The sequence below is a fragment of the Microbispora sp. ATCC PTA-5024 genome (assembly GCF_000511135.2).
GTDB lineage: Bacteria > Actinomycetota > Actinomycetes > Streptosporangiales > Streptosporangiaceae > Microbispora > Microbispora corallina.
Window position 1 is genome coordinate 339,361 of record NZ_KI866522.1, and the last position, 55,325, is coordinate 394,685.

The 55,325-nt window shown below is 72.7% G+C and carries 56 protein-coding genes and 1 pseudogene (1 of these 57 running past the window's edge); 28 read left to right on the plus strand and 29 right to left on the minus strand.

Features of this window, described 5'->3' with window-relative positions; genetic code table 11:
* Positions 1-56: 56 nt before the first annotated feature.
* From MPTA5024_RS01540 to MPTA5024_RS01560, 5 genes are all read left to right on the plus strand, one after another.
* A complete protein-coding gene (locus MPTA5024_RS01540) occupies positions 57-2,432 on the plus strand; it encodes an efflux RND transporter permease subunit (RefSeq protein WP_269750563.1) in 2,376 nt (791 codons plus the stop codon).
* A 96-nt stretch (positions 2,433-2,528) separates the two neighbouring features.
* A complete protein-coding gene (locus MPTA5024_RS01545) occupies positions 2,529-3,617 on the plus strand; it encodes an RNA polymerase subunit sigma-70 (protein WP_232326109.1) in 1,089 nt (362 codons plus the stop codon).
* A gap of 61 nt (positions 3,618-3,678) precedes the next feature.
* Entirely contained in the window at positions 3,679-4,248 is a 570-nt protein-coding gene (locus MPTA5024_RS01550; RefSeq protein ID WP_036318949.1) for a dihydrofolate reductase family protein, read from the plus strand.
* A gap of 11 nt (positions 4,249-4,259) precedes the next feature.
* The gene (purB, locus tag MPTA5024_RS01555; protein WP_036318951.1) at positions 4,260-5,687 is read left to right on the plus strand and encodes an adenylosuccinate lyase; all 1,428 of its coding nucleotides are present in this window, start codon (positions 4,260-4,262) and stop codon (positions 5,685-5,687) included.
* A complete protein-coding gene (locus MPTA5024_RS01560; RefSeq protein WP_036318952.1) occupies positions 5,687-6,421 on the plus strand; it encodes a GNAT family N-acetyltransferase in 735 nt (244 codons plus the stop codon). Before purB ends, MPTA5024_RS01560 begins: the two co-directional genes overlap by 1 nt.
* 103 nt (positions 6,422-6,524) lie before the next feature.
* Here MPTA5024_RS01560 and MPTA5024_RS01565 read toward each other — a convergent pair whose 3' ends face one another.
* The gene (locus MPTA5024_RS01565; RefSeq protein ID WP_063794654.1) at positions 6,525-7,271 is read right to left on the minus strand and encodes an HAD family hydrolase; all 747 of its coding nucleotides are present in this window, start codon (positions 7,269-7,271) and stop codon (positions 6,525-6,527) included.
* Positions 7,272-7,415: 144 nt separating this feature from the next.
* Between MPTA5024_RS01565 and MPTA5024_RS01570 the strand changes: the two genes are divergently transcribed.
* Entirely contained in the window at positions 7,416-7,856 is a 441-nt protein-coding gene (locus MPTA5024_RS01570) for an ArsR/SmtB family transcription factor (protein WP_036318954.1), read from the plus strand.
* Positions 7,853-8,323 (plus strand): SRPBCC family protein, encoded by a 471-nt coding sequence (locus tag MPTA5024_RS01575; protein ID WP_036318955.1) that lies wholly within the window; start codon positions 7,853-7,855, stop codon positions 8,321-8,323. Before MPTA5024_RS01570 ends, MPTA5024_RS01575 begins: the two co-directional genes overlap by 4 nt.
* 296 nt (positions 8,324-8,619) lie before the next feature.
* Here MPTA5024_RS01575 and MPTA5024_RS01580 read toward each other — a convergent pair whose 3' ends face one another.
* The 8 genes from MPTA5024_RS01580 to MPTA5024_RS01615 form a co-directional block, all read right to left on the minus strand.
* Entirely contained in the window at positions 8,620-9,378 is a 759-nt protein-coding gene (locus tag MPTA5024_RS01580; RefSeq protein WP_036318956.1) for a MerR family transcriptional regulator, read from the minus strand.
* Positions 9,379-9,584: 206 nt separating this feature from the next.
* Positions 9,585-10,697, minus strand: a complete 1,113-nt coding sequence (locus tag MPTA5024_RS01585) for a tyrosine-type recombinase/integrase (protein WP_051457990.1) — start codon at positions 10,695-10,697, stop codon at positions 9,585-9,587.
* A 320-nt stretch (positions 10,698-11,017) separates the two neighbouring features.
* Positions 11,018-11,455, minus strand: coding sequence for a ribosomal protein L7/L12 (locus MPTA5024_RS01590; protein WP_051457591.1), 438 nt, complete (start codon positions 11,453-11,455; stop codon positions 11,018-11,020).
* A gap of 657 nt (positions 11,456-12,112) precedes the next feature.
* Positions 12,113-14,203, minus strand: coding sequence for an alpha-glucuronidase (locus MPTA5024_RS01595; RefSeq protein ID WP_036318957.1), 2,091 nt, complete (start codon positions 14,201-14,203; stop codon positions 12,113-12,115).
* A complete protein-coding gene (locus tag MPTA5024_RS01600; RefSeq protein WP_036318959.1) occupies positions 14,200-14,910 on the minus strand; it encodes a hypothetical protein in 711 nt (236 codons plus the stop codon). The genes MPTA5024_RS01595 and MPTA5024_RS01600 overlap by 4 nt, the downstream gene beginning before the upstream one ends.
* Positions 14,911-15,066: 156 nt before the next feature.
* Positions 15,067-16,725: an ABC transporter substrate-binding protein gene (locus MPTA5024_RS01605; RefSeq protein WP_036318961.1), complete on the minus strand. Its 1,659-nt coding sequence runs from the start codon at positions 16,723-16,725 to the stop codon at positions 15,067-15,069.
* Positions 16,726-16,789: 64 nt separating this feature from the next.
* The gene (locus MPTA5024_RS01610) at positions 16,790-17,662 is read right to left on the minus strand and encodes a carbohydrate ABC transporter permease (RefSeq protein WP_036322775.1); all 873 of its coding nucleotides are present in this window, start codon (positions 17,660-17,662) and stop codon (positions 16,790-16,792) included.
* Positions 17,659-18,651 (minus strand): ABC transporter permease, encoded by a 993-nt coding sequence (locus tag MPTA5024_RS01615; RefSeq protein WP_036318963.1) that lies wholly within the window; start codon positions 18,649-18,651, stop codon positions 17,659-17,661. Before MPTA5024_RS01615 ends, MPTA5024_RS01610 begins: the two co-directional genes overlap by 4 nt.
* A 330-nt stretch (positions 18,652-18,981) precedes the next feature.
* On the opposite strand from MPTA5024_RS01615, the gene MPTA5024_RS01620 reads away from it, so the two are divergent.
* A complete protein-coding gene (locus MPTA5024_RS01620; RefSeq protein WP_036318965.1) occupies positions 18,982-20,007 on the plus strand; it encodes a LacI family DNA-binding transcriptional regulator in 1,026 nt (341 codons plus the stop codon).
* 106 nt (positions 20,008-20,113) lie between these two features.
* On the opposite strand, the pseudogene MPTA5024_RS44490 reads toward MPTA5024_RS01620, so the two are convergent.
* From MPTA5024_RS44490 to MPTA5024_RS01640, 4 genes and pseudogenes are all read right to left on the minus strand, one after another.
* Positions 20,114-20,472: pseudogene (locus MPTA5024_RS44490) on the minus strand (beta-galactosidase); the annotation flags it as partial.
* Positions 20,473-20,533: 61 nt separating this feature from the next.
* Positions 20,534-21,589 (minus strand): diacylglycerol/lipid kinase family protein, encoded by a 1,056-nt coding sequence (locus tag MPTA5024_RS01630; protein ID WP_232326117.1) that lies wholly within the window; start codon positions 21,587-21,589, stop codon positions 20,534-20,536.
* 188 nt (positions 21,590-21,777) lie between these two features.
* On the minus strand, positions 21,778-22,170 hold the full coding sequence (locus tag MPTA5024_RS01635; protein ID WP_036318969.1) for a DUF3224 domain-containing protein: 393 nt from the start codon (positions 22,168-22,170) through the stop codon (positions 21,778-21,780).
* A gap of 26 nt (positions 22,171-22,196) precedes the next feature.
* Positions 22,197-22,631, minus strand: coding sequence for a nuclear transport factor 2 family protein (locus MPTA5024_RS01640; protein ID WP_036318971.1), 435 nt, complete (start codon positions 22,629-22,631; stop codon positions 22,197-22,199).
* Between the two features lie 91 nt (positions 22,632-22,722).
* On the opposite strand from MPTA5024_RS01640, the gene MPTA5024_RS01645 reads away from it, so the two are divergent.
* Both MPTA5024_RS01645 and MPTA5024_RS01650 read left to right on the plus strand, forming a co-directional pair.
* The gene (locus MPTA5024_RS01645) at positions 22,723-23,292 is read left to right on the plus strand and encodes a TetR/AcrR family transcriptional regulator (protein ID WP_036318973.1); all 570 of its coding nucleotides are present in this window, start codon (positions 22,723-22,725) and stop codon (positions 23,290-23,292) included.
* A 150-nt stretch (positions 23,293-23,442) separates the two neighbouring features.
* Positions 23,443-24,228 (plus strand): ATP-binding protein, encoded by a 786-nt coding sequence (locus MPTA5024_RS01650; RefSeq protein WP_051457593.1) that lies wholly within the window; start codon positions 23,443-23,445, stop codon positions 24,226-24,228.
* Positions 24,229-24,264: 36 nt separating this feature from the next.
* Here the strand turns inward: MPTA5024_RS01650 and MPTA5024_RS01655 are convergent, their stop codons facing one another.
* On the minus strand, positions 24,265-24,714 hold the full coding sequence (locus tag MPTA5024_RS01655; protein ID WP_036318975.1) for a universal stress protein: 450 nt from the start codon (positions 24,712-24,714) through the stop codon (positions 24,265-24,267).
* A gap of 173 nt (positions 24,715-24,887) precedes the next feature.
* Between MPTA5024_RS01655 and MPTA5024_RS01660 the strand changes: the two genes are divergently transcribed.
* The 4 genes from MPTA5024_RS01660 (at position 24,888) to MPTA5024_RS01675 (ending at position 28,290) form a co-directional block, all read left to right on the plus strand.
* Positions 24,888-25,823, plus strand: a complete 936-nt coding sequence (locus MPTA5024_RS01660) for an ABC transporter ATP-binding protein (protein WP_232326119.1) — start codon at positions 24,888-24,890, stop codon at positions 25,821-25,823.
* A 1-nt stretch (position 25,824) separates the two neighbouring features.
* Complete coding sequence (locus MPTA5024_RS01665; protein WP_036318977.1) at positions 25,825-26,601, plus strand: ABC transporter permease; 777 nt, start codon at positions 25,825-25,827, stop codon at positions 26,599-26,601.
* A gap of 2 nt (positions 26,602-26,603) precedes the next feature.
* Positions 26,604-27,401: an ABC transporter permease gene (locus MPTA5024_RS01670; RefSeq protein WP_036322781.1), complete on the plus strand. Its 798-nt coding sequence runs from the start codon at positions 26,604-26,606 to the stop codon at positions 27,399-27,401.
* Between the two features lie 136 nt (positions 27,402-27,537).
* Positions 27,538-28,290 (plus strand): helix-turn-helix transcriptional regulator, encoded by a 753-nt coding sequence (locus tag MPTA5024_RS01675; RefSeq protein ID WP_036318979.1) that lies wholly within the window; start codon positions 27,538-27,540, stop codon positions 28,288-28,290.
* Positions 28,291-28,320: 30 nt separating this feature from the next.
* Here the strand turns inward: MPTA5024_RS01675 and MPTA5024_RS01680 are convergent, their stop codons facing one another.
* The 4 genes from MPTA5024_RS01680 to MPTA5024_RS01695 form a co-directional block, all read right to left on the minus strand.
* Positions 28,321-28,716: a VOC family protein gene (locus MPTA5024_RS01680; protein ID WP_036322783.1), complete on the minus strand. Its 396-nt coding sequence runs from the start codon at positions 28,714-28,716 to the stop codon at positions 28,321-28,323.
* 71 nt (positions 28,717-28,787) lie between these two features.
* Complete coding sequence (locus MPTA5024_RS01685) at positions 28,788-29,129, minus strand: DUF952 domain-containing protein (RefSeq protein ID WP_036318982.1); 342 nt, start codon at positions 29,127-29,129, stop codon at positions 28,788-28,790.
* Positions 29,126-29,938: a TetR/AcrR family transcriptional regulator gene (locus MPTA5024_RS01690; protein WP_051457594.1), complete on the minus strand. Its 813-nt coding sequence runs from the start codon at positions 29,936-29,938 to the stop codon at positions 29,126-29,128. Before MPTA5024_RS01690 ends, MPTA5024_RS01685 begins: the two co-directional genes overlap by 4 nt.
* Positions 29,939-30,059: 121 nt before the next feature.
* Complete coding sequence (locus MPTA5024_RS01695) at positions 30,060-30,383, minus strand: DMT family transporter (protein WP_036318984.1); 324 nt, start codon at positions 30,381-30,383, stop codon at positions 30,060-30,062.
* Positions 30,384-30,641: 258 nt separating this feature from the next.
* Between MPTA5024_RS01695 and MPTA5024_RS01700 the strand changes: the two genes are divergently transcribed.
* The 5 genes from MPTA5024_RS01700 (at position 30,642) to MPTA5024_RS01720 (ending at position 35,454) form a co-directional block, all read left to right on the plus strand.
* Complete coding sequence (locus MPTA5024_RS01700) at positions 30,642-30,851, plus strand: ferredoxin (protein WP_036318987.1); 210 nt, start codon at positions 30,642-30,644, stop codon at positions 30,849-30,851.
* Entirely contained in the window at positions 30,841-32,211 is a 1,371-nt protein-coding gene (locus tag MPTA5024_RS01705) for an NAD(P)/FAD-dependent oxidoreductase (RefSeq protein WP_036318989.1), read from the plus strand. Before MPTA5024_RS01700 ends, MPTA5024_RS01705 begins: the two co-directional genes overlap by 11 nt.
* 31 nt (positions 32,212-32,242) lie before the next feature.
* Positions 32,243-33,460 carry a cytochrome P450 gene (locus MPTA5024_RS01710; RefSeq protein ID WP_036318992.1) on the plus strand — a complete coding sequence of 406 codons (1,218 nt, stop codon included), beginning with the start codon at positions 32,243-32,245 and terminating at the stop codon, positions 33,458-33,460.
* A gap of 107 nt (positions 33,461-33,567) precedes the next feature.
* Positions 33,568-34,596, plus strand: coding sequence for a radical SAM protein (locus tag MPTA5024_RS01715; protein WP_063794603.1), 1,029 nt, complete (start codon positions 33,568-33,570; stop codon positions 34,594-34,596).
* Between the two features lie 105 nt (positions 34,597-34,701).
* Positions 34,702-35,454 (plus strand): phytanoyl-CoA dioxygenase family protein, encoded by a 753-nt coding sequence (locus tag MPTA5024_RS01720; protein WP_036318995.1) that lies wholly within the window; start codon positions 34,702-34,704, stop codon positions 35,452-35,454.
* A gap of 36 nt (positions 35,455-35,490) precedes the next feature.
* Here the strand turns inward: MPTA5024_RS01720 and MPTA5024_RS01725 are convergent, their stop codons facing one another.
* The 3 genes from MPTA5024_RS01725 to MPTA5024_RS01735 all read right to left on the minus strand — a co-directional run bounded on the left by MPTA5024_RS01725 (position 35,491) and on the right by MPTA5024_RS01735 (position 37,703).
* Positions 35,491-36,285 (minus strand): putative protein N(5)-glutamine methyltransferase, encoded by a 795-nt coding sequence (locus MPTA5024_RS01725; protein ID WP_036318997.1) that lies wholly within the window; start codon positions 36,283-36,285, stop codon positions 35,491-35,493.
* A 114-nt stretch (positions 36,286-36,399) separates the two neighbouring features.
* Positions 36,400-37,128 carry an ArsR/SmtB family transcription factor gene (locus tag MPTA5024_RS01730; RefSeq protein ID WP_051457595.1) on the minus strand — a complete coding sequence of 243 codons (729 nt, stop codon included), beginning with the start codon at positions 37,126-37,128 and terminating at the stop codon, positions 36,400-36,402.
* Between the two features lie 26 nt (positions 37,129-37,154).
* Positions 37,155-37,703 carry a TetR/AcrR family transcriptional regulator gene (locus MPTA5024_RS01735; protein WP_036319000.1) on the minus strand — a complete coding sequence of 183 codons (549 nt, stop codon included), beginning with the start codon at positions 37,701-37,703 and terminating at the stop codon, positions 37,155-37,157.
* A 68-nt stretch (positions 37,704-37,771) separates the two neighbouring features.
* On the opposite strand from MPTA5024_RS01735, the gene MPTA5024_RS01740 reads away from it, so the two are divergent.
* The 4 genes from MPTA5024_RS01740 (at position 37,772) to MPTA5024_RS01755 (ending at position 41,584) form a co-directional block, all read left to right on the plus strand.
* A complete protein-coding gene (locus MPTA5024_RS01740) occupies positions 37,772-38,740 on the plus strand; it encodes an ABC transporter ATP-binding protein (RefSeq protein ID WP_036319001.1) in 969 nt (322 codons plus the stop codon).
* Positions 38,730-39,479, plus strand: a complete 750-nt coding sequence (locus MPTA5024_RS01745) for an ABC transporter permease (RefSeq protein WP_036319002.1) — start codon at positions 38,730-38,732, stop codon at positions 39,477-39,479. The genes MPTA5024_RS01740 and MPTA5024_RS01745 overlap by 11 nt, the downstream gene beginning before the upstream one ends.
* An 81-nt stretch (positions 39,480-39,560) precedes the next feature.
* A complete protein-coding gene (locus tag MPTA5024_RS01750; RefSeq protein WP_063794604.1) occupies positions 39,561-40,322 on the plus strand; it encodes a maleylpyruvate isomerase family mycothiol-dependent enzyme in 762 nt (253 codons plus the stop codon).
* Positions 40,310-41,584 (plus strand): MFS transporter, encoded by a 1,275-nt coding sequence (locus tag MPTA5024_RS01755; protein ID WP_051457596.1) that lies wholly within the window; start codon positions 40,310-40,312, stop codon positions 41,582-41,584. Before MPTA5024_RS01750 ends, MPTA5024_RS01755 begins: the two co-directional genes overlap by 13 nt.
* A gap of 21 nt (positions 41,585-41,605) precedes the next feature.
* Here the strand turns inward: MPTA5024_RS01755 and MPTA5024_RS01760 are convergent, their stop codons facing one another.
* On the minus strand, positions 41,606-41,968 hold the full coding sequence (locus MPTA5024_RS01760; RefSeq protein WP_036319041.1) for a YciI family protein: 363 nt from the start codon (positions 41,966-41,968) through the stop codon (positions 41,606-41,608).
* 335 nt (positions 41,969-42,303) lie between these two features.
* Between MPTA5024_RS01760 and MPTA5024_RS01765 the strand changes: the two genes are divergently transcribed.
* Positions 42,304-42,906, plus strand: coding sequence for a TetR/AcrR family transcriptional regulator (locus tag MPTA5024_RS01765; RefSeq protein ID WP_036319043.1), 603 nt, complete (start codon positions 42,304-42,306; stop codon positions 42,904-42,906).
* 123 nt (positions 42,907-43,029) lie between these two features.
* On the opposite strand, the gene MPTA5024_RS01770 is transcribed toward MPTA5024_RS01765, so the two are convergent.
* The 3 genes from MPTA5024_RS01770 to MPTA5024_RS01780 all read right to left on the minus strand — a co-directional run bounded on the left by MPTA5024_RS01770 (position 43,030) and on the right by MPTA5024_RS01780 (position 45,820).
* A complete protein-coding gene (locus MPTA5024_RS01770) occupies positions 43,030-43,905 on the minus strand; it encodes an alpha/beta fold hydrolase (protein ID WP_036319044.1) in 876 nt (291 codons plus the stop codon).
* Entirely contained in the window at positions 43,902-44,336 is a 435-nt protein-coding gene (locus tag MPTA5024_RS01775; RefSeq protein ID WP_036319048.1) for a helix-turn-helix domain-containing protein, read from the minus strand. Before MPTA5024_RS01775 ends, MPTA5024_RS01770 begins: the two co-directional genes overlap by 4 nt.
* Positions 44,337-44,407: 71 nt before the next feature.
* Positions 44,408-45,820 carry a carboxylesterase/lipase family protein gene (locus tag MPTA5024_RS01780; RefSeq protein ID WP_051457597.1) on the minus strand — a complete coding sequence of 471 codons (1,413 nt, stop codon included), beginning with the start codon at positions 45,818-45,820 and terminating at the stop codon, positions 44,408-44,410.
* Between the two features lie 59 nt (positions 45,821-45,879).
* Between MPTA5024_RS01780 and MPTA5024_RS01785 the strand changes: the two genes are divergently transcribed.
* A complete protein-coding gene (locus tag MPTA5024_RS01785) occupies positions 45,880-46,059 on the plus strand; it encodes a hypothetical protein (RefSeq protein WP_036319050.1) in 180 nt (59 codons plus the stop codon).
* Positions 46,060-46,072: 13 nt separating this feature from the next.
* Here MPTA5024_RS01785 and MPTA5024_RS01790 read toward each other — a convergent pair whose 3' ends face one another.
* Positions 46,073-46,615, minus strand: coding sequence for a dihydrofolate reductase family protein (locus tag MPTA5024_RS01790; RefSeq protein ID WP_036319053.1), 543 nt, complete (start codon positions 46,613-46,615; stop codon positions 46,073-46,075).
* On the opposite strand from MPTA5024_RS01790, the gene MPTA5024_RS01795 reads away from it, so the two are divergent.
* Positions 46,596-46,787 carry an ABC-F family ATP-binding cassette domain-containing protein gene (locus tag MPTA5024_RS01795; RefSeq protein WP_036319057.1) on the plus strand — a complete coding sequence of 64 codons (192 nt, stop codon included), beginning with the start codon at positions 46,596-46,598 and terminating at the stop codon, positions 46,785-46,787. The genes MPTA5024_RS01790 and MPTA5024_RS01795 overlap by 20 nt on opposite strands.
* Positions 46,788-46,791: 4 nt before the next feature.
* Here MPTA5024_RS01795 and MPTA5024_RS01800 read toward each other — a convergent pair whose 3' ends face one another.
* From MPTA5024_RS01800 to MPTA5024_RS01810, 3 genes are all read right to left on the minus strand, one after another.
* Positions 46,792-47,994 (minus strand): L,D-transpeptidase, encoded by a 1,203-nt coding sequence (locus tag MPTA5024_RS01800; protein WP_232326126.1) that lies wholly within the window; start codon positions 47,992-47,994, stop codon positions 46,792-46,794.
* Between the two features lie 157 nt (positions 47,995-48,151).
* A complete protein-coding gene (locus tag MPTA5024_RS01805) occupies positions 48,152-48,955 on the minus strand; it encodes an isocitrate lyase/PEP mutase family protein (protein WP_036319063.1) in 804 nt (267 codons plus the stop codon).
* A 61-nt stretch (positions 48,956-49,016) separates the two neighbouring features.
* Positions 49,017-50,090 carry a cytochrome P450 gene (locus MPTA5024_RS01810; protein WP_232326127.1) on the minus strand — a complete coding sequence of 358 codons (1,074 nt, stop codon included), beginning with the start codon at positions 50,088-50,090 and terminating at the stop codon, positions 49,017-49,019.
* A gap of 501 nt (positions 50,091-50,591) precedes the next feature.
* On the opposite strand from MPTA5024_RS01810, the gene MPTA5024_RS01815 reads away from it, so the two are divergent.
* Both MPTA5024_RS01815 and MPTA5024_RS01820 read left to right on the plus strand, forming a co-directional pair.
* Complete coding sequence (locus MPTA5024_RS01815; RefSeq protein WP_036322800.1) at positions 50,592-51,863, plus strand: RNA polymerase sigma factor; 1,272 nt, start codon at positions 50,592-50,594, stop codon at positions 51,861-51,863.
* 309 nt (positions 51,864-52,172) lie between these two features.
* Positions 52,173-55,325: the 5' portion of a TIGR03767 family metallophosphoesterase gene (locus tag MPTA5024_RS01820; protein ID WP_051457599.1), read on the plus strand. Its footprint extends 72 nt past the window's final position; only the first 3,153 of its 3,225 coding nucleotides appear in the window; it begins with the start codon at positions 52,173-52,175; the stop codon falls past the right edge of the window.

Below are 55,325 nucleotides of genomic sequence, written 5' to 3' on the forward strand. Positions count from 1 at the left end.
GGGCCGCCGCGGCGCGGGGCGGTGCGGCTCCGCGGGCGCTGCCAGCGCCGAAGCCGGTGCGGCTGGGCGACGTGGCCGACATCGCGATCAAGGAGGCGCCGGCCACGTCGATCACGCGGACCAACGGCGACACCACGCTGGGCGTGGCAGTCAGCATGACGGCCGACGGCAACGCCGTGCAGATCTCCCATAATGTGAACGCGAAGCTGCCGGAGCTGACCCGTCAGCTCGGGGACGTGGCGCAGCTGACCGTGGTGTTCGACCAGGCGCCGTACGTCGAGCGGTCGATCGAGGACCTGACGACCGAGGGCCTGCTGGGCCTGGCGTTCGCGGTCCTGGTGATCCTGGTGTTCCTGCTGTCGGTGCGGTCGACGCTGGTGACGGCCGTGTCGATCCCGGTGTCGGTGGTCGTCGCGCTGATCGCGCTGTGGCTCGGCGACTACTCGCTGAACCTGCTGACGCTGGGCGCGCTGACCATCGCGGTGGGCCGGGTGGTGGACGACTCGATCGTGGTGCTGGAGAACATCAAACGCCATCTCGGGTACGGCGAGGAGAAACGGCGGGCGATCCTCACCGCGGTCCGGGAGGTGTCGGGCGCGGTGACGGCCTCGACGCTGACGACGGTGGCGGTGTTCCTGCCGATCGCGTTCGTGGGCGGCCTGGTGGGCCAGCTGTTCGGCCCGTTCTCGATCACGGTGACGGTGGCGCTGCTGGCGTCGCTGTTCGTCGCGCTGACCGTCATCCCGGTCCTGGCGTACTGGTTCCTGAAGACGCCGGACCTGACGCCGCAGGAGGCGGAGGCCGTCCGGGAGGAGGCCGAGCGCAGGGAGCTGCGCAGCCCGTTGCAGCGGGCGTACCTGCCGGTGCTGCGGTTCGCGACGCGGCGGCGGTTCGTCACGCTGCTGATCGGGCTCGTGGTGTTCGTCGGCACGATGGGGCTGGCGCCGCGGCTGAAGACGAACTTCCTCGACAACTCGGGCAACAACACCACGCAGATCAGCGAGCGGATGCCGGCCGGGACCGACCTGGCGACGACCGACGCGGCGGCCAAGCAGATCGAGACGGTGCTGCGGTCGACGTCCGGGGTGAAGTCGTACCAGGTGACGGTCGGCGGCGGGAACCGGCTGTTCGGCGGGCTCGGCGGCGGCTCGGACCGGGCGTCGTACTCCATCACGCTGGACGACGGCGTGGACACCGCGGCGGTGGAGGAGGGCCTGCGCACCCGCCTGAAGACGCTGCGGAACATCGGGGACGTGACGGTCGGCGCCCAGGGCGGCGGCGGGTTCAACTCCGACCAGGTGCAGGTCATCCTCCAGGGGCCGGACACGACCACGCTGAAGACGGCGGCGTCGAGCGTGCGCGACGCGATGGCGGAGGTCTCCGGGCTGCGCGACGTGTCGTCCAACCTGGAGGACAGCGCGCCGCGGGTCGAGGTCCACGTCAACCGGGAGAAGGCGGCTGCCAAGGGCCTGACGGAGGCGGCGGTCGGGCAGGCGGTCGCGCAGGCGTTCCGCGGCGCCACGATCGGCTCGCTCGACGTGGACGGCCGCTCCAGCGACGTCGTGCTGCGGCAGGGGGAGGCCCCGGCCGACCTGACCGCGATCCGGAAGCTGGAGCTGCCGGCGGCGTCCGGGACGGTGCGGCTGAGCGACGTCGCCGACGTCGTGAAGGCCGACGGCCCGACGCAGATCACCCGCCAGGACGGCGACCGGACGGCCACGGTGTCGGGCGCGGCGGACGCGTCCAACCTCGGCGCGATCACCTCGAAGGTCACCGACCGGCTGAACGCGATGACGCTGCCGGACGGGGTGAGCTGGAAGATCGGCGGCGCGAGCTCCGACCAGCAGGACGCGTTCCGCGACCTCGGCCTGGCCATGCTGCTGGCCATCGCGATCGTCTTCATGATCATGGTGGCGACGTTCCGCAGCCTGGTGCAGCCGCTGATCCTGCTGGTGTCGATCCCGTTCGCGGCGACCGGCGCGATCGGCCTGCTGCTGCTCACGGACACGGCGCTGGGCGTGCCCGCGCTGATCGGCATGCTGATGCTGATCGGCATCGTGGTGACCAACGCGATCGTGCTGATCGACCTGATCAACCAGTACCGGGAGCAGGGCCTGGGCGTCGTGGAGGCGGTCCTGGAGGGCGGCAGGCGGCGTCTGCGGCCGATCCTGATGACCGCGATCGCGACGATCTGCGCCCTGACGCCGATGGCGCTGGGCGTGACGGGGTCGGGCGGGTTCATCTCGCGGCCGCTGGCGATCGTCGTGATCGGCGGGCTGATCTCGTCCACGCTGCTGACGCTGGTGCTGGTGCCGACGCTCTACACGCTGGTCGAGCGGGCGAAGGAGCGCCTGCGGCGCACGCCCAAGCCGCCCGCTGGGGACGCCGACGTGAAGGTGTACGACAAGGAGGCGCTGACCCCCGCCGGCTGACCCCGGCGCGTCATTCTCCGCCGGCCGCCCCGGCCGCGTGACCGGGGTGGCTGCCGGGACCGATGAGTCTCCCGCCCGCCGGCCGTCGTACCCTACGTGGACATCGACGACCGGCGGGGACGGGTGCGGATGGCGAGCGAGGACGGGCGGCGCGGGGACGCGGAGCAGGGGCTCGCCGACGCGGCCCGTTCGGGCGACGAGGCGGCCTTCGCCACGCTGACCGAGCGGTACCGGCGGGAGATCCAGCTGCACTGCTACCGGATGCTCGGGTCGCTGGAGGACGCCGAGGACCTCGTGCAGGAGACGCTGCTGCGGGCCTGGCGGGGGAGGGCCACGTTCGAGGGCCGTTCGACGTTCCGCGCCTGGCTGTACCGGATCGCCACCAACGCCTGCCTGGACGCGCTGGAACGGCGGCCGCGGCGGGTGCTGCCCCACCACCTGCGGCCGCCGTCGGACCCGTCGCAGCCGCTGCCGCCGCGGACCGACGTGCCGTGGCTCCAGCCGTACCCGGACCTGCTGCTGGAGGGGATCGCGGCGGGCGGCGACGGCCCCGACGGTGCGGTGGTGGCCAGGGAGACGGTCGAGCTGGCGTTCCTGGCCGCGTTGCAGCACCTGCCGCCGCGGCAGCGGGCGGTGCTGGTGCTGCGGGACGTCCTCGGCCACCCGGCGGGGGAGACGGCGGCGCTGCTGGACGCCAGCGTGGCCGCGGTCAACAGCGCCCTGCAACGGGCCCGGACCACGATGAAGGAGCACCTGCCGCCGCGGCGGCTCGACTGGGCGCCCGCGTCCGGCCCCACCCAGGGGGAGCGGGAGGTGCTGCGCCGGCTGATGGCGGCCTACGAGCGGGCCGACGCCGCCGCGGTGGCCGGGTTGCTGGCGGAGGACGCGCGGGCGACGATGCCGCCGTACCCGATGTGGTTCCAGGGCCGCGACCCCATCGTGCGGGCGCTGGCCGAGAGCTTCGACCCGGCCTCGCCGAACTACCAGGGCCGGTTCCGGATGGTCGCGGTGGGGGCGAACCTGCAGCCGGCGGTCGCCGCCTACGTGCGGCGCCCGTCCGACGAGGGGTACCCGGCGTTCGGCGTGTCGGTCCTGCGGATCGAGGCGGGGCTGGTGGTGGAGTTCACCGCGTTCGGCCCCGAGCTGTTCCCGGCGTTCGGCCTGCCGCCCGAACTGGACCGATGAGTTCCGGGACGGGAGCCGTCATATGAGGTGAACGGCACCCCCCGGCGGAAGGCGGATCACCATGACCGACGGCATCGTCCTGTGGCACGTCACGATGTCCCTGGACGGCTTCATCACCGGTCCCGGCGACGCGATGGACTGGATCTCGGGCCACTCCGGGCCCAACCCCGAGGTGGACGAGGTCCTCACCACGACCGGCGCGGTGCTCGCGGGCCGGCGCAGCCACGACGTCGGCGCACGACGCGGCGACCGGCTGTACGGCGGCGCCTGGGAGGGGCCGGTGTTCGTCCTCACCCACCGCCCGGCGAGCCCGTACCCGGGTGTCACGTTCCTCACCTGCGGGGTGAGGGAGGCGGTGGAGACGGCGCTGGCCGCGGCCGGAGGCGGGAACGTGGTCCTGGTCGGCGCAGGCCTCGCCCGCCAGTGCCTCGCCGAGGGGCTGGTCGACGAGATCCTCATCCACGTGGCGCCCGTCCTGCTCGGCGACGGCGTCCGCCTCCACGAGGCTGCGGGGACGCGGCGGGTGGCCCTCGACACGGCCGGCGTGACCCGGGCGGGCGGCGTGGCCAACCTGCGCTACCGCGTCCGCCGGGAGGTCCCCGCGGGCCGGGACTACCCGGAGGCTCAATAGACTGGGCCAACGTGAGTGCGAAGCCGCGTATCCCGAATGTCCTGGCCACCCGCTACGCGTCCGCGGAGCTGGCCCGCCTGTGGTCCCCGGAGCACAAGGTCGTGCTGGAACGCCGGCTGTGGCTGGCCGTCCTGCGGGCCCAGGCCGACCTCGGGATCGACGTGCCCGAGCAGGCGGTCGCCGACTACGAGAAGGTCGTCGACCAGGTCGACCTCGCCTCGATCGCCGAACGCGAACGGGTCACGCGGCACGATGTGAAGGCCCGCATCGAGGAGTTCAACGCCCTGGCCGGGCACGAGCAGGTCCACAAGGGCATGACCTCGCGCGACCTCACGGAGAACGTCGAGCAGCTGCAGATCCGCGACGGCCTGCTGCTGGTGCGCGGCCGGGTCGTGGCGCTGCTCGCCCGGCTCGGCCGCCTGGCCGCCGAGCACGCCGCCACGGTCATGGCGGGCCGCTCCCACAACGTCGCGGCCCAGGCGACGACGCTGGGCAAGCGGTTCGCCACCGCCGCCGACGAGCTGACGGTGGCGTTCGAACGCCTGGAGGACCTGATCGGCCGCTACCCGCTGCGCGGCGTGAAGGGCCCGGTCGGCACCGCCCAGGACATGCTCGACCTGCTGGGCGGCACGGACCGGCTCGCCGAGCTGGAGGACCGGGTGGCCGCCCACCTCGGGTTCGCCCGCCGCTTCACCAGCGTCGGCCAGGTCTACCCGCGCTCGCTCGACTACGACGTCCTGACCGCGCTGGTGCAGCTCGCCGCCGCGCCGTCGTCGCTGGCCAAGACGATCCGCCTGATGGCGGGGCACGAGCTGGTCACCGAGGGCTTCAAGGAGGGCCAGGTCGGGTCGTCGGCCATGCCCCACAAGATGAACACCCGCTCCTGCGAGCGGGTCAACGGCCTGACCGTCGTGCTGCGCGGCTACGCGTCGATGGCCGGGGAGCTGGCGGGGGACCAGTGGAACGAGGGCGACGTGTCCTGTTCCGTGGTGCGCCGGGTCGCCCTGCCGGACGCGTTCTTCGCCTTCGACGGGTTGGCCGAGACGATGCTCACCGTGCTCGACGAGTTCGGCGCGTTCCCGGCCGTCATCGAGGCCGAGCTCGACCGCTACCTGCCGTTCCTGTCCACCACGAAGATGCTGATGGCCGCCGTGCGCGCCGGGGTCGGCCGCGAGACCGCCCACGAGATCATCAAGGAGCACGCGGTCGCCTCCGCCCTGGCCATGCGCTCCCGGGGCGCGGCCAACGAACTGCTCGACCGGCTGGCCGCCGACGACCGCTTCCCCCTCGGCCGGGCCGACCTGGACGCCCTGCTCGCCGACCGGATCTCCTTCACCGGCGCCGCGGCCGGTCAGGTCGCCGCCGTGGTGGAGCGGATCGGGGAGATCACCGCCCGCTACCCGGACGAGGCCGCGTACGCGCCCGGCGCGATCCTGTAGTGCGCGAACTGTTCACCGTCGCCGAGGTGGAGGACGCCTGCGGCGGCGACGACCTGATCGTGTGGGCCGCGCAGGGCATGCGGCCGGGTGTGCGGGCCTTCGCCCACGGGGACGGCGTCGCCGTCGCCAGCCCCGGAGCCTCCCGCCGCGACCGCCTCGCCGTACGGGGAAGCACCGCCGACGTGGCCGCCATCGTCCGGCACGCCCTGGCCGAGGTGGGTCCGTCGTACCGGCCGTTCGGCGACGCCGCGCTCGTGGAGGAGGTCGCACGGGCCGTGCCGGAGCTCGCGTTCACCGCCGGGTTCTCCTGGATGACCACCACACGACTGGCGGGGGACCGGGACGCCGGAGGGGCGCGCTGGCTCGACCCGGGGGAGGAGCCCGAGGTGACCGACCTGCTCACCTCGGCCAACCCCGGCTCCTACGCCGTGCCGGGAATACCGCGGGTACGCCGGTGGGCCGGGATCCGCGACGCCGGGGGACGGCTGCTCGCGGTCGCGGCCGACGCCTGGTCGGCCCCCACGGTCGGCCTGCTCGCCGGCGTGGCCACCGCCGCCGAGGCCCGCGGGCGCGGGCTGGGGGAGCGGGTGTGCCGCTTCGTCGCCCGGGCCCTGCTGGACGAGCACGGCCGGGCGTCGCTGATGGTCGACGACGACAACCGGGCGGCCATCGGGGTCTACGCCCGGCTCGGCTTCGCCCGGCGCCGTGTCGCGGCCGCCGCCGTCCCCGGCTGACGGGGACCCTGCGCCCGTCAGGCACCGACCTGGGTCCTTCCGCGGTCAGGCGCTGACCGGGTCCGTTGCGGCGGTCGGGCAGGCCGGCCGTCCCGCGCCGCGGTCAGGCCGCCCGGGACGGCCCGGCCTGGTGCGGGCGCAGCCCTTCGAGCCCGTTCAGTCCGTTGAGCACGGCGGGCAGGTCGGTCAGCGTGGTCACCCGGGTCACCGACGCCGGCGCCGCCTCGCGGCGGTAGCGGTCCAGCCAGACGCCGTGCATGCCGACCCTGGTCGGCCCGACGGCGTCGAGCATGAGGTTGTCGCCGACCAGCAGCACCTCCTGGGGGCGCAGCCCGAGCTTCGTGGCCGCCTCCAGGTAGCACTCGGCCGCCGGCTTGAAGTTGCCACCCAGCGCGTCGGGCGTCAGGACCGGGTCGAGCCGGTCGAGCAGCCCGATGCGGCGCAGCTTCGCCTCCTGCTGCACCGGGGTCCCGTTGGTCAGCACCCCGAGCGTCAGACCCCGGCCCTCCAGCGCGTCCAGCGTCGTGGCGGCGTCCGGGAAGGCCGTCCACGCGTCCTCGTAGTGCAGGAGGAACTCGCCGTACGCCGCGTCGAGGTCGGCCGGGACGGGCAGGCCGAGCCGGCCGCAGAACTCGCGCAGCCGCCTGCGACGCTGCTCGGCGAACGAGCACTCGCCGGCGTGCCAGGCCGGTAGGTGCTTGTCCTCAAGGTCCAGCCACAGCGCGGGGGTCTCCATCAGCAGCTCGTGGCCGGGGCTGAGCGCCTCCGTCCAGCGGGTCGCGGCGTAGGCGACCGCCCGCCGATGATCGAAAAGGGTCTCGTCGAGGTCGAACAGAATGGCCCTGATCACGAACACCCATCCTTGACAGGGAGTGTTTCGGCCGCGTTTCCGCCTGATGAAACCCCGACTCCTTCCTGACCGGAGATGACAGGTAGGTTTTTTCCTACGTATTATGGAGGACATGGACACCAGCGACGTTCCCGGAGGTGTGCCGTGACGACGACGGTCGAGGCCCCGGAAGACCGCGTCTTCGCCGCCCTGGCCAGCCCCGTCCGCCGCGAGGTGCTGCGCCTGCTCCGCGAGGAGGGCCCCCAGCCCGTACGGCTGCTGGCCGGCCACTTCGACATGGCCCGGCCCAGCTTCTCCGAACACCTGCGGGTGCTGCGCGAAGCCGGACTGGTCAGCGAGCGCAAGGTGGGCCGCGAACGGCTCTACCGGCTGGAAGCGGTGCCGCTCACCCAGGTCCGGGAGTGGCTCACCCCCTACGAGCGGTTCTGGCGCGAACGCCTCGCCGGCCTGCGCGACCTGCTCGACACCATGGACCACAGGGACGGCGTGAACGGCGTGGACGGCGGCCGCGACACAGATGAACACCCCGGAGCCGTGCAGGACGGCCCCGCGGACACCCTGAATCAGGAGGACGACACCCGATGACCCACGACGACGACCCGACCGTGCTGCGCGTCGACCAGTTCCTGGCCCACCCGCCCGCCCGCGTGTGGCGCGCCCTCACCGAGCCCGACCTGCTCGCGCAGTGGCTCATGCCCGGCGACTTCCGCCTCGAGGTCGGCCACCGATACACGATGCACACCACCCCCAGGCCCGGCACCGGCTTCTCCGGCGTCGTCCAGGCCGAGGTGCTGGCCTTCGAACCCCAGCGCATGCTCCGCCTGTCCTGGCAGGACGGCGACCCCGCCAACCCCAGCGGCTCCGACTGGACCATCACCTGGACCCTGGAACCCGAAGGCCGGGGCACCCGCCTGTTCCTCCTGCACGAGGGCTTCGACCCGGACAACGAACTGCAGCGCCGCGCCCACTCGATCATGGGAGGCGGCTGGCGCGCGATGACCAGCCGCAGCCTGGTCGCCGTCCTCGACCGGCTGGCCGCCCCGGCCCACTGACCCACGCCATCCCGGCCTCCGTACGGCAGGGGAGCGGGGCGGGCGCCCCTCGGACCGTCGCCGGTCGGGCGGCGCGGCGGTGGTGCACGGCGGTGGGGCACGGCGGTGGTGCACGGGGCGGCTGACGTGGACCGCATCGACGCCGGAGTGAGGCGCCGCCGCCCCCCGGACGGCGGCGGCGCACCGGGCGGCATCGGCGCCTAAGCGAGGCCGGGCCCCCACACGTCCTCGCTCCGGCCGCCGCCCGTTCACGTCACCCGCCCGGGGGGAGCGAACCGCCCGGGGGGAGCGAACCGTCAGGCGTGCCGCTCCGCGTTGGCCACGATGGCGTCGCGCACGTACCCGCTCAGGCCCTCGGCCACGTTCTCGTAGTTGGCCGCGAACCGGGCGTCGGCCACGTACATCTCGCCGAGCCCCCGGTGCATCTCATACGAGCAGTCGTAGAACCACCGCGTGATGTGGGCGCGGTGCCGCTCCGCCGTGTCCGTCGCCCGCTCACCCCCGGCCGGCTCACCGGCCGCGTACACCGCCGCGAACTCCCCCAGGATCTCCCCGGCCTCGCCCGTGATCGTCTTCCAGTCGTCCTTGGTGTACCGGGCGGTCCGGCGACGGCTCTGCTCGAACGCGTCGGTTCCGCCCCACCGCTCCTCGACCTCCTCCGCGTGCTCATCCGGATCGAAGTCGCCGAACACCTCGAACCGCTCCTCAGGCGTCAGGTCGATGCCCATCGTGTGCGCCTCCATGGCCCTCTCGACCGCCGCCGCCATCGCCTCCAGACGACCGATCCGCCGCCGCAGCAGCTCGTGCTGACGCCGCAGATGCGTCAGCGGATCCGCGCCCGGCTCGTCGAGGATGGCGGCGATCTCCTCCAGGGAGAACCCGAGCTCCCGGTAGAACAGCACCTGCTGCAGCCGTTCCACGTCGCGGTCCGTATACCGCCGATAGCCAGCAGCTGTGCGCTCTCCCGGCGACAGCAGACCGATCTCGTCGTAGTGGTGCAACGTCCGCACGGTGATCCCGGCGAAACGGGCGAGCTGCCCGACCGAGTAGCCCATGGCCCTCCTCCCTTCCGCCGCCCAGCCTCCGGCCTGCCGTTACGTGAGGGTCAAGGGCCGCCGAACCATCATCGTGGTGCGCGGCCCGCCCGCCGCGGCCGCCCTCGTACCCGGACGAGAGGCGGCCGGACACCGCCAGCGCGCCCCTGGGTGATCCGCCGGGCCGCCGACGCCGCTCACGGCGACTGCGTGCCGTCGCGCGACGCTCAGCCCGGGCCGTCGGCGCTCTCCGGCGGCCGCCGCCCGTCCCGCCGCCGTAACAGCGGATGAGACCCCATGGCCACCTCCAGCTCCCCGGGCAGATCGTCCCGGTAGCGGCCCAGCGTCGACAGGTCGCTGTGCCCCAGCACCCGCCGTACCGCGTCCATGTCGGTGCCGTCGGCCAGCAGGTGCGTCGCCGTGGTGTGCCGCAGCCCGTGCGGCGTCACCTCTCGCCGCCGCCCCGGCTCCACCAGCCGCTGCACCCGGTCGATCACCCCCTGCACATCACCCCGGGCCAGCCGCCTGCCCCGCCACGACAGCAGCAGCGCCTTCTCCTCCTCGCCGGCCGGCCGCACCGCCAGGTACGCGTCGAGCGCACGCGCGACGTCGTCGGGCAGGGGGACATCCCTCGTCCTGCCGCCCTTGCCGAAGATCCGCCAGTAACGCACGCCGTCGTTGGTGTAGAAGTCCTCCACGTTGGCCCGCACCAGCTCCGACACCCGGGGCCCGAGCGTGGCCAGTAGCAGCACGACCAGCGCGTCACGGACCTCCGTCCGCTGGTCCCGGCGCTGCCGCGGCCGCCCCGGCTCCGCCGGCGCCGTAGACCGCGGGGGAGGGGAGTGGCCCTCGGACCCCGGGTCGAGAGGGGCACGCGCCGCCTCGATCAACCCCTCGGCCTGCTCTTTCGTCAGCGCCCGCCGTTCCGGGCGTAACCCGCCCCGCTCCCTGGCCGTCACCGACGAGGCCGCCATCGGGTCGAGATGCACCCAGCCCACCGCGGCCGCGTGCCGGAACAGCGCGGACACCGACCGCCGGAACCGCGCCTGCGACGCCGGGCTCTGCACCCCGCCGCCCGGCGCCGTACGCCGATCCTCCGGCCTTCGCCGCTCGTCGGGCTTGCGGGCGAATGCCAGCAGCACCGCGTCGACGTCCTCGCCCGTCAGGTCGTCGAGCACCCGCCCCGGACCCGCCAGCCGGACGAACGTCGCGACGTCACGCGCGTACACCTCCGCCGTCGCGGGGGACAGGGCGCCGGTCAGCGTCCTCGCCCGGACCAGCTCCACGTACCGATCCGCGGCCTCCTCTACAGTCAGCCGGTTCACCTGAGCGGGCAGCATGATCGACACCGTACTCCCCGCCACCGACAAACCGGCCCCGAGCACGGGCTCACCGCGGGCTCACACGTACGCCACGAGGAGCCGGGGGAGGCGATCGCCTGCGCACCCGGCCGGAGCGCACTGATCAGGGGCGCCGGGTCGGGGACGCCGGGTCGGGGACGCCGGGTCGGGGACGCCGGGTCGGGGACGCCGGGTCGGGGACGCCGGGTCGGGGACGCCGGGTCGGGGACGCCGGGTCGGGGACGCCGGGTCGGGGACGCCGGGTCGGGGACGCCGGGTCGGGGACGCCGGGTCGGGGACGCCGGGTCGGGGACGCCGGGTCACAGCGTGTCGACGAAGGTCTCCGCCTCGGTCTGCCCCATCCCCGTCTCGCCGCGGACCAGGTACACCGCCTGCTCCGTCCGGCCCGCCGCCTTGAGCTCGCGCACGCGGCTCGCCAGGTCCGACTGGCCGTGCCCCGCCGGCATCGGCAGCGGGTTGCCTGCCCCGAGCGTGTCGGCCACCGCCTTGGCCTCCTTCAGGCCGAGGCCGGTCTGCTCCCGGACCAGCTTGATGGCCTCGATCTTCCGGTTCTCGGCGTACAGCTCCCGTACGCGGAGCTGCAGCTCCGCCGAGATCGGGGGCAGCAGCCCCGGGCTGCGCCACGCCAGCGGACCCGCCGGCCGGGCGCCGGCACGAACGGCGATCAGCACGATCGCCACCAGGAACACCAGTGCGACCGCACACAAGGTCAGGATCTCGGGTAGGCCGATCGTCATGCGGTGATCGTACGGCTTTCGCCGCTTTCAGACAGTCTCCGCGAGGAGAGAAGATCACGAACCGTGGGGATGATGGCGCGAGCGTCCGCGAGCGCGACCTGTGGCCGGGAGGGCGAACTCCTATACCCAACAGAATTCACCTTCTGTCTGGTATGAGGCTTTTGTCCCTTTGGGGGTTCGGGAGCTGGCGTGCCTGCCGATCGCACGGGGCCGCGCCGGGACGCGCATGGGTGCCGTGCGTGGACCGGCGTGCCGGTGGGTGCCGGTTTCCGCCGCCTCTCGGAGCCAGGCAATTCAAGATCGTTTTATATGTGTCGGCCCGGGGTGTCGTCGTCCCGCGTCTTGACGAAACTCCCGGCTCGCGCGCCGCCTTCGCCGGCGATCGTATGCGCTGTGTCGTGCGCGTGCCTGCCGAAATGACACGTGTCGAGGCACCTGATTGAGCGCTCTGAATCGAGGCCGATCCCCTCTTCTGGGGTCGTTCTTGTTGCTCGATAAGGAACATTATGTCAAGTAGAAACACCGGACCCCTATCGGCCGGGAGCACACCGCCGACCGGCGAGATCCTCATGGCCTGCCGGGTGCAGGCGCGGACGTCCCCCGTCACGTCCACGCCCCAAGCTGACGGCTGACGTACCGGTGGTCCATTCGGTGTGGTCACCGTGGGATGCGACGGCCGCGAGTGTCGGGTTCGCCCGACTTGCGGAAGAAGTAGGTGTTGATCTGGTCGCGCCACTCCCCCGCGCAGCGAGCCTGCTCGGCGAGGAGGTCCGTCACCCGGGCGTGCAGGGACGGGTCGACCAGACCGGCGACCTCCTCCCATCGCCGTCCGGCCTCCGCCGCCTGCTCGGCACCCGCGAAATGGGTGTCGTAGATGTGCTGGATGACGGTCGATCCGCTGTGCAGCACGTGCCCGTACGGGACGTGATGGAAGAACAGCAGCAACTCGTCGGGGCACCGGTCGAGCGACTCGTACACCTCCGACCACGCCGGCGGGTACTGGCCGGTGAAGCCGGTCCCGGTGGCGCGGGTGCGGTCCACGCCGACGCCGTCCCGGTCGGCGAAGTGGTAGGTGCCCCACGGGGTGTACTCGTATCCGTCCACGTCGGGCCCGTAATGGCGGCCGGGGCGGACCATGAATCCGACGCCCAGCGGGGCGGTGTACCGCTCGTAGGTGCGCCACGAGTCGTCCATGATCGTGTGCAGCGTGCGCCGCAGCCGCTCCGTTTCTCTGGTCGCCGACGGCGTGAAGGTGAGGTCGATCCACTCGTCGAGGATCGCCGCCGGGTCGGTCCACGGCGCCCAGGCGAGCCGACCGAAGGCGTACAGGTTGGCCTGGGCGAGCGGGTGGCCGGTCCAGTAGGGGTCGTCGCCCACGTTGGAGACCCCGACGAGCCCTCCCCCGTTCCCGGAGGCTCCCCCGGCTATGTCGGCCACGGCCGGTCCGTCCGGTCCCCAGGGGCGGAAGTCGAGGACCTCGCGCCACATCGGGGGCAGGTAGCAGACGTGCCGCTGCTGTCCGGTGTACTCCTGTGTCACCTGCAGTTCCACGGCCAGGTGGGTGGCGGGCATGGCTGCGATCACGGGTGACACCGGTTCGCGCGCCTGGAAGTCGATCGGGCCGTGCTTCACCTGAAGGATGACGTTGTCGCGGAACCGTCCGTCGAGCGGGGCGAAGTGGTCGTGCGCGGCGCGGGCCCGGTCGGTGGACCGGTCCCGCCAGTCCTGCCGGTGGTTGTAGACGAAGGCGCGCCAGTGGACGACGCCGCCGAACGGTTCCAGCGCCTCGGCCAGGAGGTTCGCGCCGTCGGCGTGGTCGCGGCCGTACGTGAACGGGCCGGGCTGTCCCTCGGAGTCGGCTTTGACGACGTAGCCGCCGAAGTCGGGGATGGTGTCGTACACGCGCTCGGTGACGTCGGCCCACCACGTCCGGACGTCCTCGTCGAGCGGGTCGGCGGTCGGCAGCCGCCCGAGGGTGACGGGCGAGGCGAAGCTGACGGACAGGTGGATCCTGATCCCGTAGGGCCGTAGCAGGTCCGCGATGGCGGCGACGTCGCCGAGCCGGTCGGTCAGCAGGAGGGCCTCTGTGGCGTGGACGTTCACGTTGTTCACGGAGATGGCGTTCACCGCGCACGCGGCCAGCAGCCGCCCGTAGTCCCGCACCCGTGCGGGGTCGCCGCGTGGCGTGCCGTCGCGCCAGAAGATGGATCCGCCCGCGTAGCCGCGTTCGACCTGGCCCATGACGGGGTGGATGTCGACGTTGTCCCAGTGGTCGAGCATGCGCCGGCGCATGGCGGGCGCGTGGCGTTCGGTGGGCCGCTCTTCGGTGAAGGCCCTCTCGCCGAGTCGTACGACGTGGAACAGGCCGTAGAGCAGGCCGGCGGGGTCGTCGGCGAGCACGGTTGTGACGCCGTGGCGGCGGGCGGCGAGGTATCCCTCGCCGCCGATCGTGTTCGCGGGAGGCCCGGTGGTGCTCCGGAACTCGTCCAGTACCGTCTGGGCGGGGCCGGGCAGCGGCTCGGGCAGCGGTTCGGCCGTGGTGAGTGCGAGCACCAGGTCGTACGGCTGGGTCCGGGTGCGGCGATGGACGTGTCCGCCGTACCGGGCGCAGGCGCGTGCCGCCTCGTCGTGCACGGTCCCGGTCAGGAGGCCGTCGCCGAGGACGAGGGTGCGGCGCGAGCCGATGGGGCGGAGCGCTTCGGGGGGCAGCCAGGCGGGGTGTGTGCCGGGGAGGTCAGGGCTGGTCATGGGGTTCCGCTGCCGGGTTGCCCCTGGACGGTGAACCTCTGGGTGACTTCGGCGATGAGCGGACGGCTGTTCAGCAGCAGTGCCGCGGCGGACATCGAGGCCAGCAGCGCCGGCGCGGCCTCGGTGGCCACCAGGGTGAGCGCGGCCGCGGCGATGAGGAGGAGGGCGTTGCTCATGGTGACCCGGGGTGCGGAGAACAGGAAGTAGGCGGCCAGGCGGGCGACGTCCCTGGCGCGGAAGGCGAACAGCGATGTGATGACGAGTGCGTTGGCGCCCCAGACTGTGGTTGCCAGTGCGATGAGGACCAGCAGGATGGCCCACCACCCGGGGACGCCGGCGGCGCCGAAGTTGGCGAGAGTCGATCCGATGACGGTCAGCCAGGCCAGCGACGGGATCCAGAGTTTCATCACGCCGAGGACGTTCATCCGGTAGCCGCGCCGGAACGCCGCGGCGGGGTGGAGATCCGTCAGGTCGAGGCGGCGGTGGTGCAGCGCGTAGAGGGCGGCGGACAGCGCGGGCCCGGCGGGGAGCGCGCAGGCCGCGGCCAGCGGGAGGTTGGCGGTGTCGTGGTCGAGCAGGACGAGTCCGATGAGGCCGGGGGCGGTGGTGGCCAGGACCAGGAGCTCGACCACGAGCAGGGTGTAGATCAGGGCGGAGGCGCGGGAGAGCGGTCCCTGCCCGAACCGCCGGATCGATGTCTCGGTCATGGGGCGGCTCAGTGGCCGGGGCGGAGCGGGGCCGGGGGGACGTGGTCGGCCGCGGGGGGGGTGGCGTGGGGGGTGGCGCTGGGCATCATCGTCCTTCACTCGCCGTCGGGTGGGGCTCGGGCCGGCCGTGGGACAGGCACGGCCGGCGGGAGCCGGTCAGCCGTGCTCCTTCTTGTAGCGGTCGTAGGCGTTGTTGACGAGGTTGATGTAGGAGGACATGTTCTTCGCCTCGAGTTCCTTGACGTAGGCGTCCCATTCGTCGAAGCTCCGCTTGCCCAGGATGAATTCGAGGGTGTTCTGGGTGGCGTGGTCCTTCAGCGGGGTCTGCCACAGCGCGGCCTGTTCGCGTTCGTCGTCGTTGAGCGGGTGCGGGGGTGCGACGGGCATCGCCTTTCTCGCGTTCATCGTCTTCTGCCATTCGATCTCCTCGTCGGAGAAGGTCGACTGGAGCAGTTCGGTGCTGCCGCCGTAGGCGAAGACGCCGTTGGAGAAGCCGAAGTCCTTCTGCAGGTGCTTGGGTGCGCCGGGGTTGAGGCCGACGAAGTCGACGTCCTTGGCCAGGTGGAACTTGTCGGAGGCGTCCTTGGTGTAGGTGGTCCCTTCGACTCCCCATTTGGCGAACACCTGGCCTTCGTCGGAGTACCAGAGCCAGTCGATGAACTGCATCATGGCGACGAAGTTCTTGCTGTCGCGGGCCTTCTTGGAGATCATGATGCCGTTCTCCAGGCGGGTGTCGTTGGAGTCGGCCTTGATGGGCCCGAGCGGCCCGACGGGTACCGGGATCTTGACGATGGTGGCCTTGGGGTTCGCCTTCTTCAGGGGCGGGCGGTACTCGTTGACCAGGGTCTGGGCGTTGCCGCTGATGACGAAGGACTTGCCGGAGACGAGTTTCTGGATCGCCTGGTCGTCCTGCTGTGTGAAGCTCTCGGGGTCGAGGAGCTTCTCCCCCACCAGGGTGTGGAGGAACTGCAGCATCTGCTTGTACTGGTCCATGGCGCCGGTGAAGGCGAACTTCTGGGCGGTGGGATCCCAGGTGATGCCGGTGGTGAAGCCCCAGCCGCCGCGGGCGCCCGTGCCCAGGCCGAAGACCTGGTTCAGCATGGCGCCGCCGGGGGTGGGGATGGACCACCGGTCGGAGTAGGGGTAGGAGTCGGGGTACTCCTCCTTCATCGCCTTGAGCATGGCGTGCACGTCGTCCCAGGTCTGCGGGACCTCCAGCCCGAGCTTGTCGAGGACGTCGGAGCGGACCTCCAGGGTGTAGTCCGCCCAGTAGTCCTCGTGGAGGCCGGGGAGCAGGTAGAAGCGGCCGTCGGCCTGCCGGAGCGTGTCCAGGTCGGGCTGGAGGTTCCACTTGGCGATCTTCTCTTTGAAGTTCGGCATCAGGTCCATGTAGTCGCTGACGGGCAGGACGGAGCCGGAGGCGACGAAGGGCACCTCCTGGCCGGGGTAGGTCTTCGGGATGATCATCGGTGCGTCGCCGGCGCCGATGAGCAGGCTGCGCTTGTTCTCGTAGTCGCTGAGCGGCACGACGTTCGGCTGGAGGGTGACGTTGGTCCGTTTGGTCAGCTCCGACCAGAACAGCCAGTCGTTCTTGATCGGGTAGAACGGGTGGTTGTTGTAGAGGATGCCGAACGAGAGCGGGGCGGTGGCTTTGAACTGCTTGCCGACGGCGTAGTCGGCCATCGCGCCGTCCCGGTTGGCCGCGAGGGCGTCGCCGTTCTTCTCGCCGCCGGAGTCGCCGCCGCTGCTGCAGGCGGCGAGTGCGAGGAAGGCTCCCACGCCGACCATCGCCTGACGCCGGTTGATCTCATACATGTACGGGGGGTCCTTTCCCTTGGGGGGACGGGCTGGGTGGAAGCGGAATGAGGGGTCCGGCGTGTCATCCCTTCACCGCGCCGAGCATGACGCCCTTGACGAAGTACCTCTGGACGAAGGGGTAGACCACCAGGATCGGGATGACGGTGAGCACCATCGTCACGGACTTGATGTTGGTGGCCACGGTCAGGTCGGTGGCGTCGGCGCCGACGGACGTGCCGGTGGTGGCGCCGGCGATGAGGTTGCGCAGGTAGACGGTCACGGGGAACAGGTCGCTCTGGCTGAGGTAGAGGAAGGCCGTGAACCAGGAGTTCCAGAACGACACGGCGTAGAACAGGACCATCGTGGCGAGGACCGCTTTCGACAGCGGCAGGACGATCCGGAGCAGGATGCCGTAGGTGCTCATGCCGTCGATCGCGGCGGCCTCCTCCAGTTCGGTGGGCAGGCCCTCGAAGAACGCCTTCATCACGAGGAGGTTGAAGACGCTGATCGCGTTCGGCAGCACGATGGCCCAGATGCTGTCCTTCAGCCCGAGGCTGGAGATGAGGATGTAGTTGGGGATGAGGCCGCCGGTGAAGAACATGGTGAAGACCGCGATCCCGATCAGGAACGTGCGGCCCTTGAGGTGTTTCTTCGACAGGACGTAGGCGTAGCACGTGGTCATGACCATGGCGATGGCCGTGGCGACGACGGTGTAGACGACCGTGTTGCGGTAGTTGATCCAGAACGTCGGGTCGGAGGCCACGTACTCGTACGTGCGGAAGGTGAACCCGACGGGGACGAGGTTGACCTTGCCGGAGCGGATGGCGAACTCGTCGCTGAGGGACCGGGCGACGATGTTGACGAAGGGGTACAGGGTCACGACCGCGACGCCGGTCAGGATGATCGTGTTGACGATGCGGAACACGCGGTAGCCCCGGGTCCTGCCGGCGGTCACCACAGGCTCGTCCCCACCGTGCGCCGGGAGATCAGGTTCGCCGACATGACCAGGGCCAGCCCGATCACGGCCTCGAACAGGCCGATCGCGGCGGCGTAGCTGAAGCTGTTGGAGACGATGCCCATCCGGTAGAGGTACGTGGAGATCACGTCGGCGGTGGGATACGTCAGCGGGTTGTAGAGCAGCAGGATCTTCTCGAAGCCGACGGCCATGAACGTGCCGATGTTGAGGATCAGGAGGGTGACCGCGGTCGGCCGGATGCCGGGGAGGGTCACGTGCCAGACCTGCCGCCACCGGCTTGCGCCGTCGATCCGGGCCGCCTCGTACAGCTGCTCGTCGATCGTGGTGAGCGCGGCGAGGTAGATGATGGTCCCCCAGCCGACCGTCTGCCACATCTCCGAGGAGACGTAGATGGTTCGGAACCACCCCGCCTCCTGCAGGAACGCGATGGGGTCGGTGCCCATGGCCCGCAGGAGCTGGTTGACCGGCCCGTCCACCGACAGCAGTTCCATGACGAGTCCGGCCACGACCACCATCGACAGGAAGTGCGGCAGGTAGGACACCGACTGGACGAGCCGTTTGATCCTCCGGCCACGCAGTTCGTTGATCAGCAGGGCGAGCACGATCGGCGTGGGGAAGCAGAACAGCAGGGTGAGCACGCCGATGACCACGGTGTTGGTGAACACCTGCCAGAACGACGGGTCGTTCAGGAACATCCGCACGTAGCGGAGGCCGACCCATTCCTCGCCGAGCACGCTGCCGCCGGGCTCGAACTTCCGGAAGGCGATGACGTTCCCGATCATCGGCAGGTATCGGAAGACCAGGAAGAACAGCAGCGGAAGGACGGCCAGCGAGTAGAGCTGCCAGTCGCGGCGCAGCGCCTGGCGCCAGGTTCGGCGCGGTGGGCGCCGCGCACGGGAGGGGCCGGGTCGCGCGCGTCCGGGATCCCCGGCGTCCGGTGACACGTCGATCGTTCTGGTCGTGCTCATCCCTGTGCCTCCGGTGCCCTCCGGCGGATCACGCCGACGGCCGCGGCCACCGCTCGTGACCGGCCCCGCGCCCGGGGCCGAGAGGGGCTGCGGCGCCGCCGTGTCACCCACGCCGACCGGAGGAGAGGGTGACGCGACAAAAAGTTTCGGTGATCCTCAGTAATATTGCGGAAATATAGGCTCACGCCCGAGTCCCGTCAAGGCCGTAGTCAGCCGCCTTTACTCCGGAGTTGAATAAAGTGCGCCCAGCCTGGTCTCGGCTTATGCCCGGCCACGTTCGGTGCTAGAGTTTCGCGAAAATTTCGGAAACAACGAGTGGAACGCGGAACGATGACACCCCCTTCTCCAGCCCGCGGCCCTCGCCCTGCCACGATCGCGTCCATCGCCGCCGAGCTCGGGGTGTCGGTGACGACGGTCTCCAAGGTCCTCAACGGCCGTCCCGACGTGGCCCCCGCCACCCGCAAGCATGTGGAGGCCGGTCTCGCCCGCCACCAGTACCACCGCCGCCTCCGGCGCAGGCCGCTGAAGGGGCATGTCGACCTCGTCTTCCACCAGATGAACTCCATGTGGTCGATGGAGATCATCCGCGGAGTCGACGCCGTCGCCACTGCCGCGCGGATCGAGGTCGTCCTGTCGCAGTTGAAAGGGGCGCACCGGCCGCCGGAGGAGTGGCTGGACGGCGTGCTGGATCACCGGCCTCTCGGCGTGCTGTTCGTCCTGTGCGGCCCGTCCCCGCCGCAGCAGCAGAAGCTGCGGCGGGCGCAGATCCCGTTCGTCGTCGTCGACACCGACGGCGAGATCGCCGAGTCGGTGCCGGTGGTCGGGTCGAACAACTGGGACGGCGGGCTGCTCGCCACGCGTCACCTCCTGGAGCTGGGTCACCGCCGCGTCGCGGTCGTCTCCGGCCCGAAGGACGTGCTGTGCAGCAGGGCACGGGTCGCCGGTTTCCGGGTCGCCCACGACGAGGCGGGGCTGGTCGTCGACCCGGAGCTGGTCAGGTACGGCAACTTCTACGTGGACGCCGGATACGAGCACGCCGTGGACCTGCTGACGCGCCCGGACCGGCCGACCGCGATCTTCGCCGGGTCGGACCTGCAGGCGCTCGGCGTCCTGCGCGCGGCCCGGCGGCTCGGTCTCGACGTCCCCGGTGAGCTGTCGGTGGTCGGCTACGACAACGTGCCGGTCGCCGACTGGGTCGAACCCGCGCTCACGACGGTGGACCAGCCGCTGTGCGACATGGCGACGGTCGCGACCCAGATGCTGCTCGACCTGGCCCGCGGCGTGGAACCGGCCACGAGCCGGATCGACCTCGCGAACGAGCTCGTCGTCCGCAAGAGCACCGCACCCCCCGGGTGATGAGCACGGTGAGAAGCACGGTCACGCCTGGCGCGTGCCCGGCGGACGACGAGTACCGCTCGGCCAGACGGGTGGTGATGTCCGCCGCGTGCGCACGGTAGACCGGGGACGAGGGGTCGTAGTGCAGGCGGTTGCCGAAGCCGAACCGCCGCCCGTCGGCCATGACCGGAGCACCTCGGGGTGCCGGTGGGTCAGCCAGGCGGACGGCGCGGCGGTGGGGGTGGCCAGGTTGACGGCGACGCCGTTGTCGTGGAGCAGGTCCATGACCTCGTCGAGCCGGCCGAACTCGTACGTGCCGGGCTGCGGCTCCAGCGTGGCCCACGCGAAGACGCCGAGAGACACGAGGTTCACCCCGGCCTCACGCATGAGCCGGACGTCCTCCCGCCACACGGGCGGGCCCCACTGCTCGGGGTTGTAGTCGCCGCCGTACGCGAGGCCGCCGACGCGGTCCCGGAAGGCCCGCATGCGAGGGTCTGCCACTCGGACGCTCCTCCGCCGGTCAGGTCGTCACCGGGTTCACGACGAGTCAGACGCCGGCGGCGGCGTCCTGCGGGGTTCCCGCCGCCGCGTCGGCGGGGACGTCGGGCAGGCACATCGTGATGCCCTGCGGCACGACCTTGATCGTCACCTTCGTCACCCGCTTGCGGGCGCCGCCGTCGAGTTCGTACTCCATGGGCTCGGACAGCTTCACGGTGATCTTCCGGGCACGGGTGATGCGGACGAACGGGGACTTCTCGGCCTTGCCGGCGCTCATACGGCCGAGCGTGCGGGCCCACTGGATGGGGCCGTCGGCGGTGGACACGCCGACCTCCAGCCAGCCGTCGTCGAACCGGGCGTCCTCGAACACGTCGATCCCGCCGGTGACGGTGCCGACGTTGCCGACCAGGACGCAGCTCGCGTCGCCCTCGAACCAGTCCGTGTCGTCGATCTTGATGGTCATGGGCGCCGCGGCGCCGCCGACGTGCCGGAGCCCGGTCCAGAAGTACGACAGGCGGCCGAGGCGGTCCTTGAGGCCGCGGTCGGCGTCGGCGATCATTTCGGCGTCGAAGCCGACGCCGGCCATGACCGCGAAGTGCTCGCCGTTGATCTTCCCGAGGTCGATCTTCGTACGGCGGCCCTCGAAGCCGATCCGGACGGCCTCGGCGATGTCCTCGGGGATGGACAGGTTGCGGGCGAGCAGGTTCGCGGTGCCGGCCGGGACGATGGCCACGGTGGCGTCGGTGCCGGCCAGCGCGTCGACGCAGCGCTGGACCGAGCCGTCGCCGCCCCAGACGAAGAACAGGTCGGCGCCCTTGTCGAGGGCCTCCCTGGCCTTCTTGGGGGCCTTCTTGCTCTTGGGAACCTCGTACCAGAGCAGGTCGTCGATGTCGTATCCCGTGATCACCTTGCGCAGCTCGTCGAGCCCGCCGCCGAGGGTCTTCTTGCGGTGGGCGATGACGGCCACGCGAGGCCGCTTGCCGGGTTTGTGCGTGGCGTCCTTGCCGGGGGCGGCGTCCGTCGCGGCGTCGGCCATGGGGCCGGTGGCCGGGTCAGCCGTGGCGCCGCCCTTGGCGCCGGTCTGTCGATCAGCCGATTTCACCATGGGCCCACCGCTACCCGATCTCGGCACGGTTAGGCCCCGCTCCCGCCCCCGCCCACACCCCCGGCTGCCGGGCCCCCGCCGCTCCCCGATCCGGGCCGCCGGGCCCCGCCTGCACCGGTCTCGACTCCCCCGTGGTCTCGACTCCCCCTGGGGCCGCGTCTCCCCCGGTCCGCTCCCCCGGCCGGGTGTCAGGACAGGTCGTAGTCGAGGGTGTAGTGGTGGCCGTCGTCGGTGATCGTGATCTGCCCCTCCCCTCGCAGGCCGGCGAGCTCGCCCGTGCCGGACGTGGCGACGATCTCCCAGCGCATCCACGGTTTGCCGTCGTCGCCGCCCGCGCTGTGCTGCAGGACGAACGTGCCGGTCCGGCCGCCGAGGGTCCCCTCGACGTGCTCGATGCCGACGTAGGCCGCCGGGCCGGCGGACGTGGCGACGGTGAGGATCTCGGTGGCGCTGGTGCCGTTCAGGTCGCCGGTGAAGGCCTTGGCGATGCGCACGCGGGCGACGGTGGCGCCGGGTCTCTCGTCGGAGGCGACCTCGTCCCAGCCGGTGATCTCGAAGGTTCCGGATGCGTGATGGGTCATGGCCCTGAGCGTGCCGTACGTTCCTGTCACCTTCCGTCAGGTATGGCGGGCGGGTCGCCCAGGGCGGCCGCCATGGTGAGGACGTCCTGGTATTCCCGGATGTGGACCACCTTCCCGTCGCGGACGCGCAGCACGGTGACGAACGCCGCGGCGGCCCGGCGGCCGGTGGGCAGGACGGTGCCGGCGAGCGTGTACTCCGCGACGATCACCTCGGGGTCGGCGGTCTGGTGGACGACGACGTCGCGGAACTCCTCGAACCGGACGGGCAGGGCGGCGCGGGCGGGTCGCGCGAAGGCCTCGAACGCGGCGCGGCCCTCGATGCGCCGAGGACGGCCCGGTGGGCTGAACGGCCATTCGAGGACCACGTCGTCGTGCAGGTGGTCGTAGGCCATGTCGCCGGGCGCGTGGTCGAGAACGGAGCGCTGCCAGCGTTCGAACGTCTCGCGTGCGGTGGGCGTCATGCCGTCGTCCTCTCCCGGGAGTGGGCAGGGTGCCGTATAGTCGGAGTCGTGACTCCGCTTAGAAGATACGGAGTGGCTACTCCGTTTGTCAATGGCTGAGGGCCGGCCGCTGCGCGCGGACGCGCGGCGCAACCGGGCGAGGATCCTGGAGGCGGCGGAGGCCGTCTTCGCCGCCCAGGGCGTGTCGGCCTCGACCGAGGACGTGGCGCGGCGGGCGGGCGTCGGCATCGGCACGGTCTTCCGGCACTTCCCCACCAAGGAATCGCTGGTCGAGGAGGTCTTCCTCGGCCGGGTGCGCATGCTCGCGGACAAGGCGGCGGCGCTGTCGGAGGCCGACGCGGGAACGGCGTTCTTCCGCTTCTTCGCGTACGCGGTCGAGCAGGCGGCCACCCAGAGCGCGTACGCCGACGTGCTCGCGGAGGCCGCGGCGACGGGCGGCGAGGAGGGTGCCGCTCCGTCGGCGGTGGGCAGGGAGCTGGCGGCGGCCCTGGCGGAGCTGCTCGGGCGGGCGCAGCGTGCGGGAGCCGTACGGGCGGACATGGGGGTGGAGGAGCTGGTCGCCCTGCTCATCGGAGCGTCGCGGGCGGCCGAGCATGTGGGTCCGGAGGTGCGGCGGCACACGCTCGACATCGTGTTCGACGGCCTGCGTCCGCATATGTGACGGGGGCGTGAGCGGGAGAAGAAAGTTTGGGCGAATGCCTCCAACCCGGCGACCTAACTCCGTTTCATGACAGATGATCGGACGTATGTTTTCTCCTCGACCGGTGGCGCCGGCGATGTCCGGCGGATCTGACGCGGCGCTCCCCCGGGGATGCTGACCTCGCCGTTCCCCTCCGAGGACGGGCGGAGGGCGGCTCATCGGCTGTTCGGGTCGGGGGAGACGGCTCCGCGGCGGGCACGGGCCTTCGTCCGCTGCCAGCTGGGGCGGTGGGAGATGCCGCACCTGGCCGACACGGCGGAGCTGCTGGTGTCGGAGCTGGTGACCAACGCGATCCACGCCACGAACACGGCGGCCGGCCCTCCCGTCGCCTCGTCGATGTTCCCGGTGGCGCTGCGGACGGTCGCCCTGCGCCTGCGGGTCTCCCGCGGCCCGCGCCGCCTGGTCATCGAGGTGTGGGACGGCGGGGAGGGCGAGCCGGTCCCCGCGCGGGGCGGCGCGCTGGACGAGCGGGGCCGGGGCCTCGCCCTGGTGGAGAACCTGGCGGAGAGGTGGGGCCACTTCACCGCCCCGGACCGCGGCAAGATCGTGTGGTGCGAGCTGTCGGTCGGCCGCCCCGCGCCCCTCCCCTCCCCCGGCGTCCGCGATCCCGGCGAACCCGGTCCTGACAAAGCTGCTCCCGGCGAGCCTGATCCGCGCCCCGGTCCTGTAGGGCCGGCCGCCACGGACTCTGCCGCCACGGAGGCGGTTCCGGGGAACGCGGACGCCTGGCGGGTGGCGGATCCCGTCGCGGCGCGGACGACCGAAGGCGGCGAGGAGGGCGAGGCGCCGGTGGTGCTGCCGCGGCGGGTCCGCAGCCGCCCGAGAGCCGAACGGGCCGAGGGCCCGGACGCGGCGACGCTGCTGCGCGTGCTGGAGGGCCTGCGCGCGCTCGAGTGACGCCCTCCGCCGTACGGGTCGGGCCGGGGGAACGCGTCAGGGGACGACGGTGACCGGCCACCGGCCGGCGCGCACCAGCCGTACCGCGACCGAGCCGATGAAGCGGTGGCCCGCCTGCGCGGAGGCGCCGACCACGACGGCGTCGGCCCGCAACTCGTCGGCCACCCGGGTCAGGACGGCCGAGGGCTCCCCCTGCTCGGTGCGGAAGGCGTACGGCACGTGGGTGTCGGACTCGGCGGCGAACCGCTCCACCCTCTCCCGCAGCTCGGCGGCGTACTCCTCGCCCGCCTCGATGGCCGACACGGTGGCGGCCGGCAGGAGAGTGGTCACCGCGCCGAGGCCGGTGACGTGCACGAGGACGACCTTGGAGCCCTGCCTGCGGGCCAGCCCCCAGGCGTACGCGGTGGCGCGTAGGGAGGTGTCGGAGCCGTCGATGCCCACGACGATCACTTGGGGACCGTCGGTGCCGATCTCGAAGGCGCTCATGTCTGTGAGCCTACGACCACCGGGTTCGGCCGTCGTCACGTCCCGGGAGGTGAGGGCGGCGCGCCTGGCCGGGGATGGCCGGTGCGCCCGGGCGCGGGAGAGAGGGCCGGACGGACGGGGAGTCCGATAACCAGTTGCGGAATTGTCGGGGGCGTTCGTTAGGGTCTCGGTTCGTGGCTGACCAACCCATGATCTTCGCTCGCGGCCTGGTCAAACGTTTCGGGGACTTCACCGCCGTCGACGGGATCGACCTGGAGGTGGCGCCGGGCGAGGCCTTCGGCTTCCTGGGGCCCAACGGGGCCGGGAAGTCCTCGACCATGCGCATGATCGGGTGCGTGTCCGTGCCCACGGCCGGTGAGCTGAGGATCCTGGGCATGGATCCCGTGCGGGACGGCACCCGTATCAGGGCGCGGCTCGGGGTGTGCCCCCAGCTGGACAACCTGGATCCGGACCTGACCGTCCGGGAGAACCTGACGACCTACGCGCGCTACTTCGGGCTGTCGCGGGCGGAAAGCCGCAGGCGGGCCGACGAGCTGCTGGAGTTCGTGCAGCTGAGCGACCGGGCGGGCGGCAAGGTGGAGCCGCTGTCGGGCGGGATGAAGCGGCGGCTGACGATCGCGCGGGCGATGGTGAACGAACCCGACGTCGTGCTGCTCGACGAGCCGACCACCGGTCTCGACCCGCAGGCGCGTCACCTGCTGTGGGAGCGGCTGTTCCGGCTCAAGCAGCGCGGCACCACCCTCGTGCTGACCACGCACTACATGGACGAGGCCGAGCAGCTGTGCGACCGCCTCGTGGTCATGGACGGCGGGCGGATCGTCGCCGAGGGGTCGCCCCGCGCGCTCATCGAGACCTACTCCACCCCCGAGGTGCTGGAGCTGCGCTTCCCGGACGGGCTCGACGCCAATCCGCAGTACGCGGCCAGGCTCGATGGGGTCGGCAAGCGGGTCGACCCGCTGCCCGACCGCGTGCTCGTGTACGTCGAGGACGGCGACGTGGCGCTCGCCGAGGCGCACCGGCGGGGGCTGACGCCGTCCAGCGCGCTGGTGCGCCGCTCGACGCTGGAGGACGTGTTCCTGCACCTGACCGGCCGGACGTTGGTGGACTGACATGGTGGTGGCGGGAGGCTCGCTGCACCCCACGCTGGCGGTGCTGGGGCGGCATCTGACCTTGTACCGGCGTCTGTGGCAGGCGTCGGTGTTCTCCTCGTTCGTCCTGCCGGTGCTGTTCCTGCTGAGCATCGGGATCGGGGTCGGCGGCTACGTCGGCACGGTGCAGGGGGTCGACTACCTGTCGTGGATCGTGCCGGGGGTGCTGGCGTCCACGGCGTTCCAGCTGGCGATGGGTGAGTCCACCTACTCGGTGCTGGGCGACTTCAAGTGGGTGCGCGGCTACCATGCGATGCGGGCGACGCCGGTGCAGCCGGTGGACATGGTGCGCGGCCACCTGCTCTACCTGATCTTCCGGGTGGAGGCGTCGGTCCTGGCGTTCCTGCTTGTGGTGGTGTTCTTCGGCGGGCTGCACTCGCCGTGGGCGCTGGTGACGCCGCTGGTGTGCGCGCTGCTGACCGCGGCGACGGCCGCGCCGGTGATGGCGTTCGCCGCCCGGATCGACCACGACAGCTACTTCGCGATGCTGTTCCGTTTCGTGCTGATCCCTTCGACGCTGTTCGCCGGGGTGTTCTTCCCGGTGGAGCAGCTCACGTTCGGGCTGCGCCTGCTGGCGTACGCGTCCCCGTTGTGGCACGCGGTCGAGCTGTGCCGGGCGGCGACCCTCGGCCGCTCCCCCGCCTGGCCGGTTCCCGTGCACGTCGGCTACCTGCTGCTGTGGGCCGCCCTCGGGCTGTTCCTCGCGGTGCGGTCCTTCCGCCGGAGGCTCGAAGACTGATGATGACGACACTCGTGGTCTCCCGGGTCTCCCCTAATCGGGTCGGCGCCGTGGTCAACCGTAACGTGGGGGCGCTGCGCTCGGGGCCCGCGTACTGGATCGTGCTGGCGTCGGGGTTCTTCGAGCCGCTGCTGTACCTGCTGTCGATCGGCGTCGGGGTCGGCGCCCTGGTCGGGAACCTCACGGTCGGCGGCCGGACGATGGAGTACGCCTCGTTCGTGGCCCCGGCCATGCTCGCGGTGTCGGCCATGTCGGGCGCGCTGTCGGAGACGACGTTCAACTTCTTCTTCAAGCTGAAGTACATGAAGACGTTCGAGGCGGTGCTGGCGACGCCGGTGCGGCCCATCGAGATCGCGGCCGGCGAGCTGATCTGGGCGATCGTCCGCGGCTCGGTCTACACGGCGATCTTCCTGGTCGTGATGGTGGCGCTCGGACTGACGTCGCCTGGGTGGGCGCTGGCGGCGTTCCCGGCGACCGTGCTGGTGGGTCTCGGCTTCGGCGGCGTCGGCATGGCGATCAGCACGCTGATGCGCGGCTGGCAGGACTTCGACCTGCTCAGCACCGGCCAGTTCGCGTTGTTCCTGTTCTCCGGGACGTTCTCCCCCGTGCAGAACTACCCGGCCGGGCTGGAGATCCTCATCCAGGTGACGCCGCTGTACCACGCGGTCGAGCTGGTGCGCGGCCTGTGCATCGGAGTGGTCGAGCCGTCGATGCTCGTCCACGTGGCGTACCTGGCCGCGATGGCGGTGGGCGGGCTCTGGTTCGCGGCCCGCCGCCTGCAGAAGACCCTCTGCGAGTGACGGCCGTCCCGGTCCCACGCCCACCGCATACCCACCGCATGCCCGGTGGCACGGGCACGCCGCCCCACGCACCGCCGGCCGGCACATGCCTGGCGCACGCCCGGTGGCACGAAGCGAGGGGAGCATACTGCGAGACATGTACGAGGAGCGGACCTCGCGGGTGCCCGGGGCGGTGGTGTGGCGGCGCGCCTCCGACATGGCAGCCATCCCCGGCGCCGCCGAGTCGGCAGCCACCTCCGGCACCGCCGGGGACGCCCGGGTGCTGCCCGACGGCTGCATGGATCTGATCTGGGTCTCCGGCGAGCTGCTCGTGGCCGGGCCCGACACCGTGGCTCATCTCGTCCCCCACCAGCCGGACGTGCGGTATGTCGGTTTGCGTTTCGCGCCCGGGACCGCGCCGGCGCTTCTCGGCGTGCCGGCGGTCGAGCTGCGTGACCGGCGGGTGCCCCTCGACGAGCTGTGGCCGTCGGCGGAGGCGCGGCGGCTGCGGGAGCGGGCCGGCGAGGCGGCCGATCCCGCCGCCGCGCTGGAGGACGCCGTCCTTCCGCGCCTCGCCACCGGCGGCCGCGGCAGCGGCGTCACGGGTGGGCCGGCCCTCGTGGACGCGGTCATGGCCGGAGTGCGGGACGGCCGGTCGGTGCGGGAGACGGCGGCGGACGCCGGGCTGAGCGAGCGGCACCTCCACCGGCGGTGCCTCGACGCGTTCGGGTACGGGCCGAGGACACTCGGCCGGATCCTGCGGCTGAACCGCGCCCTCGACCTCGCTCGCGGCGGCACGCCCTTCGCGGACGTGGCCGCCGTCGCCGGGTACGCGGATCAGGCCCATCTGTCCCGTGAGGTCAGGTCGCTGACCGGTGTTCCGCTCTCGGTCCTCCTCGCCGCTTCCTGACCCGGACGGGCGGGCCGGCGGGCCGGGTTTTCAGGAGGGCAGCGGGGCGAACAGGTCGACGCCGTTGCCGTCGGGATCGTGGAGGACGGCGTAGCGCTGGCCCCAGAACGCGTCCCACGGTTCGTGGTGGCCGTCGTACCCCGCCTCCACCAGGGAGGCGTAGAGGCGGTCGACGTCCTGCGGGCTGTCGCACCGGAAGGCGAGGCCCACCCGGGCGCTGCCGGTGGGCGGGGTCCACGCGGGGTCGAAGCTGTGGATGGTCTCGATGGTGTCCCAGGACAGCCGCAGACCGCCGGGCAGCCCGGCCTCGACGTGCGGCTCGGTGTCGGCCTCGGCGGGGATGTCCAGGCCGAGGCGGCGGTAGAACGCGAGGGATTTCGCCATGTCGGTCACGATCAGTCCGATGACGGAGAACTCGATAGCCATGCCCGCCACCGTAGGGCCCTCCGTTGGAACGCGTCTTGAACGTATCGGACACGCCGCGCCCGCGTACCGGGTCACTCGGCGATGTCGGGGATGTCCTCGACGGCGAAGGGGGTGACGGTCACGACGGCGGCGACGGGGATCGGGCCGTAGATGTGCGGGAACGCCTCGCTCATGCCGTCCGGCACCTCGAACCTGACCGGCGCGCCGAGCCGGTCGACGTCGACGTGCAGCAGGACGAGGGGCTCGGCGACGTCGCGGTAGAAGCGACGGGCGACGCCGAAGGCCTGCTCGAGGTCGGCGGAGGCGTGGATGAAGCCCTCCTCCTCCAGGGTCCGGCCCAGCGTGGACACCCGGTACTCGCCGGCCCGGACGGCCGCGGCCCAGTCGCCGGCGAGGGCGAGATGGAAGATCATGGGTCGAGCCTACGGCCCGGCCGGATGGAGGCGAGCGCGCGGGCCACCACGTCGCGGGCGCGTTCACGCGACTCGGGGCGGGCCTCCACCACGTCCTCCAGCCACAGGCCGGACAGCAGAGTGGTCACGAAGCGGACCTCGGAACGGCCGCTGGGGTAGCCCGCCCGTTCGAGCACGTGCTCGACGATGTCGTCGCACCCGTCGGTCCAGGCGCGCGCGATGCTCTGCAGCGCGGGGTCGCGGCCGGCCTGCAGGTAGAGCTCCCACAGGCCGAGCTGGCGTGGCCGGTCGAAGGCGTACGCCTCGGCGAGGACGTCGGCCAGCGCGTCGAGCGGCCCGGGCGGCAGCGTCCCCAGGGAGGCGCGCATCTGGGTGAGCTCCCGCTCGACGAGCAGCGCGAACGCCTGGGCCAGCAGGTCGTCGCGGCAGGAGAAGTAGTAGGAGGTGGCGGCGAGCGGCAGCCCGGCCCGCTGGGCGACCGCGCGGTGGGTGACGGCCGCGAAGCCGCCCTCCCCCAGGAGGTCGACGGCGGCGTCCAGCAGGGCCTCGCGGCGGCGCACCGCCCGTTCCTGCGTCCGTCGCCGGGCGACCGGCTCGCGCTCGGCGTCCCCGGCGGGCCGCGAGGCCGCCCCCGCACGCTCCTGCGACACCGGCTGCGTGGCCGGGGGCGGGGCCGGCTGCGACACCGGGGGCTTGACCGAGGCCGGCTGCGGGGCCGGGGCCGGCTGCGACACCGCTTGCCTGACCGGGGGCGTGAGCTGGGTGGTCCGGTGCTGGTCCGGCACGACCTGGTCCTCCGCTCCGTCCATGTGCGCGTCACCCCTGCCCGGTACGGCCGAGTGGCTGGCCGCCGCCCGGCTCTGACCGCCCGGCGGTTTGCCCCACCTTCGGGTCAAACGGCGCCGAGGTCAAACGATCACCGTTCACCGTTCAGTGGGAGCCGGCCAGATTGAGGACGACGACCCCGCAGATGATCAGGACGATGCCGGCGGCCTTCGTGATGTTCATGCTCTCGCCGAGGAACACCGTGCCGATCATGGCGATGGCGGCCGTGCCTATGCCCGCCCAGACCGCGTACGCGATGCCGACGGGCATCTTCAGCTTGAGAGCCCAGGCGAGCAGGACGAACGAGGCGATGTACCCGATGGCGACGACGACGGTCCAGCCCAGGCGGCTGAGGCCGTCGCTCAGCTTGAGGGCGGAGGTGGCCATGACCTCGGAGGCGATCGCGGCGACGAGCAGGAGCCAGGCCATGGGGACCTCCCGTTAAGCGGTACGCTCGTCCCACTTTAGATGGCTCCCCTGCGTCCGGCGAGGGGACCCCCGACCAGGCGCTCCAGGATCGTGGCAGCTCACTCGGGAGGTCGTGCCGCCATCCACACTCCCGTGCTCATGGACAATGAGCCGCCCGAGTCCTGGCACTGGAGCAGCGAAAGTCCTATTTATTCCTTAATGTTCGCTTCTTCCCTATCTGGAAATGAGCAGAGGTAAGGCGAGGGAGGGAGGGGTGGGATGCGGATCGTTGTGGACCTCACCCGCTGCCAGGGCTATGCGCAGTGCGTGTTCCTCGCGCCGCAGGTGTTCCACCTGCATGGGGAGGAGGCGCTGCTGTATGACCCGGCCGTTCCCGACGATCAGTTGGAGCGCGTGCGCCAGGCCGCGGCGGCCTGCCCGGTCCAGGCCATCCTCCTCGGCGAGGAGGTGAGCGCGGGTGGCCGGTGACCTGCGGGAGGGCCGGATTGTCATCGTCGGCGCGTCGCTGGCCGGGCTGCGGGCCGCCGAGGCGCTGCGCGAGGAGGGTTTCACCGGCTCGCTGACCGTGGTGGGGGATGAGCCCTATCCGCCCTATGACAGGCCGCCGCTGTCCAAACAGGTGCTGCTTGGCCTGGCGGCGGCGGACGCCACCGGGCTGCCGATGAGGCGCGACCCGGACGCCCACTGGCGGCTCGGGGTGCGGGCCACCGGTCTGGATCCCCTCGGAAAACGGGTGACGCTGGCCGACGGCGAGTCGCTGCCCTTCGACCGGCTGCTGATCGCGACCGGGACCCGGGCGCGGCCCTGGCCCAACCCGGAGGAGGCCGCTCTTGACGGGGTGTTCACCCTGCGCACCTGCGTTGACGCCGGACAGCTGGCCGAGCGGCTGGCCGCCCCGCCGCGGCGGGTGCTGGTGATCGGCGGCGGCTTCACCGGCTCGGAGATCGCCTCGGCCTGCCGGGAACGGGGCCTGGAGGTCACAGTCACCGAACGCGGGCCCGCACCCCTGGTGGGCGCGCTCGGCGGCACCTTGTCGAAGCTCGCCGCTGGAATGCAGCGAAACCACGGCGTGGACCTGCGCTGCGGGGCGACGGTCACCGCCCTGCGCGGAGACGCGAACGGCCGGTTCACGGGTGCGGACCTGTCCGACGGCAGCCACCTCGACGCGGACGTGTGCGTCGTCGCGCTGGGGGCGGTCCGCAACGTCGAATGGCTGGCCGACTCCGGGCTGGCAGCGGGCCCGCGCGGGATCGCCTGCGACGCCGGGTGCCGGGCCTTCGACATGTACGGGATCGTCACCGACGACGTCTTCGTCGCCGGTGACGTTTCCCGCTTCCCTCATCCGCTGTTCGAGTACCAGATGCTCTCGTTGGAGCACTGGGGCAACGCGGTCGCACAGGCCGAGGTGGCGGCCTACAACATGGTCAATCCGGGGCCGCTGCGGCGTCCCCACCTTGCGCTGCCGACGTTCTGGTCGAGCCAGTTCGGGCTCAACATCAAGTCGGTGGGCGTCCCCGCCTTCTCCGACCAGATCGTCCTTGCGCAGGGCTCGCTGGAGGAGCGCCGTCTGGCTGTGGTGTACGGCTACCGAGGCCGGGTCACCGCCGCGGTAACCGTCAACATGGCCAAGTCGCTCGAGTACTACCAGCACCTGATCGAGACCGCCGCCCCGTTCCCGCCGGCGCCCGGCGCGGCGGACCGTCCGGCCGCAGCCGAGCTCACGCTTCCCTCCGATGTGCCGGATCCGAAGGGCCTTTCGCACAGTCCCACCGTCGCGCTCACCGGTCACCTTCCCGACCGCCGGCTGACCGTGGTGCGGCCTGACTGACCCTTCCGCCCGTCCACGAGGAGCCGAGACCATGACTGCCGACACCCTGCTGAGACAGATCACCGACTACGCCAACCGCCCCAACCCCTACCCCCTGTACGCGGAACTGCGCGAAGCCGGTCCCGTGGTGCGGCAGGCAGACGGCAGCTACCTCATCGGCACCTACCACGAGATCACCGCCCTGCTCCACGACCCGCGGATCAGCGCCGATCCCCGCAGCCGTCCGACTGCACCCGTCGACCTGCCTGAGGAGGCGCCGCAACCTCCCTTCCTGCGGCTCGACGACCCCGAGCACCACAGGCTGCGCACCCTGTGCATGCGACCGTTCGGCCCCCCGCACAGCCCCGCCCGGATCGATGCCATGCGCGCCCAGATCACCGAACTCACCGAAGAACTGATCGAAGGGCGCCAAGACCGCACCCGGATCGACATCGTCGACGACTTCGCCTACCCGCTGCCCGTCACGGTGATCTGCCGGCTGCTCGGCGTCCCGCGCGAAGACGAGCCGCTGTTCCGGCAATGGTCCGACGCGATCGTCGCCTCCGCCGACGTCACACCCGAGGAGGACACCACCGAGCGAGACAGGGCCGGCCGGCAGGCCCGGATCGAGATGGGCCGGTACCTGGTGGACCTTGCCGAGCAGCGTCGCGGCCATCCCGGTGACGACATGCTGTCCGCCTTCATCAACGAACCGGACCCGGCCATGCGGCTCACCCGCGAGGAACTGGCGGAAACCGCCGTCCTGCTGCTCATCGCCGGACACGAGACCACGGTCAACCTGATCACCAACGGGGTCCTCACGCTGCTGCGCCACCCCGATCAGCTCGACCGGCTCCGCCGCGACCCCGGCCTGCTGCCCGGAGCGGTGGAGGAACTGCTGCGCTACGAGCCCCCGGTGCACATGCGCGAGCGCACCCCCCTCGCCGACGTCGACGTCGCCGGCTTCCGTATCCCCAAAGGCGCGCCCCTGGTGCTCGTGCTCGCCTCAGGCAATCGCGACCCCAAACGGTTCCACGAGCCTGACCGGTTCGACCCCACCCGCCCGGACAACCAGCATCTCGGCTTCGGCAGCGGCATACACCTGTGCTTCGGCGCACCGCTCGCACGGATCGAAGCCCACACCGCACTCGGCGCGCTGATCCCCCTCCTCGGCACCGCAACCTTGGCCCAGGACCCGCCCCCCTACCGTCGCAACGCCATGCTGCGCGGACCCCGCCATCTCCCCATCGAGGTGCAACCACTCGCCTGACCATCGGCGCGAGCCGGCTGCCGATCCCACGTCCGACGCGCTTCGGCGGCCGCGGAAACGGCGGGGACACTTGGCGTAGGGGTCGAATGCGTGTTCTACTGATCTCCATGCGTCGCGACGCGTCCCCCGGCCCGGCGGCCGGTCCCCTGGTGCGGCCTGCGCAGCAGCAGGCGCTGCTCGACCAGAGCCCCACCCGCCCGCGGATCGAACGGCAGGCGGTCACCCGGGTGTTCGACGGCATCACCTGCTACGAGGTGCCCGCCCGCACGGCGATCGACCGCGTCCCCGAGGCCGCCGAGCTGCCGTTCCGCTGGGCGGCGAGCCCCTACCGCGGGTGCGAGTCCGGCTGCCGATACTGCGCGGGCCGCCGGGGCCACCGCTACCTCGGCCTCGACCCTGCCGAAGACTTCGCGACGAACATCGTGGTGAAGACCACCCTGGCCGACCGGCTGCGCCGTGAGCTGGCCTCTCCCCGGTGGGCGGGCGAGCCGGTCGCGCTCGGAGTGGCCGGCGACTGCTACCAGCCGGCCGAGGAGACCTACCGGCTGATGCCGGGGGTGATCCGGGCGCTGGCCGACGCGGCCAACCCGTTCACCGTGCTCACCAAGAGCCCGCTCGTCCTGCGCGACCTCGACCTGTTACGCGACGCCGCCAAGGTGACCGAGGTCGGGGTCCTGGTCTCGGTGGGCTTCGTGGACGACCGCGTACGGCGGGCGGTCGAGCCGGGGGCCGCGAGCCCGCAGCGGCGCCTGGAGATGTGCGCCGCCCTCAACGACGGCGGGATCCCCTGCGGGGTGCTGATGGCCCCGATCCTGCCGCTGATCACCGACTCGGCCGACCACCTACAGGCGACGGTCCGCCGGGCCGCCGAGGCGGGCGCGGTCAGCGTCACGCCCGTCGTGCTGCGGCTGCCCTCGGGGGCCCGCGAGACGTACCTGGCCTGGCTGGAGCGGGAGCACCCGGGCCTGGTCCCCCGCTATCAGGCGCTGTACGGCAAAGGGCAGGTGGCCGAGGAGGGCTACCGGCGCCGGGTGGCCGAGCAGGTGCGGGGGCTGGCCGAGGCGTACGGCATCGGGCGCTCGGCCCGCCGCTGGCGCCGCCGCCGCACGCCCACCCGCCAGCTCGCCCTGGTCTGAACCCACCCGTCGGGGACGAACGCGCGTCGCGCCTACCGCCGGACGCGGCCGAGGGGACGGAAAACCGGTCGACCCGCGGGAGAGCCGGCCGGTAGCGTCCCCGGCGTGAACGTCCTCAGCGATGCCGACCTCGACCGTTTCGTCGCCGAGGGGTACCTCAAGCTCGAGGAGGCCTTCCCCCGCGCCGTCGGCGACCGCATCCGCAGTTCCCTGTGGGAGCGGATCGGGCTGTCCCCCGATCGGCCCGAGGAGTGGACGCGCCCCGTGGTCTGGACCCTCGACGACACCGGGGAGGGCCCGTTCGGCGAGGCCATGGGCAGCCCCCGGCTGGCGGCCGCGCTGGACCGGATCGCCGGCGGCTGGATCCCGCGCGGCGCCCCCGGCATGACGCCCGTACGCTTCCCCCACCCCGGCGACTCCGGCGACACCGGCTGGCACATCGACCAGAACGACCCCGGCCCCGAGGGCCGCTGGGGCGTCGTCACCGCCCGGCCGCACACGCTGCTCCTGCTGTTCCTGTACTCCGAGGTCGGGCCCGACGACGCCCCCACCCGCATCCGCGTCGGGTCCCACCTCGACGCCGCCCGCGTGCTGGAGCCGTACGGCGAGAAGGGCCTGGAGTTCTTCGCCTCCGGGCCGATCCTGGACGAGGCCAGCGCCCACCGCCCCCTCGCGTACGCCACCGGGCTTCCGGGTGACGCGTTCCTGTGCCACCCGTTCCTGGTCCACGCCGCCCAGCGGCACCGGGGGACCCGGCCGCGGTTCATGTCCCAGATGCCGATCTTCCTGTCCCGGCCGCTGACCGCGGAGGACCCGACGCCGCTCGGCCGCGCCGTACGCGCTGCGTTGAACGGCTGACGGCGCCGGGCCCCTCGGGCGTCTGAGAGCCAGGTCTCACGACCTGGCGAGCGTCCCGGCCACCACGGTGGCGTTCAGTTCGCCGGAACAGGCCAGGCGCGCCACCAGCCCCGCGGCCGCGACGGCCTCCAGGGCGTCCGGCGCCTGGCGCTCGCTCGTCTCCAGCAGCAGGCTGCCGCCGGGGGCCAGCCACGCAGGGGCTTCGGCGATCACCCGCCGCACCACGGCCAGGCCGTCCGACCCGCCGTCGAGCGCGACGTGCGGCTCGTGCTCGCGGGCCTCGGCCGGCAGCAGCCGGATCTCCCCCGTCGGCACGTACGGCGCGCAGGCGACCACCACGCCGGCCCGTCCCCGCAGGCCGGCGGGCAGCGGCGCGTACAGGTCGCCCTCGTGGACGCGGCCGCCCAGCGCGGCCAGGTTGCGGCGGGCGCAGCGGACGGCGGCGGGGTCCACGTCGACCGCGTGAAGCTCGACCCCTCCGACGGCGGCGGCGATCGCCGCGCCGATCGCGCCGGTCCCGCAGCACAGGTCGACGACGACGGCCCCGGGCCGGGCGAGGGCGGCCGCCTCGGCGACCAGGAACTCGGTGCGGCGGCGGGGGACGAACACCCCGGGATCCACGCTCACGCGCAGGCCGCGGAACTCGGCCCAGCCGAGGACCTGTTCGAGCGGCAGGCCGGCGGCCCGCCGTTCCACCATGGCGGCGACGTCATCGGGGGTGCGTGCGGTGGAGACGATGAGTTCGGCCTCGTCCTCGGCGAACACGCAGCCCGCGGCGCGGAGCCTGTCGACGACGGCGGTGAGGGGACGTGGGGATGGGGAAAGCGACATGAGAGCCTTTCGGAAACGCCGAAGGATGCTCTCCCGGTCCCCTATGCCTGGAGGACCGTGCGGTCGTGAGAGGAGAGCACCCGACCTGCCGAAGCGGTAATGGGTCTCACCTCCCTAGGCCGACGCGTCCGGACCCGCGTCCGGCGACGGCAACAGTACCAGCGACCGGAAAAGGCCGTCGCCGTCGGGGGTGACCTCCAGCGCGCGGGTGCCCTCCCGCCGCCGCAGCAGGCCCCGCTCCAGCAGCCCGTCGAGCAGCGCGTCGCCCAGGACGCCGCCCAGGTGGGGGCGGTTCTCGCTCCAGTCGAGACAGGGGTAGGCGAGGCGGCGCCGTCCCGCGGCGAGGCCGCCCAGGTCCACGCCCAGTCGGGCGAAGGCGTCCGGAGCCGCGGCCAGCACCTCGACCCGGTCGCCGGCGGCGGCGATCGCGCCCGCGGCGGCGAGGTGGTCGAACACGGCCACCCCGAGCCGGCCGGCGAGGTGGCCGTAGCAGGCGCGGGCCAGCGTGATGGGCGACAGCGGCGCCTCCACCGGCTCCGGCGCCGTCTCCTCCCCCGCGGTCAGCGTGCGCAGGGCCGCGAGGACCCGCCGCACGCCCTCTCCGCGCAGCGCGTAGACGGCCTGCCGGCTCTGGCGGGTGACCGAGACGAGCCCCGCCTCGCGGAGGACGGCCAGGTGGTTGCTGAGCCGCGACCCGGACACGCCGAGCGAGACGGCCAGCTCCGACGCCGTACGGGGACCGGTGGCCAGCAGGTCGAGCGCGGCCAGGCGCAGCGGGTCGGCCAGCCCCTGCGCGCGGGCGGCCATCTCCTCCGCGGTCGGGCCGCGGCCCGTGTGCGCCACACGGCCATCGTACAGGCCGCGCTGAATCATGATCGCGGCCGGTCGCGACGCGTGGTGAGGATCCGTTCGATGGCGTCGGCGGCGTAGGCGAACTCCTCGTCGGCGTCGAGGTGGTCGAACCGCCCGGCGGCCTCGGAGGCGGCGAAGCCGAGGACGAAGGTGGACAACAGGCGCTCGGCGCGGACGGCCTCCTCCTCGGGCAGCCCGGCCTCGCGCAGCGCGGCGTGGGCGGCGTCGCGGGGCACGCGGGCCGCCGGGGTGACGGCCGGGCGCTGGAACAGCAGGGGGAACAGGTCCGGATGCGCCCGCGCGAGCGCCCGGATGCCGGCGGCCAGCGCGGTCAGCCGCTCGCGCCAGGGCAGGGCCGGGTCGGGTGTGGGGATGGCTCCGAGCAGGCGCTCCACCAGGCCGTCGAGCAGGCCGCGTTTGTCGCCGACGTGCCGGTACAGCGCCATCGGGGTCACCCCGAGCCGTTCGGCGACCGCGCGCATGGTCACCGCCGGCAGGCCCCGTTCGGCGGCCAGACCCCAGGTGGCGTCGACGATCTCGGCTCTGGTCAGTCCTCTTCGGCCCATTGACGCACTCCCCTTCCCGCCGCCAAAGTATACATTGTAGATATACGTCGTATACTTCAGGGGTGCCCATGCTGGAGGCCACGGGGCTGCGCAAGCGGTTCGGCGCGGTGACCGCGCTCGACGGCTTCGACCTGGCCGTGACCGCGGGGGAGATCTGCGGGCTCATCGGCCACAACGGGGCCGGGAAGACCACGTTCGCCCGGATAGCGAGCGGGCTGGACCGGCCCGACGCCGGGCGGGTGCTGATCGGCGGCGCCGACCCCCGTACGGCGCGGGGACGGGTGGGCTGGGCCCCGCAGGAGACCGCGCTCTACCCCACCGCCACCGTGCGGGAGAACATGCGGCTGTTCGGCGGCCTGGCCGGACTGCGCCGCCGGCGGCTGCGCGCGGAGATCGACGAACTGGCCGACGCGCTCGGCCTGCGGGAGGTCCTCGACCGCCCGGCCGGGCGGCTGTCGGGCGGGCAGCAGCGGCGCGCCCAGACCGCGACCGCGCTGCTCAACCGTCCGCCGGTGCTGCTGCTCGACGAGCCCACTGTGGGGGCGGACCCGGACACCCGCCTGGACCTGCTCGCCGTCGTGCGCGCGCGGGCCGCTGAGGGCGCCGCGGTCTGCTACACCACGCATTACCTGCCGGAGCTGGTCGAATTGGACGCCACGCTCGCCGTCGCCGCCGCGGGCCGGGTGATCGCGCGCGGCTCCCGGGCCACCCTGCTGGCCGGGCTGCCCGGCAGGGCCGTCCTCCGCTTCGACGGCCCGCCGCCCGCCGCCCTCGTACCGGCCCCCGGCGAGCCGGGCCGCGGGCCAGGCTGGGAGCACGGCTGGGAGCACGGCTGGGAGCACGGCTGGGAGCACGGCTGGGAGCACGGCGAGCACAGTGTGGTCGTCACCGCCGAGCGTCCCGCTGAGGCGGCCGCGCGGGTGCTGGCCGGCCTCGGCCCGGACGCCGCGCGGCTGCGCGGCGTCGACATCGCCGAGCCGACGCTCGACGACCTCTACCGCCACCTCGCCACCCGGGAGGGCCGCAGTGCTGCGTGACACCGCCGTCGTCGCCCGCCACACCGTCGTCCTGCTGGCCCGCGACCCCGGCACCCTCGTCGCGTACGCCGTGATGTCGGCGGTCCTCATGGTGGTCGTCCACCCGATCTACGAGCGGCTGGCCGTGCCGGGGACCTCGGGCGTGCTCAACGCCGCCTCCGGCACCGCGGTGATGTTCACCCTGCTCGCGCTCGACGTGGCCGGGGAGCAACTGCTGGCCGAGCGCGACTGGCACACCTGGGCGCGACTGCGCGCCTGCGCCGCCGGACCGGCCGCCATCCTCGCCGGCAAGGCGCTGCCGCTGCTCGCGCTGTTCGCGGTCTTCCAGGGGCTGCTGTTCGCCGAGGCGGCCTGGTGGTTCGGCCTCGACCTGGCGGCGGGCGGGTGGCGGCTGCCGGTGCTCTGGCTGGCCTGGTCGTCGTGCGTCACCGCCGTCGGGCTCGCGCTCGGCGCGTGGCTGCGCAGCCGCGGCCGGCTCGGCGTGGTCGCCGACATCGGCGCCATGATCATGATGGGGCTCAGCGGCGCCCTGGTGCCGCTGGACGGGCTGCCCGGATGGTTCGCGGACCTCGCCCCCGCCACCCCGGGCTACTGGGCGGTGCGCGGATTCCAGTCCGCCGTCTCGGTCCCGGCGTCCGGCGCGTACGCGCACGCCGTCGCCGTCCTCACGGCCGTCACAGTGGTGGCGGGGACCGCCGCCGTCGTGCGCGTCCTGCTTCCCGGACGGAGCCGGGCCTGACGTCGCGGTCACCATTCAGGAATCGGTGATTAGTCGATGCGGGGGCGGGTAGGCGCGGCGTGTCCAGGAAGGAGGACACCCATGCCCCCTCACGCTCCCCGCACGAGGGATCGCGGTACGGCCACGGAGACCGCCGGGGTCGCGTTGCTGGGCCCGCTCACCGAGAGCGTCCGCCGGCTGCTGTCCACCGCCGGCGCGCTGAACGAGACGGCCGTGCGGCGGCCGTCGCTGCTGCCCGGGTGGACCCGCGCGCACGTCCTGGCCCACATCGCCGGGGCGGCCGAGTCGCGGGTGCGGCTGCTGGCCGGGGCGCGGACCGGGCTGCCCATCCCCCAGTACGCCGGCGAGGACGAGCGGACCGGGCAGATCGAGCGCGACGCGGCCCTGCCCGCCCCGGCACTCGCCGACAGGCTGCGGACGGCGACGGGCGCGGCCCTCACCGCGATCCGCGACCACCCGCCCGGCGCCTGGGGCCGCGAGGTCACCTGGCTGGGCGGCTCGCGCGGCCCCGCCCACCGCGTCCCGCCGAGCCTGCTGTGCGAGCTCGAGATCCACCACGTCGACCTCGACGCCGGCTACACCCCCGGCGACTGGCCCGGGTGGTACGCCGCCTGGGAGTGCCGCCGCGTGGCCCGCGACTTCGCCGGCCGGGACCCGGCCGGCCGGCCGGGGGCGCGCGTCGCCGCCACCGACGACGACCTGTCCTTCACCTTCAGGGAGGGGCCGCTGGTCACCGGCACCTGCCGGGCGCTGCTGGCCTGGCTGACCGGCCGCTCCCCCGGGACCGGCCTCACCGTCGCCCCCGCCGGCCCGCTGCCGGAGGTGCCGCGATGGCGCGGATGACCCCGGCGGGGCCGGACGCCCCCGCGACGGCCGCGATCGTCCGGCGCCTGCTGGCCGCGCAGGCCGTCACCGGCTTCGGCGACGGGCTCTGGTTCAGCCTGTGGGCCATCTTCTTCACCCGGATCCAGGGCATCCCCACCGAGGCCATGGGCATCGCGGTCGGGCTCGGCGGGGCGGTCGGACTGCTCGCCGCCACGCCCGTCGGCGTGCTCGCCGACCGCCGCGGCCCCCGAGAGGTGCTCGTCGTCGTCATCGTGCTGCGCGGCCTGTGCATGGCCGCCTACGTCCTCGTCCACGACTTCTGGACGCTGCTGCTCGTGCAGTCGCTGTTCTCCGCCGTGCAGAGCTCGGGGTCGGGCGTGCGGGTGACGCTCGTGTACGGGCTCGTCCCCGGGGACCGGCGGCTGCGCACGCTGGCCCAGTCACGCGTGGTGCAGCACATCGCCTACGCCGCCGGCGCGGGGGCCGCCGCGCTCGTCCTGGCCGTCGGCGGCCGGCCCGTCTTCGTGGCGGCCGTGCTGCTGAACGCCGCGACGTTCCTGGCGGCCGCCGCCATCACCGTGACCGTGCCCGGTGTGCCTCCGGTGCCCGCCGAGCGCCGCCGCGCCGGCACCCAGGCCGTCCGCGACCTGCCGTACGTCGCCGTCATGGGGTCGACCACGCTGCTCGCGCTGTGCTGGGCGCTGCTGTCCACCGGGCTGCCGCTGTGGATCGCTGGCGACACCTCCGCGCCGCTGTGGGCCGCCGCCCTCGCCGTCGTGCTCAGCTCCGCCGCCATCGCGCTGTTCCAGGTCCGGGTGAGCCGCCGCGGGGCGGACGTCCCGGGGGCCGTTCGCTCCGCCCGCGTGTCCGGGATGGCGCTCGCCGCCTGCTGCGCGGTCTTCGCCCTGGCGGCCTGGCCCGGCTCCCCGCTCGTCGCGCTGGCGGTCGTCGTCGCGGGCGTGGGCGTCCACGTCGTCGGGGAGCTGTACTACGTGGCCGCCCAGTGGGGGCTGTCACTCGGGCTGATGGCCCGCGACGCCGAGGGGCAGTACCAGGGCGTGACCGCGACCGCCGAGGCCGCGACCGTCGCGCTCGGCCCCGCCGTGGTGACCACCCTGCTCACCGGCCTCCACGCGGTGGGCTGGCTGGTGCTGGCGGCGATCCTGCTGGCCGCGGTCGCGCCCGTCGGGCCGCTGGCGCGCCGCGCGCTGCGCGACCCCTACCGCGTGGGCGCCCGCCCTCCCGAGCCCGCGGACGGCGGGGTCACGGCCACGCCCTGACCCCGCCGCCCGCCGCCGGCGTCAGGCTCCCAGGCCTGACTCGTCGACCACCGGACGCACCTCGACGCCCTGGTAGCGGGCCTCGGGCATGAGCCCGGCCAGCTCGGCGGCCCGCTCGTCACTGTCGCAGTCGACCACGTAGAAGCCGGCCAGATACTCCTTGGCCTCCAGGAACGGCCCGTCGGTCACGGCCGGCACCTGGTCCTTGACGCGGATCACCCGGCTGTCGGACGGGCCGGCCAGCGCCGCGAAGCCGACGAGCTCCCCCGTCTCCCTGAGCTTCTGCTGGAACGGCTCGTGGGCGTTCATCATCGCCTCGAGCTCCTCCTGGGGCAGCGCGTCCATCAGCGCGGGGTTGTTATGAATGATGAGCAGGTATTTCACGCCTTCTCCTCACGGTCGTGACGCCCGCGGCGCCCCTCAACCGATGGCCGGAGCGGTCGCTCCGTCCGGACACCGCCGGCACCGCTCCCCACATGCGGCGAGCAGTCCCGGCGCAGGCACCGTAGGCCAGCATCCGAGCGCCGCGCCAGCGGAACGCGCGATGCCGCCCGCCGGGAGCGCCAGAACCCTCACGAACTCCAGCGGCCGTGTCGATCCACGCTCCTATCGGGGCCCTCGGCGTCCGGCGGCCCGAATGCAATGCGTTCGCATTGTAAAAGAGGTGTGAGAGGCTGTGCAATGCGGTCGCATGGCGACCGGCCGGAGGACGGGAGGACATGCCGAAAGTCGTGGACCACGAGGCGCGCAGGTCGCGTCTCGTCGACGCCGTCTGGGCCCTGGCCGTCCGCGACGGCCTCGAAGGCGTGAGCCTGCGCAAGGTCGCGGCCGAGGCGGGCGTGTCGATGGGGCAGGTGCAGCACTACTACCCCTCGATGGAGGAACTCGTCCGCGACGCCCTCCGCCGGGCCGTGCAGGCGGTCGACGCCCGGATCGCGCAGACCATCGGGGCGATCGGCGCGGCGACCCCCGAGGACGTGCTCCGCACGTGCCTGCGCGCGCTCATCGGGTTGGACGCCGAGGGGACCCGGCTCCTCCGGTTCTCCCTCGCCGTCCTGGGCCGCACCATGTCCGACCCGGAGATGACGCGGGTCCTCGCCCCACCGGACGAGCACCTGCTGTCCTTCACCGCCGACCTGATCGCTGCCGCCCGCGCCGCACGGGGGAACGCGGGCGACGTCGAGCGGGACGACCGGATGGAGGCCGACATCTGCTGGACGCTGGCCACCGCCCTCGGCGTCGACGTCGCCGTCGGGCAGCGCTCCGCCGAGGGCGCCGCGGCCGTGCTCGACCACCACCTCGACCGGCTGCTGGGCGGATAGCCGCCGGTCCGGGACGTCCTGTCCGCCGTGGGGCAGCCCGCCGTGGGCCGGGCACCAGAAACCGAGTACCAGGAACCGAGCAGCGTGCAGGAGCCGCGGTCCCGCTGCCGGCTTCGCGGCGGCTCAGGCTCCGGCGGGGACGTCGACGCCCTCCAGCAGGAAGCCGAGGATCGGCTCGGTCTGGCGGGGCAGCAGGTGCCCCGCCTCCGGGAGGAGCCGTACGTCGGCATCGGGGACGGCGCGCTCCAGCCGCCGCGCGGTGTCGTGGGAGTCGAGCATCGCGTCCCGCCCGCCGGCGACCACGAGCATCGGCGCCGCGACGCCGGCCAGCGCCTCGTCGCCGAAGACCGGCAGCCGGTCGCGACGCGGCCGGAAGTGCCGGTGGACGAGCAGCACGAACGCGCCGTACTCGCGTCCCGCGGCCTCCGGCCGGGCGGCGGCCGGCCCGAGGGCCATGCGCAGGAGGCGACGGCGCCCCCACCGCCCGAACGGCAGCAGCGCCGGCGCCGCCAGCAGCACGCCGATCTTCTGGCGGCCGACCCCGCCGGGGCTGAGCAGCGCCAGCCGGGTCACCCGGCCGGGACGGCGGATCGCGTGGTCGAGCGCCAGCCACGCGCCCAGCGATACGGCGACCACGGCCGTGGTCGGCAGTCCCAGCCCGTCCAGCACGTCGTCGAGCCACTGCGCGTACGCGTCCGAGTCGAGCGGCGGGCGCGTCGGCGCGCTCAGGCCCGGCTCGCCGATCACGTCCACCGCGTAGACGCGCAGACGCGACGACCAGACCGCGACGTCCGGCATCCACATCGCGCTGTTGGCGCCCGAGCCGTGCAGGAGCACGACGGGCGGCCCGTCCGGCGGCCCGCTGGCGACGGTGAACGTCTCCCCCTGCCGAGTCGGGATCCGCAGGTGCTCGCCCGGCACCGGCCAGCGCTCCAGGAACGCCCGGTAGCCCTCCCGCACCGCGCGGGCGCCCTCGTCCGATCGGTAGACGCCGGTCATCGGTCCTCCAGCAGCGTCGTCACGATCCTGAACAGGTCGGCGCTGACGGTGAGGCCCCCGATGACAATGATCTTCAGGACGGCGCGCTCCTCGTCGTAGATCGACTCCACGCGCAGCCGCTCGTCGCCGTCGCGGGGGGCCGCGACGACCGCCATGAGCGTGTTGGTCAGCCGGCTCACCTCCGCCCGGCTGATCGCGTCCACCTGGACGACGCTCGACACCTCGGCGTGCCGCGTGCGCCGCGCCGTCTCGGCCGGCGGCGGCGCGACCGGGTGGCCGGTGAACGCCTCCAGGTCCTCCCGCGCGATCCGGTACTGCTTGCCGATGCGGACGGCTTTGAGCCTGCCGTCGCGCACGTATCCGCGCACGGTCTTGACGTGCAGGCCCAGCAGGTTCGCCACCTGCTCGACCGAGTACGGCTGGTGCGGCACGGCACTCCTCCAACGCTCCCGGTCATGCCGCAACCTATCGTATCGCTCCCTGTTAGCACGTCGATAGGGAATTATAGGGAAGGATCGTACGTCTCCCAGATCCGCCGAGACACCGCTAGCGGGTCGTCGGCGTCGCGAGGGTCGTCGTCCCAGATCCGCGTACGGCGGCGGTCGAGGTCGTACCGGGGCCAGCCGGGGTCGCCGGTCGCCGCGAACGCGGCCCAGGACGCGCGGACCCGGGCGGACAGCGGGGCGAACCCGGCGGGCGGCGGCGAGCCGAGGACCCGCGCGGCGAAGCGGCTGCCCCCGTCGCCGAACACGAACGGCACGTCCACCCCGTGACCCGCCCCCGCCGGGCCGCGCCAGGCGAAGTCGTACATCCAGGTGCGCCCGCCTGCGCGCGCGTGCGCCTCCGCCGTGCGCAGGCTCGGCATCCGCACCAGCGCGTCGGACAGCATCGCGAGAACCGCCTCGCCTCCCAGGGCCTCCCGGTACGCGGCGGCGGCCCCGTCGCCGAGGCGGAGCGCGGCGGCCACGGCCTCCGGCGGCGTCGAGGGATCGGGCAGCGGACCGTGGCCGAGGTACTCCTCGTGGGTGAATCCGCAGATCAGGTCCACCTCGCGCGCGGCCAGGACGGGCCGCCACGGCGGTCCCGTCACCAGGTCCCCGTCCACGACCGGGCCGAACGCGGTCATCGGCCCGGCGCCGCCGGCCGGCGGGGCGTCCTGGACCGCGAGGATCGCCTCGGGCGGCAGCGCCGCCAGCCCCTCCCAGGTCGGCGGGACGCCGGCCGCCTCCGCGACGGCCGCGGTGACCGCCTCGGCCTCGGCGGCTCCCCGCAGGCCGGCGGGCACGCTCTGGGCGATCACCCTGCGCACCAGGCCCGCGGCCGCCGGGGCCCCGGCGAGCAGCACCGCCGACGCCGCGCCCGCCGACTGGCCGGCCACCGTCACCCGGCCGGGATCGCCGCCGAAGGCCGCGACGTTCCGCCGCACCCATTCCAGGGCGGCGATCTGGTCGCGCAGCCCCCGGTTGTCCGGGACCCCCGGGATGTGGCCGAAGCCCTCGAAACCGACCCGGTAGTTGACGGTCACCACCACAACCCCCGAGGCGGCAAGCGTGGCCCCGTCGTACTGCGGCATGCCCGAGGAACCGTGCTTCCACAGCCCCCCGTACAGCCAGACGACGACGGGAAGCCCGGCGGCGCCCAGGCCGGGCGTCCAGACGTTCAGCGTCAGGCAGTCGAGGCCGTCCTGCGGCCGCCAGACCGGGGGAACCCCGGGCCGGGGCGGAAGCTGGGGCGGCGCCGCTCCGAACGCGGCGCACTCGCGCACGCCGTCCCACGCGGCCGCCGGCGCGGGCGGCCGGAAGCGCAGCGGACCCTCCGGCGGAGCCGCGAACGGTATGCCCTTGAACGCGACCACGCCGCTCAGGTCCTGTCCCCGGACCCGGCCGGCGGCGGTCGTCACCACGGTGTCGATCACGCGTCCGAGCGTAGGGCCCGCTTCGCGGGAACGAGCGACGCGGCCCGTATCATGACCACATGTTCCATCGCAAACCGATCGAAGAGCGCATCGCCGAGCGGGTGGCCAAGCGGCCGCCGCTCAAGGAGGGCAAGCACTTCGAGCACCGCCCGGCGCTGATCGTGTTCTGCGTCGTCATCGCCCTGGTGGCCCTGAAGGTCGTCGGCGCCTTCGCCCTCATGAAGTGGGGACTGCGGTAGCGGCCCCGGCCTCTCAGACCCGCCGGTAGGTCTCGATCGACTCCCCGCCGGCGAACGCGCGGGTGCCGTCCGGTGCGAAGCGCACCGGGCCGAACGGTCTGTCGAACAGCGGGACGCCCGAACCGATCACCAGCGGGTGCCGCTTGACGACCAGGCGGTCGATCTCGGGAAGCAGCGCCGCCGCCAGCTTCCCTCCCCCGCACAGCCAGATCCCGGCGCCGTCCTCCTTCTTCAGGCGCTGGACGAACGACACCGGATCCTCCGCGACGACCGGCACCGCCGGATCCGCCTGCGACAGCGTGCGGGAGAACACGTACTGCCGCAGATGCGCGTACGGGCTGGTCACACCGACCGACAGGGCGGGCTCGTAGGTGGCCCGGCCCATTAGCACCGTGTCGAAACACCGGTTGGACACGCCGTCCAGGCCCAGCGGCCCGCGGGCGTGGACCGGCATGGTCTCCGGGTACTCGGCCAGGATCGCCGACTGGATCTCCCCCTCGAAGGGGAAGAAGCCGAAGCTTCCGTCAGGGGCGGCGATGTACCCGTCGAGGGGCAACGTCGAGTTCCACCTGGGAACCGGGCTGCCCGGCGACGCCACCTCCGTCGTGCTGCTCTACCTGGCCCTCAACTGGCTGATCCTGGAACGGCTGACGCTCCCCGAGGTGATCCCCGGAGAGCGCGTGGACGAGTTGGTCGCCGAGGCCGTCCGGCGGATCGTGCCGGGCTGAGCCGTCAGGACTCCAGGGCGCTGCCCTTCTTCCACTGCTTGTACGGCATCTGCCAGAAACCCCAGCCGTTGTTCCACTCGAGGATCCGGCTGGTTCCGACGATCTTCACGACGTCGCCCCGGTGGAAGTGGTCGTAGAACCACTTGGCCTGGTCGGGCCGGGCGTTCACGCAGCCGTGGCTGACGTTGGCGATGCCCTGCGAGCCGACCGACCACGGCGCGCTGTGCACGTACTCACCGCTGTTGGAGATGCGCACGGCGTGGTTGACGACCTCCTTGTAGTAACCGGGGTCGCCCTCCTTCTTGCCCGGGGAGATCATCGTGACCGGGTTGCCGCGTTCCATGGTCAGGTGGACGCCGCTGGTGGTCGTGTACTCGCGGGTGGTGCCCTTGCCCGCGCTGATCTTCATGGTCTGCACGGTCTTGCCGTCACGCTTGACGACCATCATGTGGGTCTTCGTGTTGACCGAGCTGACCCAGGCCGCGCCGATGTTGATCGTCGTGCTGTGGTCCTCGACGCCGTACATGTCGCGCCCGGCGTGCACGCCCTCCAGATGCGCGACGAACTTCACCTTCTGGTGGGCCGGCCAGTACTTGGCCGTCCGGTAGATGGCGAGTTTGTCGTTGATCCACCGCCACGCGCCCGGCACCGGCTTCTCCGCCTGCACCTCGAGAGCCTGCTCCACCGCGGCCTTGTCCTGGACGTTCTGGTTGAACGTGACCATGATCGGCATGCCGACGCCCACGGTCTCCCCCTTGAGACCGGGGGTGACGTCCGCCACGGCCAGCTTGAGCTTGGGGGTGAGCGTGCTGAACCGGCTGCTCGCCGTCGCCGGGCCGCCGTCGCCGGACGCCTTGGCCGACACCGTGTACTTGGCGGACGGCTTCAGCGGCTTCTTGGAGGTCCACTTCGTGTGGGCGGCGTCGAACTCCCCCTCGACCTGCTCGCCGTCCGCCTCGACCGTGACCTCCTGCAGGGAGCCGTTGGACGCGGTGACGACCACGGTCTTGTCGGGCCGCACCTTCGCGGTCCCCGACGCAGGACTGATCTTGATGACCGGCGTCGGGATCGCCGGCTTGTCGCCCCCGGCGCCGCCCCCCGGCGACCCGGGCGCGTTCGACCCGCCGGAGCACGCCGACAGCGCCGCGATCATGGCGACGGCGGCACCGGCGATCGGCAGTCTCGAACGAACGTCAGTCCTCAGCACAACCTCTCCCCCATGGGCGCAAAGGGCACCCTAAGACCTTATTCGCGGTTGCCTCTTATATGTGCAATTTCCCCAGGAGTCGGATCACGATTCGGTAGCGGCCAGGAGACATCTGCGTATGGAGAAGGTAAGGTTCGCGTAAAACTCGATCAAGAGTCTAGTCAGCGGGCGCACTCGCCAGTGCCTGCACCTCCCCGTACGACGGCAGGCCGCCGGGCGTGTCCCCGCCCTCGGCGACGGCCCTCGCGGCGGCGACCGCCGCCCCCAACGCCGCCCTGAACAGCAGCGATCCGGTGCTGATCCGGCGAACGCCGAGGGCCGCCAGCCCCGCCACCGTGTGCCGGCCGGGCAGGAACAGCACGTTGAGCGGCAGCGCCACCGCCTCCACGATCACGCGGATGTCCGGCTCCTCCGCGACGCCGGGGACGAAGACCCCGTCCGCCCCCGCGTCGGCGAAGGCCCGCACGCGGGCGACGGTTTCGGACAGTCCCCCGGCATTGAGCCAGACGGTGTCCGTACGGGCATTGACGAACAGGCCGGGCACCGCCGCCTTGATCGCGGCGATCGCCGCGCACCTGCCGTCCAGGCCGGACAGCGTCCCGTCGGGGCGCCCGTCCTCGATGTTCACCCCCGCCGCGCCCGCCGACGCCACCTCCGCCGCGAACGCGGCCACCTCCTCCGGGCTGTCGCCGAACCCGCCCTCGATGTCGACCGTGAACGGCACGGGCAGGCCGCCCAGCCGGCGTGCCAGGGCGAGGGTCTCCTCCCGCGTGCCGCCGGCCGCGTCCGGCTTGCCGGCCGCCGCGGCGACCCCGAGGCTGGTCGTCCCCACGGCGGCGAACCCGGCCGCGGCCAGCGCGGCGGCCGAGGCGTGGTCCCAGGCGTTGGGCAGCACCAGCGGCCGGTCGCCGTGGTGCAGCGCCAGGAAACGGGCGAAACGATCAGCCTGATCGATGCTCATGGGCATTCCTCCAGGTCGAGTAGGGGTGCGCGCGCAACGGTCCGAGCGCGCCGTCATCGGCTCACCTGGTCCGTCCGGCCGGCGGTCGTCGGCGTCCCTCCACCTCCAGGCGGGCGGGCACGCGCAGGTTCGGCGACGGCTCGTAGGTCACCGCGGTCACCGCGGTCACCGCGGTCTCCGCCGGGCTCCGCCCCAGCGCCGCCGACACGACCCCCGCGGCCAGTGCGAGGGCGATCCGCTCCCCCGGGCACGCCCGCGGCCCGCTCCCGAACCCCAGGTGTCCCGCCCCGTCGCGTCCGGGCCGCCCGTCCGCGCCGAACCGTCCGGGGTCGAACCGGTCCGGGTCGCGGAACACCGCCGGATCACGGTTGGCCGCCGCAAGGTCCAGCACGAGCACGGCCCCGGACGGCACGGCCACACCGCCCACCGTCGCGTCCTGCGCCGCCACCCGCCGCGTGAGCCGTACGGGCGGGTCGTGGCGCAGCGTCTCGGCCAGCAGAGCCTCGACCGCCGGATCCTCTATGGGCGCCGTCTCGCCCGGCGGGCGCAGGACGGCGGCCAGCGTGTTCCCGATCAGCCCGGCGGTGGCGTCGCACGCCTGGACGAGCAGCCCGGCCACCGCGGCCAGCCGTTCCCGGTCTGGCTCGCCAAGCAGACGCGCGAGGGAGGCCACGGCCGCGTCGGCGGCGGCGTTCCGCTCCCCGCCGGGGTGGTAGGCGGCGGCGATCGCCCTCACCGCGGCGACGGCCTCCTCCCGCCGTACGGCCGGAACGCCCAGGCGGACGGCGAGGACCCCGACCGGGACCCGGCGGGCCAGCAGCGCCATCACGTCGACGCGACCCGGGCGGGCCAGGGCCGCCTCGGCCTCGGCCCTCGCCTGGCCGCGCAGTTCCGCCGGGTCGAGGCGCGCGAGCAGCGCCAGCGCGCGGGAGCGGCGGCGGGCGTGTTCGGCGCCGTTGCTGAACCTGCTCACCGCCCCCCGCAGCCAGGCCATGCCCCCGCCCTCGTGGCCGTCCTCGCCGCCGGGCGGGACGGTGGGGACCAGGAAGCGAGGGTCGGCCAGCACGTCCCGCACGTCGGCGTGCCGGACCACCCTCCATGTGCCGTCCTCCAGGACGGGCGGCTGATGTCTCACGCCGACGACGCTAGGCGCGCCACCGTTCGTCCCCGGTCGAACCATGCCCGCACCGGCGGCCGCGTTCGGGACGGCGGCTTTTCGGGCGTGCGCAGGGCCGCGCCCTGGTCGCCCGCAGAAAAGGGTGGGTCTTCTCAACCGGCGATCCCGGACCGCTGCGAAGCGCCTGAACCACCGCGACGCGCCGCGAGCGCCCGCGGCCCGGCGCCCGGCGTGAGCCGGGGACGCGGCACAAGTACGCCCGGCACCACCGCTCCGGCCACGGAGCCCGACCTGCATGGGAGGGCGACATGCGACCACTACGCACACACGGTCACTCTTCCTGCTCGCGCTCGTCGCGGGCGGTCTTGTCCTACCAGGCCGGGGCGGCCCCCCGGACGTCGATTTCGCGAACTGTCGTACGTCGGTGAGACGGTGGGACCAGAGCACCGAGAGCACCGGCAGGGCAGGCGGGACACGCCGCCGGCTCCCCGGGGCGCCGCGAGAGGAGGCGAGGCCGGTCTGGACGGGACGAACAGGGAGGTCGAGACGGCCGTCGGCGCCGCCTTCCGCGAGGAGTGGGGGCAGGTCGTGGCCACCCTGATCCGGGTGACCGGAGACTGGGACCTCGCCGAGGAGTGCGCGCAGGACGCCTTCGCGCTCGCGCTCGAACGGTGGGGCCGCGACGGCGTCCCCCGCCGCCCCGGCGCCTGGCTCACCACCACCGCCCGCAACCGGGCGATCGACCGCCTGCGCCGCAACGCGGTCGGCGCGGCGAAGCTGCGGGAGGTGGCGCTTATGGACCGCGCGGACGACCAGAACCCCTTGCCCGCATACGGCGAGAGCCCCGAGGACGACGGCGTCGGGGACGACCGGCTGCGGCTCATCTTCACCTGCTGTCACCCGGCGCTGCCGTTCGAGGCCCGGGTCGCGCTCACGCTGCGCACCCTGGCCGGGCTCACGACTGCCGAGATCGCGCGGGCGTTCCTCGTGCCCGAGCCGACGATGGCGCAGCGGATCGTCCGGGCCAAGCGCAAGATCCGCAACGCCGGCATCCCCTATCGGGTGCCGCCGGCCCACCTGCTGCCCGATCGCATGGCGGCGGTGCTCGCCGTGCTGTATCTGCTGTTCAACGAGGGCTACTCGGCGACCGGCGGCGCCGACCTGGTGCGCCGCGGGCTGTGCGCCGAGGCCGTCCGCCTGGCCCGCGTGCTGGCCGGGCTGATGCCCGACGAGCCGGAGGCGACCGGCCTGCTCGCGCTCATGCTCCTGCACCACGCCCGGCATGAGAGCCGCGTCGACGCGGCCGGCGACCTCGTCCTGCTGGAGGACCAGGACCGCTCCCGCTGGGACCGCGTGGCGATCGACGAGGGGCTGGCCCTGATTGAGGGCGCCCTGCGGCGGGGCAGGCCCGGGCCGTACCAGCTCCAGGCGGCCATCGCGGCCTGCCACGTCGCCGCGCCGGACGCCGCCTCCACCGACTGGCCGCAGATCGCGGCCCTGTACGGCGGGCTGGCCGACCTGGTCCCGTCGGCGGTGGTCGAGCTCAACCGCGCCGTCGCCGTCGGCATGGCCGAGGGCCCGGCCGCCGGGCTCGCGCTCGTCGAACGGCTGGCGCGCTCGGGCGGGCTCGACGGCTACCACCTGCTGCCCGCCACCCGGGCGGATCTGCTCCGCCGCCTCGACCGGCCGGCCGAGGCCGCGGCGGCCTACCGCGACGCCCTCGCGCTGGCCCCGACCGAGACCGAGCGGCGCTACCTCGCCCGCCGCCTCGCCGAGGTCTTCTCCTCGTAGCCCGGCCCCGCGTGGCACCGCCCGGCCTCGGGTGCCCTGTCGCACCGCCCGGCCTCGGGTGCCCTGTCGCACTGCCCGGCCCGGGCGCCGCGCGGCAACGCGGCGGGCCGGCTGTTCGGTTGAGGCGGTCTCCGATCAGCTCCGGCGGCGCGGGCGCGCTCCCGTCCGGCCGCGTGCCGGAACCGCCCCCGCGCAGCGGACGTTCCACCGCGTTCCACCGCCGTTCCATCGGTCGCCGGCCCGGCATGGAACGGGTGGAACGCCATTCACCCCGATGAATCGCCGTGCGGACGTGCATAAGGAGTGAACATGGCGGTATCCCGGAGGAACTTCCTCGCGCTGGCCGGCGCCGGAGTGCTGGCCGCGGCGGTGGACGCGGGCGGCCTGCTGAGCCCGGTCCTGGTCCCGCCGGCGGACGCCGATGCGGCGCCGGCGGTGAACGGCCGGGGTCTGTTCGGTGGGACCACCACGCTGGACAAGACGGTGCGCACCAACCAGCGTCAGGACACGGTGACGTGGACCGACTACGTGACCCTGCGTGAGGACGCCGGCGAGCCGCACCTGCTGCGTATCGACCCCGAGGTGGGGGTCTTCTACGCGCCGCCGACGCGTGTGCTGGACGCGTTCGTCCAGGTCACCGACATGCAGATCGTGGACGACAAGTCGCCGGCGCGGGTGGAGTTCACCGACCGGTGGGCCGACCTGGGCAGCACCATCAACAAGGTGACGGATTCGGCGTATCGCCCGCAGGAGATGCTGTCCACCCACATCGTCGAGGCGATGGTCAGAGCCGTCCGCGACGTGAGGTTCGGCCCGATGACCGGGCTGCCGTTCAGCTTCACCATCGCCACCGGCGACATGGTCGACAACGCGCAGTACAACGAGACCCGGTGGTACATCGACCTGCTCGACGGCGGCCACCAGATCAGCCCGGAGTCCGGGCAGCCCGGCCGGGAGCAGGACGGCGTCTCCGGGAACTTCAACGGCCATGACCGGCACTACTGGTCGCCGGAGGGGCTCAACAACCGGGGCACGGACTTCTACCGGTTCACGTACAACTTCCCGATCGTGCAGGGGCTGCTGGCCGCCGCACGCCGGCCGTTCACCTCGACCGGTCTGGGGATGCCCTGGTATGCCGTGATGGGCAACCACGACGGGGAGATCCAGGGCAACTACCCGGTGAATCCGACCTTCGTCGAGGGCGAGCTCGGGAACCTCCGCGACATCTCCGGCCTGGCCACCGACAGCAGAAAGGCGTGGATCAGCCAGGCGACCAGCGGCGAGGTGACCTTCCCCGCCGACACCGATGACCCTGGACCACTCAACATGTTCGTGGACAACCTGCAGTTCCTGCCGGTGGTCGCGGACTCGCGCCGGCGGATCCTCAATCACCACGACTTCGCCGCGGAGCACTGGAACACGACGGGCAGCCCGCTCGGTCACGGGTTCCGGCATCCCGACGGGACCAACATCTACCTCACCGACTACGCGTTCGAGTCGACGACGGGCAGCCCGATCAAGTACATCGTGCTGGACACGCTCAACTACGACGCCGGGGCCAACGGGCGAATCCCCGGAGACCAGTTCAACCGGCTGGAGGCTCAGCTCAAGGCCAACAGCTCGTTCTACTACGACGGCAACGGTGCGCCGGTGCGTCAGGCCGGCGTGCAGGACAAGCTGTTCGTCCTCTTCGCCCACCACACCTTGAAGACGCTGAACAACAACGCGGCGAACGAAGTCGACTGGTTCGATCCCGACTTCTACTTCGGCAAGTCGGTGGAACAGCTGCTGCTGCGCTACCCCAACGTGATCATGTACGTCTGCGGTCACACCCACACCAACGAGATCGTCCCGCACATGCGGGGGATCACCACGTCGCTCCAGAACCACGTGCCGGGCGTCGGCGGGTTCTGGGAGGTGGCCACCGCTTCGCACATCGACTGGCCGGTGCAGAGCCGGCTGTTCGAGATCGCCGCCGGCCGGGACAAGATTTCCATCTTCACGACGATCATCGACATCGCGGCGCCGGTGGCGTACGGCGGGGACCTGTCCACGCCGACGGCGCTCGCGTCGCTGGCCAGGGAACTGGCGGCCAACGACCCCACCGAACGCCCGCATCCGCGCACCGGCGACGAGGGCGACCGCAACACCGTGCTGACGCTTCCGGCGCCCTTCTTCATCGGCGCCCCGGACGTGTGGGGCACGTCGGTCACGGCGGCGGCGAACACCGCGGGGAACCTCGAGGTCTTCGGCACCAAGTCGGACGAGACGATCTGGTGGTTGCACGGCACGGGCCTCGGCTCGTGGGCGAACTGGGCGCAGTTCCCGATCTGGGGCACGCTCCACGCGGTGGCCGCGGAGGCCGACAAGGACGGCCTGGTGGAGCTGTTCGGGGCGAACACCGATCAGTTCGGCCGGGTCTGGCGCACCGCGCAGGCGGCCAACGGCACCTGGTCGAACTGGGTCTCCATGGGTGACGTCAACGCCCGGTCCATCGCGGTGGCCCGCTGGGCGGGCGGAGGCCTGGAGGTCTTCGTCACCACGCCGGGCGGCGACGTCTGGCACATCTGGCAGCAGTCCGCCGGCGGGCCCTGGGGCACCTGGTCGACCGGGTTCGGGAAGCTGTCCGTCGCGTTCGTCCAGGTCGCCGCGGTCGCCGACAAGAACGGGATGATCCATGTGTTCGCCCTGGACGACAAGGGCATGTTGTGGCACCGCAGCCCCGTCGGGGGCGTGTGGGCCAACTGGGCGACGCTCGTCATCCCGTCGGGCCAGCGGTTCACGAAGATCGCCACGGCCGTGACCGGCGACGGACGGATCGCGTTGTTCGCCCTCGACCACGACCGGCGCGTCTGGCGCACCTACCAGCAGTCGCCGGGCGGCGGCACGTGGGGCACGTGGCAGCTGTTCGACGCCGGCCAGACCCGGATGACGCAACTGACCGCCCGCAGGGACGGCGCGGGCCAGATCCGCCTGTTCGGCGTCGACCACGCCGGCCAGCTCTGGCACCGCCAGCAGACGGCCGCGAACGCGGACGTCTGGAACGCGTGGGTGGCGTTCTCCACCCCCGGCGCCCTACGGCCCGACATCCCGATCGTGACCGGCACGTCGAACACCCGGGAGCGCCTCATCATGCCGAACCTGATCGGTCAGACGCAGGACGTCGCGCAGAGCCTCATCCTCGAGACGGGCCTGAAGATCGGCACGGTCACCCAGGAGCTCAGCGTCCAACCGGTGGGTACGGTGTCCAGCCAGTCTCCGGCCCAGCCGGGCGAGGTGGCGTTCGAGGGCGACACGGTGAACCTCGCGATGTCGCTGGGCGGGGTCGAGGTGCCCGACCTGTACAAGCTGGACCCGGCCGTCGCGGAGGGCGAGCTGAGAGGCCTCGGGCTGGTGCCGGCCCGGGACAAGGACACGCTGACCTCCGATTCCGAGGAGATAAAGAAGGTCGTGTCCCAGAGG

Bases quoted from the DNA above. Each gene is read 5' to 3' on its own strand.
- MPTA5024_RS01550 (WP_036318949.1), top strand. From the start codon at position 3,679: ATGACCGACGGCATCGTCCTGTGGCACGTCACGATGTCCCTGGACGGC.
- MPTA5024_RS01575 (WP_036318955.1), top strand. From the start codon at position 7,853: ATGACCCACGACGACGACCCGACCGTGCTGCGCGTCGACCAGTTCCTG.
- MPTA5024_RS01580 (WP_036318956.1), bottom strand. From the start codon at position 9,378: ATGGGCTACTCGGTCGGGCAGCTCGCCCGTTTCGCCGGGATCACCGTG.
- MPTA5024_RS01585 (WP_051457990.1), bottom strand. From the start codon at position 10,697: ATGCTGCCCGCTCAGGTGAACCGGCTGACTGTAGAGGAGGCCGCGGAT.
- MPTA5024_RS01590 (WP_051457591.1), bottom strand. From the start codon at position 11,455: ATGACGATCGGCCTACCCGAGATCCTGACCTTGTGTGCGGTCGCACTG.
- MPTA5024_RS01595 (WP_036318957.1), bottom strand. From the start codon at position 14,203: ATGACCAGCCCTGACCTCCCCGGCACACACCCCGCCTGGCTGCCCCCC.
- MPTA5024_RS01600 (WP_036318959.1), bottom strand. From the start codon at position 14,910: ATGACCGAGACATCGATCCGGCGGTTCGGGCAGGGACCGCTCTCCCGC.
- MPTA5024_RS01605 (WP_036318961.1), bottom strand. From the start codon at position 16,725: ATGTATGAGATCAACCGGCGTCAGGCGATGGTCGGCGTGGGAGCCTTC.
- MPTA5024_RS01615 (WP_036318963.1), bottom strand. From the start codon at position 18,651: ATGAGCACGACCAGAACGATCGACGTGTCACCGGACGCCGGGGATCCC.
- MPTA5024_RS01620 (WP_036318965.1), top strand. From the start codon at position 18,982: ATGACACCCCCTTCTCCAGCCCGCGGCCCTCGCCCTGCCACGATCGCG.
- MPTA5024_RS01630 (WP_232326117.1), bottom strand. From the start codon at position 21,589: ATGGTGAAATCGGCTGATCGACAGACCGGCGCCAAGGGCGGCGCCACG.
- MPTA5024_RS01635 (WP_036318969.1), bottom strand. From the start codon at position 22,170: ATGACCCATCACGCATCCGGAACCTTCGAGATCACCGGCTGGGACGAG.
- MPTA5024_RS01640 (WP_036318971.1), bottom strand. From the start codon at position 22,631: ATGACGCCCACCGCACGCGAGACGTTCGAACGCTGGCAGCGCTCCGTT.
- MPTA5024_RS01645 (WP_036318973.1), top strand. From the start codon at position 22,723: ATGGCTGAGGGCCGGCCGCTGCGCGCGGACGCGCGGCGCAACCGGGCG.
- MPTA5024_RS01650 (WP_051457593.1), top strand. From the start codon at position 23,443: ATGCTGACCTCGCCGTTCCCCTCCGAGGACGGGCGGAGGGCGGCTCAT.
- MPTA5024_RS01655 (WP_036318975.1), bottom strand. From the start codon at position 24,714: ATGAGCGCCTTCGAGATCGGCACCGACGGTCCCCAAGTGATCGTCGTG.
- MPTA5024_RS01665 (WP_036318977.1), top strand. From the start codon at position 25,825: ATGGTGGTGGCGGGAGGCTCGCTGCACCCCACGCTGGCGGTGCTGGGG.
- MPTA5024_RS01670 (WP_036322781.1), top strand. From the start codon at position 26,604: ATGACGACACTCGTGGTCTCCCGGGTCTCCCCTAATCGGGTCGGCGCC.
- MPTA5024_RS01675 (WP_036318979.1), top strand. From the start codon at position 27,538: ATGTACGAGGAGCGGACCTCGCGGGTGCCCGGGGCGGTGGTGTGGCGG.
- MPTA5024_RS01680 (WP_036322783.1), bottom strand. From the start codon at position 28,716: ATGGCTATCGAGTTCTCCGTCATCGGACTGATCGTGACCGACATGGCG.
- MPTA5024_RS01685 (WP_036318982.1), bottom strand. From the start codon at position 29,129: ATGATCTTCCATCTCGCCCTCGCCGGCGACTGGGCCGCGGCCGTCCGG.
- MPTA5024_RS01690 (WP_051457594.1), bottom strand. From the start codon at position 29,938: ATGGACGGAGCGGAGGACCAGGTCGTGCCGGACCAGCACCGGACCACC.
- MPTA5024_RS01695 (WP_036318984.1), bottom strand. From the start codon at position 30,383: ATGGCCTGGCTCCTGCTCGTCGCCGCGATCGCCTCCGAGGTCATGGCC.
- MPTA5024_RS01700 (WP_036318987.1), top strand. From the start codon at position 30,642: ATGCGGATCGTTGTGGACCTCACCCGCTGCCAGGGCTATGCGCAGTGC.
- MPTA5024_RS01710 (WP_036318992.1), top strand. From the start codon at position 32,243: ATGACTGCCGACACCCTGCTGAGACAGATCACCGACTACGCCAACCGC.
- MPTA5024_RS01715 (WP_063794603.1), top strand. From the start codon at position 33,568: ATGCGTCGCGACGCGTCCCCCGGCCCGGCGGCCGGTCCCCTGGTGCGG.
- MPTA5024_RS01725 (WP_036318997.1), bottom strand. From the start codon at position 36,285: ATGTCGCTTTCCCCATCCCCACGTCCCCTCACCGCCGTCGTCGACAGG.
- MPTA5024_RS01735 (WP_036319000.1), bottom strand. From the start codon at position 37,703: ATGGGCCGAAGAGGACTGACCAGAGCCGAGATCGTCGACGCCACCTGG.
- MPTA5024_RS01740 (WP_036319001.1), top strand. From the start codon at position 37,772: ATGCTGGAGGCCACGGGGCTGCGCAAGCGGTTCGGCGCGGTGACCGCG.
- MPTA5024_RS01750 (WP_063794604.1), top strand. From the start codon at position 39,561: ATGCCCCCTCACGCTCCCCGCACGAGGGATCGCGGTACGGCCACGGAG.
- MPTA5024_RS01755 (WP_051457596.1), top strand. From the start codon at position 40,310: ATGGCGCGGATGACCCCGGCGGGGCCGGACGCCCCCGCGACGGCCGCG.
- MPTA5024_RS01765 (WP_036319043.1), top strand. From the start codon at position 42,304: ATGCCGAAAGTCGTGGACCACGAGGCGCGCAGGTCGCGTCTCGTCGAC.
- MPTA5024_RS01770 (WP_036319044.1), bottom strand. From the start codon at position 43,905: ATGACCGGCGTCTACCGATCGGACGAGGGCGCCCGCGCGGTGCGGGAG.
- MPTA5024_RS01785 (WP_036319050.1), top strand. From the start codon at position 45,880: ATGTTCCATCGCAAACCGATCGAAGAGCGCATCGCCGAGCGGGTGGCC.
- MPTA5024_RS01795 (WP_036319057.1), top strand. From the start codon at position 46,596: ATGTACCCGTCGAGGGGCAACGTCGAGTTCCACCTGGGAACCGGGCTG.
- MPTA5024_RS01805 (WP_036319063.1), bottom strand. From the start codon at position 48,955: ATGAGCATCGATCAGGCTGATCGTTTCGCCCGTTTCCTGGCGCTGCAC.